The organism is Psychromonas ossibalaenae ATCC BAA-1528 (genome assembly GCF_000381745.1).
Lineage (GTDB): Bacteria > Pseudomonadota > Gammaproteobacteria > Enterobacterales > Psychromonadaceae > Psychromonas > Psychromonas ossibalaenae.
On the sequence record NZ_KB906970.1, the window covers coordinates 56,871 to 114,541 of the forward strand.

The 57,671-nt window shown below is 43.7% G+C and carries 52 protein-coding genes (2 of these 52 cut by a window edge); 38 read left to right on the plus strand and 14 right to left on the minus strand.

All coding sequences use genetic code 11. The annotated features are described in order from the left end of the window. The 3 genes in view from minC to minE are tightly spaced (at most 17 nt apart) and all read left to right on the plus strand, a layout consistent with a single transcriptional unit that may run on beyond the window. Window positions 1–381, plus strand: partial view of a septum site-determining protein MinC gene (minC, locus tag G327_RS0103200; protein WP_019613319.1) — the 3' portion only. It extends 336 nt beyond the left edge of the window; only the last 381 of its 717 coding nucleotides appear in the window; the start codon falls outside the window, past its left edge; its stop codon occupies window positions 379–381. Between the two features lie 17 nt (window positions 382–398). After that, window positions 399–1,211 carry a septum site-determining protein MinD gene (gene minD, locus G327_RS0103205; RefSeq protein WP_019613320.1) on the plus strand — a complete coding sequence of 271 codons (813 nt, stop codon included), beginning with the start codon at window positions 399–401 and terminating at the stop codon, window positions 1,209–1,211. Window position 1,212: 1 nt separating this feature from the next. Next, complete coding sequence (minE, locus tag G327_RS0103210; RefSeq protein ID WP_019613321.1) at window positions 1,213–1,488, plus strand: cell division topological specificity factor MinE; 276 nt, start codon at window positions 1,213–1,215, stop codon at window positions 1,486–1,488. Between the two features lie 61 nt (window positions 1,489–1,549). Here minE and G327_RS0103215 read toward each other — a convergent pair whose 3' ends face one another. Together G327_RS0103215 and G327_RS0103220 are read right to left on the minus strand one after the other, a co-directional pair. Continuing rightward, window positions 1,550–2,110 (minus strand): peptidylprolyl isomerase, encoded by a 561-nt coding sequence (locus G327_RS0103215; protein WP_019613322.1) that lies wholly within the window; start codon window positions 2,108–2,110, stop codon window positions 1,550–1,552. 80 nt (window positions 2,111–2,190) lie between these two features. Then, a complete protein-coding gene (locus G327_RS0103220) occupies window positions 2,191–2,784 on the minus strand; it encodes a YajG family lipoprotein (protein ID WP_019613323.1) in 594 nt (197 codons plus the stop codon). Window positions 2,785–3,688: 904 nt separating this feature from the next. Here G327_RS0103220 and uvrB point away from each other — a divergent pair. Then, window positions 3,689–5,701, plus strand: a complete 2,013-nt coding sequence (uvrB, locus tag G327_RS0103225) for an excinuclease ABC subunit UvrB (RefSeq protein WP_026339162.1) — start codon at window positions 3,689–3,691, stop codon at window positions 5,699–5,701. 106 nt (window positions 5,702–5,807) lie between these two features. Here the strand turns inward: uvrB and G327_RS0103230 are convergent, their stop codons facing one another. From G327_RS0103230 to G327_RS0103240, 3 genes are read right to left on the minus strand one after another with little or no spacing between them, the layout of a single operon-like run. Then, on the minus strand, window positions 5,808–6,104 hold the full coding sequence (locus G327_RS0103230) for a PAAR domain-containing protein (protein ID WP_019613325.1): 297 nt from the start codon (window positions 6,102–6,104) through the stop codon (window positions 5,808–5,810). A gap of 2 nt (window positions 6,105–6,106) precedes the next feature. Then, window positions 6,107–6,676, minus strand: coding sequence for a DUF6931 family protein (locus tag G327_RS0103235; protein WP_019613326.1), 570 nt, complete (start codon window positions 6,674–6,676; stop codon window positions 6,107–6,109). Next, window positions 6,676–8,682, minus strand: coding sequence for a type VI secretion system Vgr family protein (locus G327_RS0103240; protein WP_019613327.1), 2,007 nt, complete (start codon window positions 8,680–8,682; stop codon window positions 6,676–6,678). The genes G327_RS0103235 and G327_RS0103240 overlap by 1 nt, the downstream gene beginning before the upstream one ends. A 930-nt stretch (window positions 8,683–9,612) precedes the next feature. Between G327_RS0103240 and G327_RS0103245 the strand changes: the two genes are divergently transcribed. The 19 genes from G327_RS0103245 to tssM all read left to right on the plus strand — a co-directional run bounded on the left by G327_RS0103245 (window position 9,613) and on the right by tssM (window position 34,871). Continuing rightward, window positions 9,613–10,971 carry a type VI secretion system protein TssA gene (locus G327_RS0103245; protein ID WP_019613328.1) on the plus strand — a complete coding sequence of 453 codons (1,359 nt, stop codon included), beginning with the start codon at window positions 9,613–9,615 and terminating at the stop codon, window positions 10,969–10,971. Window positions 10,972–11,014: 43 nt separating this feature from the next. Next, the gene (locus G327_RS0103250) at window positions 11,015–11,533 is read left to right on the plus strand and encodes an Hcp family type VI secretion system effector (protein WP_019613329.1); all 519 of its coding nucleotides are present in this window, start codon (window positions 11,015–11,017) and stop codon (window positions 11,531–11,533) included. 81 nt (window positions 11,534–11,614) lie between these two features. Then, on the plus strand, window positions 11,615–12,124 hold the full coding sequence (tssB, locus tag G327_RS0103255) for a type VI secretion system contractile sheath small subunit (protein ID WP_019613330.1): 510 nt from the start codon (window positions 11,615–11,617) through the stop codon (window positions 12,122–12,124). Beyond that, complete coding sequence (gene tssC / locus G327_RS0103260; RefSeq protein WP_019613331.1) at window positions 12,124–13,605, plus strand: type VI secretion system contractile sheath large subunit; 1,482 nt, start codon at window positions 12,124–12,126, stop codon at window positions 13,603–13,605. The genes tssB and tssC overlap by 1 nt, the downstream gene beginning before the upstream one ends. 203 nt (window positions 13,606–13,808) lie before the next feature. After that, a complete protein-coding gene (locus tag G327_RS0103265) occupies window positions 13,809–15,179 on the plus strand; it encodes a type VI secretion system contractile sheath domain-containing protein (RefSeq protein WP_019613332.1) in 1,371 nt (456 codons plus the stop codon). Continuing rightward, entirely contained in the window at window positions 15,179–15,601 is a 423-nt protein-coding gene (gene tssE, locus G327_RS0103270; RefSeq protein ID WP_019613333.1) for a type VI secretion system baseplate subunit TssE, read from the plus strand. The genes G327_RS0103265 and tssE overlap by 1 nt, the downstream gene beginning before the upstream one ends. Then, on the plus strand, window positions 15,594–17,375 hold the full coding sequence (gene tssF, locus G327_RS0103275; RefSeq protein WP_019613334.1) for a type VI secretion system baseplate subunit TssF: 1,782 nt from the start codon (window positions 15,594–15,596) through the stop codon (window positions 17,373–17,375). Before tssE ends, tssF begins: the two co-directional genes overlap by 8 nt. Then, complete coding sequence (locus G327_RS0103280; RefSeq protein ID WP_019613335.1) at window positions 17,357–18,337, plus strand: type VI secretion system baseplate subunit TssG; 981 nt, start codon at window positions 17,357–17,359, stop codon at window positions 18,335–18,337. Before tssF ends, G327_RS0103280 begins: the two co-directional genes overlap by 19 nt. Window positions 18,338–18,346: 9 nt before the next feature. After that, window positions 18,347–20,959 (plus strand): type VI secretion system ATPase TssH, encoded by a 2,613-nt coding sequence (gene tssH, locus G327_RS0103285; RefSeq protein ID WP_019613336.1) that lies wholly within the window; start codon window positions 18,347–18,349, stop codon window positions 20,957–20,959. Window positions 20,960–20,975: 16 nt separating this feature from the next. After that, window positions 20,976–22,133 carry a hypothetical protein gene (locus G327_RS0103290; protein ID WP_019613337.1) on the plus strand — a complete coding sequence of 386 codons (1,158 nt, stop codon included), beginning with the start codon at window positions 20,976–20,978 and terminating at the stop codon, window positions 22,131–22,133. Window positions 22,134–22,214: 81 nt separating this feature from the next. After that, entirely contained in the window at window positions 22,215–23,378 is a 1,164-nt protein-coding gene (locus tag G327_RS0103295; protein ID WP_019613338.1) for a D-alanine--D-alanine ligase family protein, read from the plus strand. Next, window positions 23,375–25,588: an MFS transporter gene (locus G327_RS0103300; RefSeq protein ID WP_019613339.1), complete on the plus strand. Its 2,214-nt coding sequence runs from the start codon at window positions 23,375–23,377 to the stop codon at window positions 25,586–25,588. The genes G327_RS0103295 and G327_RS0103300 overlap by 4 nt, the downstream gene beginning before the upstream one ends. Then, complete coding sequence (locus G327_RS0103305; RefSeq protein ID WP_019613340.1) at window positions 25,585–26,739, plus strand: ABC transporter substrate-binding protein; 1,155 nt, start codon at window positions 25,585–25,587, stop codon at window positions 26,737–26,739. Before G327_RS0103300 ends, G327_RS0103305 begins: the two co-directional genes overlap by 4 nt. Continuing rightward, window positions 26,736–27,467 carry a substrate-binding periplasmic protein gene (locus tag G327_RS0103310; RefSeq protein WP_019613341.1) on the plus strand — a complete coding sequence of 244 codons (732 nt, stop codon included), beginning with the start codon at window positions 26,736–26,738 and terminating at the stop codon, window positions 27,465–27,467. The genes G327_RS0103305 and G327_RS0103310 overlap by 4 nt, the downstream gene beginning before the upstream one ends. 1 nt (window position 27,468) lies before the next feature. Further along, entirely contained in the window at window positions 27,469–28,452 is a 984-nt protein-coding gene (locus tag G327_RS0103315) for a type VI secretion system-associated FHA domain protein (RefSeq protein ID WP_019613342.1), read from the plus strand. A gap of 1 nt (window position 28,453) precedes the next feature. Next, window positions 28,454–28,927, plus strand: a complete 474-nt coding sequence (gene tssJ / locus G327_RS0103320; RefSeq protein ID WP_019613343.1) for a type VI secretion system lipoprotein TssJ — start codon at window positions 28,454–28,456, stop codon at window positions 28,925–28,927. Between the two features lie 6 nt (window positions 28,928–28,933). Further along, window positions 28,934–30,256, plus strand: coding sequence for a type VI secretion system baseplate subunit TssK (tssK, locus tag G327_RS0103325; protein WP_019613344.1), 1,323 nt, complete (start codon window positions 28,934–28,936; stop codon window positions 30,254–30,256). An 11-nt stretch (window positions 30,257–30,267) separates the two neighbouring features. Next, the gene (icmH, locus tag G327_RS0103330; RefSeq protein WP_019613345.1) at window positions 30,268–31,410 is read left to right on the plus strand and encodes a type IVB secretion system protein IcmH/DotU; all 1,143 of its coding nucleotides are present in this window, start codon (window positions 30,268–30,270) and stop codon (window positions 31,408–31,410) included. Window positions 31,411–31,418: 8 nt separating this feature from the next. Continuing rightward, window positions 31,419–34,871, plus strand: coding sequence for a type VI secretion system membrane subunit TssM (tssM, locus tag G327_RS0103335; protein WP_019613346.1), 3,453 nt, complete (start codon window positions 31,419–31,421; stop codon window positions 34,869–34,871). Between the two features lie 121 nt (window positions 34,872–34,992). Here the strand turns inward: tssM and G327_RS23910 are convergent, their stop codons facing one another. The 3 genes from G327_RS23910 to G327_RS0103350 all read right to left on the minus strand — a co-directional run bounded on the left by G327_RS23910 (window position 34,993) and on the right by G327_RS0103350 (window position 39,521). Beyond that, window positions 34,993–37,884: a M66 family metalloprotease gene (locus tag G327_RS23910; protein ID WP_019613347.1), complete on the minus strand. Its 2,892-nt coding sequence runs from the start codon at window positions 37,882–37,884 to the stop codon at window positions 34,993–34,995. A 381-nt stretch (window positions 37,885–38,265) separates the two neighbouring features. Continuing rightward, window positions 38,266–38,916 (minus strand): protein kinase domain-containing protein, encoded by a 651-nt coding sequence (locus tag G327_RS23915; RefSeq protein ID WP_019613348.1) that lies wholly within the window; start codon window positions 38,914–38,916, stop codon window positions 38,266–38,268. Between the two features lie 23 nt (window positions 38,917–38,939). Beyond that, window positions 38,940–39,521 (minus strand): Maf family protein, encoded by a 582-nt coding sequence (locus G327_RS0103350; RefSeq protein ID WP_019613349.1) that lies wholly within the window; start codon window positions 39,519–39,521, stop codon window positions 38,940–38,942. Window positions 39,522–39,739: 218 nt separating this feature from the next. Between G327_RS0103350 and yceD the strand changes: the two genes are divergently transcribed. From yceD to mltG, 10 genes are all read left to right on the plus strand, one after another. Then, window positions 39,740–40,261 carry a 23S rRNA accumulation protein YceD gene (gene yceD, locus G327_RS0103355; RefSeq protein ID WP_019613350.1) on the plus strand — a complete coding sequence of 174 codons (522 nt, stop codon included), beginning with the start codon at window positions 39,740–39,742 and terminating at the stop codon, window positions 40,259–40,261. A gap of 18 nt (window positions 40,262–40,279) precedes the next feature. Next, complete coding sequence (gene rpmF / locus G327_RS0103360) at window positions 40,280–40,453, plus strand: 50S ribosomal protein L32 (protein ID WP_019613351.1); 174 nt, start codon at window positions 40,280–40,282, stop codon at window positions 40,451–40,453. Window positions 40,454–40,460: 7 nt separating this feature from the next. Then, on the plus strand, window positions 40,461–41,501 hold the full coding sequence (plsX, locus tag G327_RS0103365; RefSeq protein WP_019613352.1) for a phosphate acyltransferase PlsX: 1,041 nt from the start codon (window positions 40,461–40,463) through the stop codon (window positions 41,499–41,501). After that, entirely contained in the window at window positions 41,494–42,453 is a 960-nt protein-coding gene (locus tag G327_RS0103370) for a beta-ketoacyl-ACP synthase III (protein ID WP_019613353.1), read from the plus strand. The genes plsX and G327_RS0103370 overlap by 8 nt, the downstream gene beginning before the upstream one ends. Before the next feature lie 45 nt (window positions 42,454–42,498). Beyond that, window positions 42,499–43,440, plus strand: a complete 942-nt coding sequence (gene fabD, locus G327_RS0103375) for an ACP S-malonyltransferase (RefSeq protein ID WP_019613354.1) — start codon at window positions 42,499–42,501, stop codon at window positions 43,438–43,440. A gap of 5 nt (window positions 43,441–43,445) precedes the next feature. Beyond that, a complete protein-coding gene (gene fabG / locus G327_RS0103380) occupies window positions 43,446–44,174 on the plus strand; it encodes a 3-oxoacyl-ACP reductase FabG (RefSeq protein WP_019613355.1) in 729 nt (242 codons plus the stop codon). 169 nt (window positions 44,175–44,343) lie between these two features. Next, window positions 44,344–44,577 (plus strand): acyl carrier protein, encoded by a 234-nt coding sequence (gene acpP / locus G327_RS0103385; RefSeq protein ID WP_019613356.1) that lies wholly within the window; start codon window positions 44,344–44,346, stop codon window positions 44,575–44,577. A gap of 144 nt (window positions 44,578–44,721) precedes the next feature. Continuing rightward, window positions 44,722–45,963, plus strand: a complete 1,242-nt coding sequence (fabF, locus tag G327_RS0103390) for a beta-ketoacyl-ACP synthase II (protein ID WP_019613357.1) — start codon at window positions 44,722–44,724, stop codon at window positions 45,961–45,963. Between the two features lie 383 nt (window positions 45,964–46,346). After that, window positions 46,347–47,183 carry an aminodeoxychorismate lyase gene (pabC, locus tag G327_RS0103395; protein ID WP_019613358.1) on the plus strand — a complete coding sequence of 279 codons (837 nt, stop codon included), beginning with the start codon at window positions 46,347–46,349 and terminating at the stop codon, window positions 47,181–47,183. Then, window positions 47,173–48,171, plus strand: coding sequence for an endolytic transglycosylase MltG (mltG, locus tag G327_RS0103400; protein ID WP_019613359.1), 999 nt, complete (start codon window positions 47,173–47,175; stop codon window positions 48,169–48,171). Before pabC ends, mltG begins: the two co-directional genes overlap by 11 nt. A 98-nt stretch (window positions 48,172–48,269) precedes the next feature. Here the strand turns inward: mltG and G327_RS0103405 are convergent, their stop codons facing one another. After that, window positions 48,270–49,592 carry a 6-phospho-beta-glucosidase gene (locus tag G327_RS0103405; protein WP_019613360.1) on the minus strand — a complete coding sequence of 441 codons (1,323 nt, stop codon included), beginning with the start codon at window positions 49,590–49,592 and terminating at the stop codon, window positions 48,270–48,272. A 133-nt stretch (window positions 49,593–49,725) separates the two neighbouring features. Here G327_RS0103405 and G327_RS0103410 point away from each other — a divergent pair, with 133 nt between their 5' ends. From G327_RS0103410 to G327_RS0103430, 5 genes are all read left to right on the plus strand, one after another. Further along, the gene (locus G327_RS0103410; RefSeq protein ID WP_019613361.1) at window positions 49,726–50,625 is read left to right on the plus strand and encodes a LysR substrate-binding domain-containing protein; all 900 of its coding nucleotides are present in this window, start codon (window positions 49,726–49,728) and stop codon (window positions 50,623–50,625) included. Window positions 50,626–50,723: 98 nt separating this feature from the next. Next, window positions 50,724–51,395, plus strand: a complete 672-nt coding sequence (gene tmk, locus G327_RS0103415; protein WP_019613362.1) for a dTMP kinase — start codon at window positions 50,724–50,726, stop codon at window positions 51,393–51,395. 1 nt (window position 51,396) lies between these two features. Then, complete coding sequence (gene holB / locus G327_RS0103420) at window positions 51,397–52,419, plus strand: DNA polymerase III subunit delta' (RefSeq protein WP_019613363.1); 1,023 nt, start codon at window positions 51,397–51,399, stop codon at window positions 52,417–52,419. Window positions 52,420–52,564: 145 nt separating this feature from the next. Beyond that, on the plus strand, window positions 52,565–53,344 hold the full coding sequence (locus tag G327_RS0103425) for a TatD family hydrolase (RefSeq protein WP_019613364.1): 780 nt from the start codon (window positions 52,565–52,567) through the stop codon (window positions 53,342–53,344). Between the two features lie 197 nt (window positions 53,345–53,541). Continuing rightward, window positions 53,542–54,015 (plus strand): hypothetical protein, encoded by a 474-nt coding sequence (locus G327_RS0103430; RefSeq protein ID WP_019613365.1) that lies wholly within the window; start codon window positions 53,542–53,544, stop codon window positions 54,013–54,015. 226 nt (window positions 54,016–54,241) lie between these two features. On the opposite strand, the gene G327_RS0103440 is transcribed toward G327_RS0103430, so the two are convergent. The 5 genes from G327_RS0103440 to G327_RS0103460 form a co-directional block, all read right to left on the minus strand. Then, window positions 54,242–55,435, minus strand: coding sequence for an NnrS family protein (locus G327_RS0103440; protein WP_019613367.1), 1,194 nt, complete (start codon window positions 55,433–55,435; stop codon window positions 54,242–54,244). Between the two features lie 62 nt (window positions 55,436–55,497). Continuing rightward, entirely contained in the window at window positions 55,498–55,941 is a 444-nt protein-coding gene (locus tag G327_RS0103445; protein WP_019613368.1) for an RrF2 family transcriptional regulator, read from the minus strand. 359 nt (window positions 55,942–56,300) lie between these two features. Beyond that, window positions 56,301–56,921, minus strand: coding sequence for a class I SAM-dependent methyltransferase (locus G327_RS23920; RefSeq protein ID WP_019613369.1), 621 nt, complete (start codon window positions 56,919–56,921; stop codon window positions 56,301–56,303). A 9-nt stretch (window positions 56,922–56,930) separates the two neighbouring features. Continuing rightward, window positions 56,931–57,320 carry a SirB2 family protein gene (locus G327_RS0103455; RefSeq protein WP_019613370.1) on the minus strand — a complete coding sequence of 130 codons (390 nt, stop codon included), beginning with the start codon at window positions 57,318–57,320 and terminating at the stop codon, window positions 56,931–56,933. Window positions 57,321–57,399: 79 nt separating this feature from the next. Further along, window positions 57,400–57,671, minus strand: partial view of a nitric-oxide reductase large subunit gene (locus G327_RS0103460; RefSeq protein ID WP_019613371.1) — the 3' portion only. Its footprint extends 2,017 nt past the window's final position; 272 of the gene's 2,289 nt are visible here — the last part of the coding sequence; its start codon lies off the right edge, out of view — the gene reads right to left on this strand; the stop codon is at window positions 57,400–57,402.

Sequence of the window (57,671 nt, forward strand, 5' to 3'; positions counted from 1 at the left end):
CAAGTGCAGGCCGCTGGAGTCGAGCCGGCTGCATTGAGCGGTTATATAAAAACTAAAATTCATACCGGCCGAGTTCGTTCCGGGCAGCAGATTTATGCCAAAGAGTGTGATCTGGTTATTAACGGCGATGTTGGTGCCGGGGCCGAGGTGATTGCTGACGGCAATATTCATATTTACGGCGCATTACGTGGTAAAGCGTTAGCCGGTGCCATGGGAGATCAGAGCGCTTTAATTTTCTGTCAGGCACTTAGTCCTGAACTAGTTTCTATCGCCGGAGTTTATAAATTAAGTGAAGATCTGCCTCATGAGTTTGCCGGTAAAAGCAGCATAGTTTCATTGCAGGATGAACAGATTGTATTAACCAATTTAAGTCAGATTTAATTAGCTAAGGAATAATAATGGCAAAAGTTATTGTCGTGACATCAGGTAAAGGTGGTGTCGGTAAAACAACAAGCAGTGCGGCAATCGGTACCGGTCTTGCAATGTCTGGTGCGAAAACCGTGATTATTGATTTTGATATCGGTTTACGTAATTTAGATTTGATCATGGGCTGTGAACGCCGTGTTGTGTACGATTTGATTAATGTGATTAACGGGGAAGCAAACCTGCAGCAGGCATTGGTTAAAGATAAACGTATCAGTGATCTTTTCATTATGCCGGCATCACAAACCAGAAATAAAGACGCGTTAACCAAAGAGGGGGTTGAAAAAGTCATTCATGATTTAAAAGCCGACGGTTTTGAATATATCATTTGTGATTCACCAGCTGGTATAGAACAAGGTGCGATGATGGCCTTGTACTTTGCAGATGAAGCGGTGGTAACAACCAACCCGGAAGTCTCTTCTGTGCGTGATTCAGACCGTATTACCGGTATGCTTTCAAGTAAGTCATACCGCTCTGAACAGCAGCTGACGCCGGTTAAAGTGCATCTGTTAATTACCCGTTATTGTCCTGAACGCGTTGAAAAAGAAGAGATGTTAAGTATTGATGATATCGACGATCTGTTAGGTATCGATCTGCTGGGTGTGATTCCAGAATCACAGGATGTATTAAATGCATCGAATTTAGGTGAGCCTGTCATTTTGAATCAGGATTGTGATGCCGGTAAAGCGTACCAGGATGCGGTGGATCGTTTAATGGGTATAGAGCGTGATCTTCGTTTTGTAACCTATGAAAAGAAAGGTTTTTTAAGCCGCATATTTGGAGGTTAAAATGGGATTATTACAATATTTCAGACAGGAAAAGCCAAAAAAAGGCAGCGCCAAACTTGCTAAAGACCGTTTACAGATTATTGTTGCACATGAACATTCATCAGCGGCTAAACCCGCATATTTACCTGAAATGCAGAAAGAGATTGTTGCTGTTATTCGTAAATATATGGAAATTTCCAGTAATGATGTGAAGTGTGAATTCACCGATAAAGGCGATGAGGATATGTCGGTACTTGAGGTGAATGTCGCTTTACCTAAGCAGCATACTCCTTATTAAAATTATATAGTATAAAAAATGCGGCTGAACAGCCGCATAGCTATAATAGTCCGACGAGCCTTTATTTGGTCTTATTCGTCTCTTTGTTAATTATACTTACGCTGTTGATGAGAACCGCACGGTGCGGCTTATCTGCAACACCTGTATCAACGACTGCAATTTTATCTACAACATCCATACCTAAGCTCACTTTACCAAAAACGGCATAGCCATACTGACCGCCGCTGGCATCTAAAAAACCGTTATCTTTATGGTTAATAAAAAATTGTCTTGTGGCTGAATGCGGCTCACCGGTTCTTGCCATTGCAATTGTACCGCGCTTATTACTTAAACCGTTTAAGGATTCGTTTTTAATAGGAGCCAAAGCGTCTACTCTTTGTCCCGATTCTTTAAAACCGCCGCCCTGGATCATGAAGTTATTAATAACCCGATGAAAAGTGGTTTTTTTAAAACCGTCACTTTCAACATAAGCTAAAAAATTAGCAACAGTTACAGGTGACTGCTCCGGGAAGAGCTCAATAATTATTTTACCTTCTGAGGTATCCATTTCAACAACGGGATTAGCTGCACTGAATACAGAGCTGCTGATTAAAAGTAATAATACAGATATAAAATGTTTCATTAGTTAATTCCTTGATATATACCAGGTAGATTGAAAATACGGATTGCTGCATTTTCAATCTACCTGAATATAAAGTTATTTTAAAGTTGCAGCAGTTTACTCTTAAGTTCAGCATCCTGAACTATTTCATTCAATAGTTGTGATAACTGAGTATTTAATTGTTCACTTAGATCATCGATATCAGCCTGAAACGGCGCCTGTGCAGAATATTTAGTCTTAAAGGTTTTACTGAAGGTTTTCGTTTCAGAGTTTAACTGCACTTTTATAACGATATTTGAATCAATTTCGTGGCTAAGCGTTGACTGTTTTACCTGTGACAGTAGTTTAATTACCTGAATATCTATCTGATACGGGCTGGATGACAGCAGTGTTAAACCCTGTTTTGACCATTGTCTGCTTAGCGCCTGTTCAATAATCAGTCTGCTGCCTGCCGATTCATTGATAAGAACTGCCGCATCATCTCCTGAGCTTATTTCAATTAAATAATGTGCAATGCGGCGATCCTGACTTGTTACAGACCAGTTTATACTGCTCTCAAGGCTTTTATTGTTATCGATGCTGGATAGTTGAGGCTGCAGCTGTGTGCTTGTGGGAGTGCTGCTGCAGGAGAACAATAAAGCACTGCTTAGTATAACTGTCAGCAGGCGGACAGGTTTGAACCATGAGTTAGGCATAATAGTAATTCCTATAGTAAATTAAAGTATAAAGATCATATCAAATCGATTTGATTTGTCTGTTTTTTTACTGCATAAAGAGCAGGCTTTTTGAACAGCGCTTATGTTAGTTGTTACATAAAGGTACCTTTAAGGTTAATTCTTATCTGCTTTTGATTAATTTTCGCAGCCTGATAGTCGTTGTTATTATTTATGAGTATTTTGTGTTTTTGTATAAAATATGACCGGCTTATAATATTCAAGCTTTAAAGAAGATCCTGACCAAAAGCATATTGTCGGACTGCAGCGCTGATGGTTTCTAGCTTTACCGGGGTTATCCACTTTTTCTGTGGATAACTCTGTGGGAGCTTTTCGTAAAAGTGCCTGAACCCCCCGTTATTACTTGCTTTGCTTTACCTTGCGGTAAAAACAAACAAAATATAAACCCTTTAAAATACAGCTAGTTAAGAATGTCAATAGAGTGTAAATATTTTTTGTTTGATGTTTTTTATGCAATATTTATTTGTTTGAAAGTCAATAATTTTCTGTGAATTATTTTTAGATTAATTTGGAAAAATTAATTGACAATTAATTAAATAGCGGAGTTTTTATTGTTGGATTTCTAAACCTCAGATAAAGGTTGTTTATCACTATTGCATATAAAAAAAGTGAATATAGCTTAGGTCGAAGGACAAGATCGTAAATTTAAAATCGTATATAGAGGCTGATTGTTTGTATATAATTAGTAAAAAAGAGGCTTTCTAATATAAATTGCAGCTAACGCGGGCTTTTAAGGCGTTTTCCTCTATGACTATGGCTTGAGGCGCTGTTAATGAGCGCTGTATATGTTTATAAGCGCACAATTACCTGAGCTTATGATATGTTAAGCTGTCTGCTGCGCAGAGTTTCTAAACTTGAGGTTATTATGGAAAAACAGTTTCAGTTATCATCGTCATTTTCACCTGCAGGTGATCAGCCTCAGGCTATTGAGCAGTTAGTTGAAGGTCTTGAGTCGGGCCTGGCATTTCAAACCCTGCTCGGGGTAACTGGATCGGGTAAAACATTTACTCTGGCGAATACTATTGCGCAGCTGAATCGTCCTACATTAATCCTTGCACCGAATAAAACCTTAGCGGCGCAGCTTTATGGTGAGATGAAAGAGTTTTTTCCGGATAATGCAGTTGAGTATTTTGTTTCTTATTACGATTATTATCAGCCTGAGGCCTATGTACCAAGCTCAGACTCTTTTATTGAGAAAGATGCTGCTGTTAATGCTCATATTGAACAGATGCGTTTATCGGCAACTAAAGCTTTGTTAGAGCGCAAAGATGTGGTGCTGGTTGCATCTGTTTCTGCTATCTACGGCTTAGGCGATCCGACTGCTTATTTAGAGATGATGCTTCACCTGAGTGTCGGGGAGATCATTTCCAGCCGTGAAATCCTGCAGCGCCTGGTAGATTTACAATATAACCGTAATGAAACTGAGTTAAGCCGCGGTACTTTCCGGGTACGCGGCGAAGTGATTGACATTTTTCCCGCTGATTCCGAAAAAGAAGCTTTTCGTATTGAACTGTTTGATGATGAAGTTGAAAATATCACCGTCTTTGATCCGCTTACCGGACAGCAGTTAGATAAACTTGTCCGTGTCACCATTTATCCTAAAACCCATTACGTTACACCTCGAGAGCAGATTCTTAAAGCAGTTGACGGTATAAAAGAGGAGTTAAACGAACGTAAAAAAGAATTTTTAGCGCAGAATAAATTAGTTGAAGAACAGCGGATTTCACAACGCACCTTATATGATATTGAGATGATGAATGAGCTTGGGTACTGCTCGGGTATTGAAAACTACTCCCGTTATCTGTCCGGAAGAAGTCATGGGGATGCACCGCCGACGTTGTTTGATTATCTGCCCAAAGACGGTTTATTAATTATCGATGAAAGTCATGTGACGGTGCCACAGATTGGTGCTATGTATAAAGGGGACCGCTCGCGTAAGGAAAATCTGGTTAATTACGGATTCCGTCTGCCTTCTGCCTTAGATAACCGTCCGCTTAAATTTGCAGAGTTTGAAGCACTTGCCCCGCAGACTATTTATGTTTCCGCGACGCCCAGTGATTATGAGGTAGATAAATCACAGGGTGATATCGTGCGTCAGGTTATTCGTCCGACCGGTCTGCTGGATCCGGAAATTGAAGTGCGTCCGGTGAATACCCAGGTTGATGATCTGCTCTCTGAAATTAATCTGCGTATTCCCCTAAAAGAACGGGTTCTGGTAACTACATTAACTAAACGTATGGCAGAGGATCTCACTGAATATCTGCATGAGCATGGTATAAAAGTGCGTTATCTGCATTCTGATGTTGATACGGTTGAACGTGTGGAGATTATTCGTGACCTGCGTCTGGGGATTTTTGATGTATTGATAGGCATTAACTTACTGCGGGAAGGGCTGGATATTCCCGAGGTCTCTTTAGTGGCAATATTAGATGCAGATAAAGAGGGTTTTTTACGCTCCGAACGTTCGCTGATTCAAACCATGGGCAGGGCGGCGCGTAATTTAAAAGGTAAAGCGATTCTATATGCCGACCGTATTACCGGATCTATGCACAAAGCGATAAAAGTAACGGAAGACAGACGAGCGCTGCAGGATGAGTTTAATCAGGCTAACGGCATTATTCCGCAGGGATTAACAAAACAAGTTAGTGATGTAATGCAGCTCGGACAGCGTAATCTTAAAAAAGGTAAAACTAAACAAGATAATGTTTCTGAATCTCGGGCTGATTATCAGATAAGCAGTGAGCAGGATATTCTTAAACAGATAGCTGAAAAAGAAAAGCAGATGTTTGCTTATGCTAAAGATTTAGAGTTTGAGAAAGCCGCTCAGATAAGAGATGAAGTGGCGAAACTGCATGAGATGCTGGTGACAATGGGATAGTGTATGTTTTTTATAACCGGCCTATTGTTCTAAATGAATTAGAACAATAGGCCGGTTTACTGGTAATTAATACTGTTGCGCTGCCTTTTATCATGGAATCTGCAGTTTAACCGCCGATTAACACAGTCGGCATGCCGAGTATAATTGTGCCGCCATGTGCAGTTGTATCCCCCATTCTGGCTGCCGGTTTACTGGTAATTAATACCGTTGCGCTGCCTTTTATAACTGAATCCGGCGGCCCGACACAGACGCACATCTGTCCTAATGTGGCGGCCGGCATATTACCTATCAATACGGTTGAAGGTAACGGCAGTAACGGCCCGCCGACATGCGGAATAGGGACAACTGCCGGGGTCTGCATCGGACATACGTGCATATCGGTTGCTCTGGCTGCTGGCAGCATGGTTATTCTCCTGTCTGGCCGTTACCGCCCTGTGCGATGTTCAGGCCGATTTTTAAGTAGCTTTCATAACGTGCTTGTGCTTCCAGCCCGTCAGGCATCACGGCTGATAAATTAACTGCGCCGGCAACCGCGTGAGAATACAAATATTCCGGCGGTGGAATAACCGGCTCACCAACTGCTATCATACTGCCGCCGCTCCAGAATGCGGCTTGTGCGGTCCAGCCTGCGCCCGATTGTAATTCAGCTTTGGCCGCCATCTGTTCAGCCAGGCGCCGCGATGTTTCGTCAGGAGCGTGAACCCAGGCTTTAGCCGCTCGCACTGCATTGGCTTCATCTTCATTCCAGTCTTTTCTGCGGGCTGCACAGCAGCATGCCCACCAGACTGCTTCTCTAACCGGCAGTGCATGAGCAATAAATATCACCACATCACTAAATAACTGCTGCTCGACAGCGCAGTCAATTAGGGATGCCGGATCACTGTGCTGCTGTGCCAGTTCGATGAATTCATCGCTTGCTTCATAGAGGCTGAGAATGTCAGCCGCGCTGTGGTGGGGGATTTTTAAATAACTCATCAATTTACCATCGCGATTGCGCCCTTAATTTGTACCATTGCACCGGCTTTGACCTGTGTCATAGCACTCCCGTTTACTTCGACTATTGCGCCTTTAACACTGGTTTTTGCCTGGCTGGTAATATCAATCATAGCCGCTTTTATTTCCGCTTTTGCCTGTCCTGCGACAGAAATCTGTGCACCGGAAATTTTTATGCCGCTTTGACTTAGTTCAATAGATGAACTGCCGACGCATAGTTTAATTTTTGTTTTTCCTGAAAGTTCGATACTTTGCCCGTCAATCTCTACGCTTGAGCCTGCACTGAGCTGTACATTTTTAGAAGCACTGCCGCTGATCCCTGCGTCTGACTTTAAGGAGAGATCTTTTTTGGCGTCGGCACTGAGTGTATCTTCACTGCTTAGGCTCATTGCTTCTTTACTCTTCCAGCTTATTGTTTTTTCAACATCAAAATCAGACAATCCTTTAATGGTCTGTTTTAAGTCATTTTTTACATTAATCGTCATATCCTTTTCTGCCTGCAGAAACAGCTCTTCTTTATCTTTTTTATCTTCAAAGCGCAGTTCGTTAGCGGTGTCACTGTTACCGTTAGGCGTGCTGCGTGTTTTTATACCGCTTTGTGTTGCACTGCTGTAGGGCGGTTTGTTTTTTTCATTATAAATGGAGCCGGAGACAATCGGACGGTCGGGATCCCCGTCAATAAAGCTAATCAGTACTTCATCGCCAATACGCGGAATAAACTGCACGCCGAATCCGTTGCCGGCGGTCGGCTGTGCTACCGGGATCCAGCAGGAACTGTTTTCATCCTTCTGGCCGTCCTTATCCCAGTGAAAATGTACTTTTATACGCCCTGATTTATCCTGATTGACCTCTTCTCCGCTAGGTCCGGTGACCTCCGCACTTTGAATATTAGTTATGACGGGTTTATTAATGAAAGGCGGCCGCCATGGTGTGTCTGCAGGTATACATTGAAAGCTGTTTGTATATTCAATATTAGTACCCGTATCATTGCCGTTAAAGTAATGCTCTGCCTGGGTTATCAGATATTCCTGGTTATATTCGGACTGTATATGTTCGCTTAGAGTAAAACATAAACCCGCACCTAATGATGGAACTGAAGAACGGGCGTTAATGGTTGTTTTGCGGCAGTCTTGGCTTTCCATCTGTCGTTTCCCCGCATCACGAATAGTGCTTTTATCGCTGTTACCCTGCCCGAAAAAGTATTCACTTAATGCGCTGTTTTTCACTGAGGAAGTGGTGTTTCTTTCGCCGCTGTTTAAGCACTCAGCTAATTCTTCACTGTGATCGGCCAGCAGTAATTTACTGATACCTAACTGTTCTCGATAGTTCCAGTGAGTGATCGAAAAAGTTTTCGCTTTAGCTTCAATAATAAAAGGAACCTTATCATTGTCAGCCTTAGCAAAATCCTGATTGCTGTCAGCGATGGTAACAACAGGTTGAGTCCCTTGATGGTTACAGTGGTAGTGCCAGCCTTCAGAGGCCATTAAACGCTTAATGAAATTTAAATCGTTTTCATTAAATTGAATACAGTAACTATGTTTTATTCCAGCACTGCGAGGTGATACTTTGAAATAACTTTTAAGGCCGGAATCAGACAGAACCTTTTCTATTATCTGTTTTGTGGTCATGTCCTGAAAGGTGCGGCTGGTGGTGCGGTAGGCAAAAATAGACAGCGGGTCGATCCCTTCGACCCGGTACATATAAAGCTGTTTGGACATATTAAATTCAATATTTTCCAGTGATGAGATTAAGGCTAAAAAACTTCGCGCTTTGTTTCTGTCTGCTTCGATACCTGGTAAGTATTGGATATCAAGTACTTTACCCAGCACTTTCTCGGATATTTTTTCTTTACAGAAAAAAACGGCGCTAAAATCAGACCTGCCTGAGATTTGTTCTTTTACCGTTAACTGCGTAACTATAAACGGGCCTTTGCCATCCAGCTTTGCCTGAACAGGGCGGTTATTTTCATTGTAACTGGTCACTGACATATTCGATTCTCTTATCGTTATACTGGATATCCCGGCAGCTTGTTTAAAGCAAAATATATATTTAAATACAGGTTTGTTTTTAAATTATCCACCACCAAATAAATGCACTTTACGCTTTGTTTTATCTGCCGCCGGACTTAAATGTTATCACAGAATATCTGATCTTAATTTATTACTCATATGTAAAGGAGAGAACTGTTTTTTTTGTGAATTTGTTTATTGTTGTTGACTTGTTTTTTTTGGTGAAATACCAATCGCTAATCAGATTGCTGTGATTTTAAATTTATCCTGGCGAACGCGATAGTGAATATTTGTTAATTTGTAAGTCACTTCCTTACAATATGAGCTTTTGATCAAAAATCAAAAAGAAAAATAGGGTTATGGCGGGATCAGTTTACGCAGTGTGATCCAGGATGTTTATTTAAAAAATAATCAGTGAATAATTAAAAATATAACTAAGCGGATTGCCTGCAGTGTCCTAGTATCAGTGTCTTATGAGACGATTAAAGCGTTAAGTTATGGTAGATTGGGTATGGGTTACGTATAATAAGCGTTAAGTGTTTTAACTGAGGCTTTGATAAAGCCGGCTACTGTAGATCATTGTGTGCTGTGAAACCTAGGTGCATTGACAGTTGTATGAAAATTCGTTTCTATTTGCCTATTGTTTAGTCTAGTTCAAGTCTCTATTGACGGCAGTAATTTTTTTGATGCGCTTTAACCCCCTGCGTTTCATGTGTTTTTGTGATGAAAAAATGCTTGTTTAGTTCTTTGGTTAACTGTTAGTGTTTGTAATATATATATTTTGAGGTGACAAAATAAGGCGTGTTAGACGGACAATATACATAATAAGAAACATTGTCTTTTTTAATGTTCGATTTACTATTCTCACTTTCACTTGACAACTTTTAATCAAATATAATGATGGATACGATGATATTTACTGAAAGTCAGCGCCAGACTCTGTTATCGCCTTTGGCAGAAAATAATTTTTGCGGTGTGTATTTAAAATCTGAACGGCAGTCCTTCAGGCCGCTTCGTAATGAATTTAATTTAGCGCAGACATCGCTGCGAAAGCTCAATCAGAACCCTGAGGCTGATGAACTGGATGCGATACTAGAAGATAATAAAAACAACTGGAATGTGCTGTCGGGCAGCTTAACGGATGTATTTGCTAATTCATCGCGAGATATCGAACTAGGCGGCTGGATGATGGCGGCTCAGGTAGTTATTGACCCTAGCTTGAGCGGTGCGCTGCAGACCAGTTTATGGCTTGAGGAGCTGGTCGGATCTCATTGGGATTCTCTGCAGCCGATACTACCTGCTAATAAAATCAAATCTACTGATGAAAGTGAAATACAAAGTGAAATCAATAGCTTTAAAGTGAAAGCATTCGTGCAGCTGCTGGGTGAAAGTGAAGACAGCGGATTATTGTATTCTCCGCTATTGATGACTCCTTTGATTGCTGATTTGGATTTTTCCCGCTATCAAAGCGAAGAGCATAAAGGCACTCTGGCTGATATCCGCAGTCGTTATCGTGCGGCGGCACTTGCAGACCGTGCCTCGGTTGTTGAATTAATAGATAACCTCGATAAATTAAAAAACAGTATTGGCGCGATAGAAAAGCAGGTTATAGCAGTTTGTCAGCAGTATTTACTATCACCGCCCGGGTTTAAATTTGTAATCAGCATCATTGATAAGATGCTCCGGGCCGTCGAATTTATATCAGGATTAAAACCCGCATCGGTAGCCCCGCTCATAAATACACCTGTGCAGGATGTGCCGGACAGCGCTGAGAAGGTAGAAAATAGTGCTGAAAATATTTGTAATGTGGAGAATGCCGCGATGGAAAATCCTCAATCGACTCCTGCGGGCACCTCTTTTGCTTCGCTGGCCCAGCAGCAGGAGTTTAATCGAGATCAGGCATTTCAGCAGCTGCGTGAAATTGCTGATTACTTCAGACAGACGGAACCACATAGTCCGGTGGCGTACCTGTTAGACAAGTCAATCCGCTGGGGCTATATGCCGCTGCCGGAGTTGATGACAGAGCTGCTTTCAAATCAACAAGATACTATAGATCGCGTATTTAATTTAACGGGATTAGATGAACAAGGACAAACTGCGCTGCCCAATGATAATAACAACATAGGTGCTGCACGCGTTCTACCTGCACAGGCGCGACAGCTGCCGGCAGATAACAAACCTGTTTTTGCTGTTCCTGAAACAGAAAAAACGGATAACCAGGCTCCACCAGACACACAGCAGAAATCAAGCAGTGAATCACTGTGGTAGCTGCTGTTGTGATTAATTAAATATAATAAAGAGGAAAGTTATTATGGCTAGTATTTACATGCGGATCGAAGGCGTTAAAGTGACCGGTGGCGCAACGGTTGAAGGATTACCCGGCGACGGCTGGTTTGCATTAAGTTCGTACAGCTGGGGCGCAGTGCGTTCAGTTGCGATGGATATTGGTAACGGCACAAATGCCGACTCAGGCATGGTGGCTATGAGTGAAGTTAATATCACTAAAGAAACAGACGGTGCATCGGAAGATCTGCTTTCTTTCCTGTTTAGCCCGGGTCTGGAAGGTAAAAATGTAGAGATTGTTTTCACTAAACCTTCTCGTGATGGTTCAGGCAGCGATATTTACTTTCAAGTGAAGTTAGAAAAAGCGCGTGTGGTTTCTTACAACGTTAGCGGTTCTGACGGTTCTCAGCCTTTTGAAAGCATTTCAATGTCTTACATCCAGTTAGACCAGCTGCACTGGCATGAAGACGACGGCGGTAAAATGGAAAAAGGCGGTCTTGTATCTTATAACGTACCGCTAGGTAAGATGCTTTCAGGTTCTAAATAACCTGCAGGCCTGCGCTGCTCCGGCAGCGCATAACAATTGTTTGTCAGGTTCTAAATTATAGCTCAAAAAAGGTAGGGAAGTATGGCTGTCAACTCACAACACAAACGTGTTAGCAAAAACCGCGTTAGCATAACGTATGACGTAGAAACAAATGGTGCAACAGAAACCAAAGAACTGCCTTTTGTCGTGGGCGTAATTGGTGATTTCTCTGGTCATAAACCAGAAAGTGAAAAAGTGGATCTGGAAGAGCGTGAATTTACCGGGGTCGACAAAGATAACTTTGATTCAGTAATGGGGCAGATTAACCCGAGCTTATCCTATAAAGTTGATAATAAACTCGCGGATGATAACAGTCAGTTTGAAGTGAATCTTAATTTCAAATCAATGAAAGATTTTCAGCCTGAAAATCTAGTTGAGAATATTGAACCTTTAAAGCAGCTGGTTGAAACACGTAATCAGTTGAAAGTGTTATTAAGCAAAGCGGATCGCTCTCGTGATCTGGAAAAACTGCTTAAAGAATTACTGCAGAGTGCGGATGCTATTGAGCATCTTGCCGGCGAACTAGGTGTGCAGAAAGAGGAGACTGAATAATGTCAACTGAACAACAAAAAACGGCTCAGCAGGCTGAAGCTGCTGAAGGTGAAGTAAGTTTTCTTGAACGTGCGATTACTGCTACCACTCAGACTCCTGTTGATACCACTAAAGAATTATTATCATCTCTTACGTCACAGGCACTTGACGGTACCGTGACCTGGGATAAAAATTTAACGCTGACCATTGAAAAAGCGATTGCGGCGCTGGATGTAAAAATCTCATCGCAGTTATCAGCGACAATGAAGAACCCGGATTTCCAAAAGCTGGAAGGTACCTGGTTAGGCCTGCAGAAACTGGTTAAAAACAGTGAACTGGGTGCAGATCTGAAGATTAAACTGGCAGATTACACTAAAGATGAGCTGCTTGAGCAGTTTGAAGATGCACCTGCTATTGACCGCAGCCGTTTCTTCAACATGATTTATCAGCAGGAATTTGGTACTGCAGGCGGCCAGCCTTACGGTGCGCTGCTGGGGGATTATGAATTCGGTTATGGTGATGAGGATGTTGCACTGCTTCGTTATATGGGAGAAGTCGCGGCTGCTTCACACTCCCCGTTTATTGCAGCGGCAAGCGCCAGTATGTTTGACTTTAAGTCTTTTGAAACTTTCTATGAGGGTAAACCTGTTGCAGCTGGTTTTGACTCTCCTGCTTACGCCAGCTGGAATGCATTTCGTGCCAGTGATGACTCCCGTTATGTGGCGTTAACCATGCCTAAAACGATTGCCCGTCTTCCATACGGTAAAGGCACTGTGCCTGTACGTTCTTTCGATTTTGAAGAGCTGGCCTTAGACGCTAACGGTAAAGCGGTTCCTGAGTCACAAGATGATTTTGTATGGAGCAATGCTGCTTATGAATTCGGTTTATTATTAACCCAGGCTTATACTAAGTACGGCTGGTGTACTGCTATCCGTGGTACAGATAACGGCGGTAAAGTTGAAAATCTTGCTAACTTTACCTATGACTCTCCGGGCGGCGATTTACAGCAGCAGTGTCCAACCGAAGTTAACTTCACCGATGAACGAGAAAAAGAGCTGAGTGATCTTGGTTTCCTTCCTCTAGTGCATTACAAAAACAGTAATTACGCGGTATTTATGGGGGCACAGACGACTCATAAACCAAAAACTTATACGGATCCTGATGCTACTTCAAATGCGGCTATCTCTGCGCGTCTGCCGTACACTATGGCCAGCAGCCGTATTGCACAGTATTTGAAAGTGATGGGGCGTGATCGTGTCGGCTCTAATATTGATGCAGGCAATATTGAGAAAGAACTGACTGACTGGATCCAGCAGTATGTTAATCCGAATGCTATCGGTAATGAAGCAAAAGCACAGTATCCGCTTGTTGAAGCGCGTGTAAGTGTGGTTGAACAGGCCGGTCGTCCAGGCAGCTACTCTGCAATCGCACATCTTCGTCCGTGGTTACAAATGGAAGAATTAACGACCTCATTGCGTATGGTCGCCAATATTCCAGCTTGATTTTAGTCTCGGGGGCTTCGGCCCCCGAGTGGAGTCATAGCAAACTGATTAATTAAAGGGTCAGTTTTAGGCGCAGGAAAAATCGCTACTAGCAAGGCGTTAGTTGATGTAACCAGTTGTTCTAATTGCGAAATTAATAACTAAGATAGAGTTGATTTTAACCCGCATAAATGAGCAAAGACTTATTCAGATTGGTATAATCTATGGCAGTAAACAATCCAACATCATTCGCTAATGTCTTAACCGATTCAGGGCAGTGGCGAATGCTGTTAGAGCACGCACAGGAGCAGGATGTTTCACGTTTTAAAGTTCAACTCTGCCGCATTATTACCCAGCTGGATCAGCTGATGAGTGAGCAGCTGTCTGCTGTTATTGAAGCTCCTGAATTTAAGAAACTTGAAGCCAGCTGGTCTGGAGTGCACAGTTTAGTGCAGCTGCCGGTTTCTCAGCGGCGAATTAAAGTTAAACTTCTTGATTTCAGCTGGAAGATGCTGTCAACCGATCTTAATCAGTCATTTGAAGTTAACCGCAGTGCATTATTTAAAAAAACCTATGCAAACGAACTAGATACTGCTGGTGGTCAGCCTTTCGGGCTGCTGGTTGTGGATCATCATATTCAGTCCGACTTAGATGCAGATGCTGACTTTGATGATCTATACACACTGCAGCTGCTGGCTGAATTAGGCGAGCGTTCATTATGTCCGGCAGTGCTTGGTGTTGATAATGATTTTTTTGGTGATGACCCGGCAAGGCTGATGCATGACCATACACGTATCAAACGAATCTTAAACAGTTTAGATCTGCAGAGCTGGCAGCTGCTGCGCAGTCATAGTGCCAGTCGTTTTTTACATCTGGTATTACCTGAATATCGTATTCGCCAGGCGCGCCGTAATTATCCTGCCGGCTTTGTTTTTAATGAAAAAAACACTAACCAGAGTGTCCTGTGGGGCAACCCGGCTTATCTGCTGGCTGCTAATGTGATCCGCGAGTTTGACCGGATCAGCTGGTTTGGTTTCTTAAGAGCACATGATACAAGCGGCTCATACGGTGCGCTGATCGATGTAAAAGACAACGTCTGCTCACCCCTGCGGGCGCGTATCGATATTTTCTGCGAAAGTGACGGTTTCTGGGCTGAGCAGGGATTTGTACCCGTATCGAGTATTTATCTAAGTGGTCAGCTTGGTTTATTCAGTAACCAGTCGGTGTGGAAACCAGTCAATGAGGCTGCGAAAACCAGTGCAATGCTGCAGACCAATTTAATGGCCTGTCGGTTTGGACATTATATTAAAGCGCAGATGCGTGACCGGGTGGGCAGCTTTGACAGTGCCGCCAGCTGTCAGCGGGATCTGGATAAATGGCTGCAGAATTATATCAGTAATGTTGATTATGGTGATGAAACGATTATGGCGCGTTATCCCCTTAAACATGCTGAAGTAGCCTTTATTGAAGACCGTAATGATGCGACGCGTTACCACTGCCGCATCAAACTGCAGCCGCAGTATCAATATGAGATGTTAGATACGCATATCACCCTAAGCAGTGATGTTTCTGCAAGTGAACTGGGAGAAGCATAATGAGCCTGCTGGCTAAACTTAAAGAGCAGTGGAACGGTGATATAGACAGCGTGCGAGATGCGATAATCGATAATCTTTCTGCCCTGCTGTCGGCTCGGGCCCCGGTCTGGCAGAACATGCAGTTAAGCCCGCTGGCAGATAATTCTATCAGTGCATTTGGTATGGCTAACCAGCAGCTAAGTCAGGGTAAAAGCAGCGCCGACCGGATCCTGCTTGATGTTAAAAATTTAATTATCCGCTTTGAACCCCGCTTAAAAGAGGTGCTGGTTGAACTGGATGAAAGTACGGCTGACAGTAATAAACTGAAGTTTCGCATTGAGGGTATTATCAGCAGTAAATTTGGTGAGGAGCTGGTTGTTTTTGACTCCAGCCTTGATTTTACGACCAGCAGCTTAGACGTAAGGAAAACCAATATTGTCTGAATCATTATTAAGCTATTTTGAACAAGAACTGGCTTTTATTCGCCAGGAAGCCGGGGATTTCTGCCGCCGCCATCCCGGCTCGGCTAAATCACTGGGCATTAGCGATGACAGTATTGATGATCCGCAGATATCGCGTTTGATTGACAGTGTTGCACTGTTGAATGCCCGTCTGCAGCAGAAGCTCGATGATTCATTTCCACAGCTGACGGACAGCTTGCTGCGCCTGTTATTTCCGCATTATCTACGCCCGATACCGTCATACAGTATTTTAAAAATGAACCCGTCAGAGGATGTCAGTGCAAAACACTTTATTCCTCAGGGCACGCATTTAGGGATTTCTGACAGCGAGGCTGCAGATACTGTTTTTCGCACCTGTCAGGATGTGGCCTTATATCCTGTTAATCTGAGCTCTGTACAGGTGGCAACGGCTCCCTTTGATGTTGACAAACCTAAAGGCGCAGAGCAGGCGACTGCATTGCTGGAGATGGAGCTGCAGACAACGGATCCGAGTATTTTATTTGCAGATCTCGATTTGTCTTCTCTGGAACTGTTTATTCGCGGAGAAACGCAGTCGGTTTTAAGACTTTATGATCATCTCTTTTCAGGTATAAAACAGGTTTGCCTGCAGTATGGTGAGCAGCGCCTTGAATTAGGGCCTGATGCATTAAGCCCGGTTGGTTTTGACGGCCAGGATCAGGTTCTTCCCTACAGCGCACGTAGTTTCGGCGGTTTTAAATTACTCACTGAATTTTTTATGTTTCCAGAACGTTTTCAGTCTGTTTTGTTAGATTTTGGGCAGTCATTAGCTTATGCGCAGACTAATACAATCAAGATCCATATTTTTCTTGATGAGATGGCCGTTGATTTGTCGCGCAGTCTGGGAGCCGACAATTTCCATCTTTTTTGTACGCCGATTGTTAATTTACATACCTTAACTACTGAGCCGTTATCGATCAATTTCGGGCAGCCGAAATATCCGATAGTACTTGATGCAGGCGGCCGCCAGCAGCTGCAGCTATTTGCCGTTGAGCAGGTGACGGATGTTACTGAGGAGCAGAGTCGTATTGTGCCTCCATTGTATGGTGAGAAATACCGTGGTGCGGAAATCGGACTTCGCTGGCAGCTGCTGCAGGACTGGCAGGCAGACACCTATTTGCAAAGCAGCCTGCGTGTTGCTGACCTGGGTCACAGCAGTGCCGCTAGTGATGTCCGTACCTGGCTGATTTCGGCGACCTGCTCCAATGGTGTATTAGCAGGTCAGTTATCAGTTTCCAGCGAAGTCAGCTGCCGTGATTCAATTTCACTGCCGGCTGATTTACAGTTATTACGCCGTCCGACCAGTCAGGTGCGAATTAAAGCTTCGGAGCAGAATGCCTGGCCGCTGCTGGCCCATCTGCATTTTAATTATCATGCTTTACTGGGCTCGGATGATCCGGTGTCAGCATTAAAAGCGATGCTCACTTTATACAATCATAACGACAGTGCGCAGAACAACGCTTATATAAACGCTATCCGGGGACTTGAGCAGGAACAGGTCGTTGCACCTGTACGTATTTCAGGAAAAAGCTGCTTTGCTTCTGGAACGCGTCTGAGCATTACCATTAACAGTAAAGAGTTAGGCGGGGGCGTGGAGTTGTTAGCGCGCCTGCTGGATCGTTTTTTTGCTTATTTTGCCGGGTTTAACAGTTTTACTCAGGTGGTTATTTTAACGACCGGTACTGAAGGTGAATATAAGGTCTTTCCAAGGAGGTCTGGGTGCAGAAATATGCTCTAAACCAACTGGTTAATGATCCAAGTTCATTTGAACTGCATTGTGCTGTGCAGCTGGTTAAACATGACGCGACCAGCCTTGGGCAAAGACCGGAGATATCATTTTCAGCAAATTTACTGCCTGCTTATCAGCAGGCTGATATCACAGAAGTAGAGCACCCGAGTGCCGGTAAATGGAAGTTTACCTGTGATATGCCGGCCTTATCCGGCAGTCAGGGGGTGATGCCCCGGTATAATTACAGTGAGTCATTAAAGGAGCTTTTTGAGCAGGGTAATTATGCACTGGTTGATTTTTTCAATGGTTTTAACAGCCGCTATTACCGGCTGCACTGTCAAAGCGAATTAAAAAATAATTTATCAGCGCAGGCGGAAGAAGAGCATTTTAGCTGGAAGTCTCAGGATCAGTCATTAACGACTATGTTAGCTAATTTATACGGTGGTCTGGGCAATAACCACAGCCTGCCTTCCGCGCATCTGATTCAGTATTCCGGACTGCTGGGGTTAAAACTGTCTTGTCCGAATGCGTTGCAGGAGCTTCTGGCGGATTATTTTGAGTATGACTTTGAAGTACAGTACGGCGATGTTGATTATCTGCCGCTGCTGCCCTGCAGCCTCACGAAACTAGGTAAAAACGGACAAAATAATCAGTTAGGATTCGACGCTTTAGTGGGGAAAAGTGCAGTAACCGCTTTTCAGCGTCTGGATGTCATGGTTAAACCGAATAATTACAGACAGTTTAATCAAATTAGAAACGATAAGCAGCTGTTCAATGCGCTTGATTCGTTAATCCGCCATTATATGGGCGTCGATATTAAGCTCAAATTAAAAATCAAGGTGGCAGGTAAATACCTGCCTGGATTACAACTCACCACAAACAGTGAAACCAGCATTCGTCTGGCTCAGTCTACCTGGCTTGCGCCGCGGCAGATAAGCTCAGAATATGTGGTAATGCCGTTAAAAAAATAGGGAAAAAGCATGATAAACGTGGAATTACAAAGCCTGATTAAACGACTTGCATCACCATTAAAAACGGCTCTTGAGGCGGCCGCCGGTGACTGTATGGCGCGCACCCATTTTACCATCGAACAGGAACACTGGTTTAATCAGTTATTAAACGAAAGCGGCTGCGGATGGAATGAATTATTACAGCAGGGTAATATCGGGCGCGATCAGATTGTTGAGCAGTTATCCCGCCACCTAAATGGTTTATCGCGTGGAAATGACAGTTCGCCGTCATTATCTCCGGCTCTGGTTGAGCTGATTAAAGACGCCTGGCTGCTGGCATCGGTGAATCACCGTACAGCTGAAGTTAATGGTTATCATATTCTGCTGGTATTGAAGCAGCGTTTAACGCAGGGCGGATACAGCGGCGATTTACTGCCGTGGTTAAATGAATTATCCATTGAATCTTTGAAAGCGCAGGCGAACAGTCAGGCACCGGCATTAACTCAGAGTGCGGCGGCTGCCGGTGGTTTTAGTGCACCTGCTGGAGAAGCAGGTACGGCCGCCTTAGATAAATACACTAACAATTTAACCCAGGCTGCCCGCGACGGTGAGCTTGACCCTATTTCCGGCCGTAATCCTGAAATCCGCAAATCGATTGATATTTTATGCCGCCGCCGCCAGAACAGCCCGATTCTAGTCGGTGAGCCTGGAGTCGGTAAAACTGCGATTGTAGAAGGTTTAGCGCAGCAGATTGTTGACGGCAATGTCCCTCCTTCATTAGCGAACGTTGAACTGCGCACCTTAGATCTTTCATTACTGCAGGCAGGGGCAAGTATTAAAGGCGAGTTTGAGAATCGTTTAAAAGATGTCTTAACGGAAGTAAAGCAGTCTGCCGTTCCGATAATTGTATTTATTGACGAAGCACACACTCTGATTGGTGCCGGCGGGGCTGCTGGACAGAACGATGCCGCTAATATATTAAAACCGGCATTAGCACGTGGTGAATTCCGCACTATAGCCGCGACTACATGGGCTGAATATAAACAGTATTTTGAAACGGATGCAGCCCTTACTCGACGTTTTCAGCTGGTTTCTGTGGCTGAACCGAATGAAGAAGATGCGGTGCAGATGCTCCGTGGTGTCAGCCGCGGTCTGGAAAAACATCACCGCGTAAAAGTGCTGGAAGAGGCGATTGAATCCGCTGTACAGCTGTCGGTACGCTTTTTGCCTGAACGTCAGCTGCCCGACAAAGCGATTAGTTTATTAGATACGGCCTGTTCAAGAATAGGATTGAGTCAAAGTGCACTGCCGCAGAAACTTGATGGTTTAGCTGAGCAGATCCGTTATGCAGAAAGCGAGATAACTGCGGTTGAGCGGGAAGATGCAAGGCTGGCTAACGGTGCAGAGAAACTAGTTATAGTGCGCCAGAAACTACACCTCCTGGAAGGTGAGTACAAGCTTCTGGAAGAGCGCTGGGAGGCTGAAAAAGCACTGGTCACGGACATTACCGTATTACAGGATGACCTCGATGAGAAGTTCTTTGCCGGAGAGGATGTAACTGCTGGCGATGAACAAAAATCACTGGCTGAAAAGCTGGCACTGCTGCATGATCTGCAGGGGGAATCTCCTTTAGTGATTCCGCAGGTTGACAGGCAGACCATTGCGGAAGTTATTTCTCTGTGGACCGGCATACCGGTTGGAAATATGGTTAAGGATGAAGTTAAGCGTTTATTATCATTAGAAGAGTTGATCGGCAAACGCGTGATCGGGCAGAAATCCCCGATTAATGAAATCTCCCAGGCGATTCGTATGTCTCGCGCCGGTTTAACGGATCCGCGCAAACCTATTGGTGTTTTCCTGATGTGCGGCCCAAGCGGGGTGGGTAAAACTGAAACTGCGCTGGCACTGACTGATCTTCTTTATGGCGGTGAGAAAAATATTACCACTATCAATATGACTGAGTTTAAAGAAGAGCATAAAATATCTATGCTTCTTGGCTCTCCTGCCGGTTATGTTGGTTATGGTAAAGGCGGAGTATTAACCGAAGCGGTGCGTAAAAATCCATATTCGGTTTTATTACTGGATGAAATGGAGAAGGCCCATCCTGGTGTGCATGATCTTTTCTATCAGATTTTCGATAAAGGTTCGATCTCCGACAGTGAAGGGCGTGATATCGACTTCAGAAACACCATTATAATTATGACTTCCAATGCTGCCGACAGTGCTGTTGTTGATGCCTGCAGCGAAGAGCGTCCAGCTATACCTGAGCTGACCAAGACTATTTTCCCGGCGCTGCAGGAGTATTTTAAACCTGCATTTATCGGTCGTACCACAGTTGTACCTTACTTCCCGCTTAACAATGAAGAGATGGCTGAAATTGCGCGCCTGTCTTTAACTCGAATAGAAAAACGCGTGACTAAGCATTACCAGGCGGAATTTACTTATAGTGACGATTTAATTGAATACTTGATTGTGCAGAATCATTCACCAGAGACTGGCGCACGTGCGATTGAGCAGATAATTAACCGTACGCTGATGCCCGAGCTGGCAACACAGTGCATTGTCCGTTTGAGCAGCGGAGAAAAGATAACGTCAGTGTCTGTAGAGCTGAACGCAGGCGAGCTTGAAATAAGCATCAACTAGTATGAAGGTTTAAAAAATGTTTGGTCGAAAAAAAAGTTACGATTTGGAAAAAGCCAGGGACAGAAACAGCATATTAGCGAATGCTGGTATTGCAGGCGTGGGTACGCAGGGGATATACACACCTAAAAGCAGTGCCGGCAGAGCAAAGTTAGCAGCGCGTCAAAAGAAGCTTCCGAAACAACAGGGCTATACAAAGCAGCACGCGTTAGATGATGCTAAGCTGCTTGGTCAGGTAAGCATGGATATGCGCAGTGATATAGCCGGTTATGCTGGTGATGTAGTCGATGCGACTAAGGATCTCAGCAGTTTAGCTTCCGGCGGCGGAATGTATACTGCCGGCGGTGGTCTTGAATTTAGCAGCGGTAATATTATCGGTGCGGTGAAGTTAGGGCATGATGCGGTTGTTAATATTGTTGAATGGGCCGGTAAAAGAAAACCGAAAGAGCTGCCGGTTAATCCGCTGCTGACACCGATAGATGCCGCCTTATATGAGAATACCAAGACAGCTGCATATTTTAAGAAGAGAATGGTTAAGAAGATTGCCGGTGATGCCGTCTCCTTCAGCGGCGGGGTGCTGAGCAGTGCTACCCATGTAAATACTTTAGGGGCTGCCCGTCATGGGCGTTCTGATGCGAAAACAATTGCGCATCTGGTTCGCCTGAAGGAGATGATTAAGCAGTATAAAAGTAAAGGGCTGACAATTGAATATAAGCTGTGCAAACTAATTATTGACTGTAAAAAGCTTAAAATAGAATCACAATCAGCGGCATTAGCGGCTGACTGTATTCCGGGAAATGTTATTACCAGCAGTGTTACTGCGGCCGCTGGTTTTATTCACGGACAAAGCCTGGCCTACCGCTTATCTAATATGGAAGCTGATATCGAAAAGGTCGCTAAAATTCTTCATTATCGGGCTTTTTATGAGATGGATGATGATTACGGCATTGCTGGTTTGTTTGGTGAGCAGGCTGCGAATGAGTATGCAGCTGAAACGCCCGCTCTGGATATGGTCAGGGAGCTTTTTACGCAGATAGCAAAAATTGAAAAAGAAAGAGTGCTGGTGAATATAAGAGGGCACAAGCTGAAAGTGGGCGGCGAGCACTTCCGCGCGGATAAACTAATGCGCGAACCCGCCGGATGGTTAGTTATTGTCGATAAGCTCAATCTTATTTAACACAAAGCTCCGCTGCTTGGCATATAAGTATCTGCCGAACATGAGCAGACAGATTATTAGTAATATTATTAGGATAAAAGAGTGAAGAGTCAGGAATTTACAGGGAAACAGCTGCAGTGGATCAGAAAGACACTTAACATTGCGGTGGTGCACGGTGGTGAAAAAACGCAGCCGCAAAGTTATATATATAAAAACCTGAGTCCCCGTTCAACCAAAACCTATCAGTCTGTAGCCTGTGATATTGCACAGTCGCTGCTGGAGTCTGGTTTTGAGCATGTGCAGGTCCTGCCTGAAGATATTTACCTGCCTTTAACTTTAAAAGAGCTCGGTATTGATCTGGTTATCATTAACAGCGGCGGCCTGCAGGGATTTGACCCTATGTGTCATCTGCCTTCTATGCTGGAAATGCTGGGGGTGCCTTATGTCGGACACTCTCCTATGACTGCTGGAATTTTAGATAACAAGCACCTGTTTAAACATAAAATTCATGCCGCCGGGATCCCGACAGCGCCTTTTATTACCATCGAAAATGGGGAAAGTGTTAACGATGCGGCTAAGTGCTTAATACTTAATGAAATTGAGTCGCAGTTCGGCGGGGCATTTATTGTTAAACCTGTTTCGGGACGTGCATCCATTCATGTCTATCCGGTATTTCAGCGCTCACAGTTAGCCGAGGTGGTGGAAAAAGTAAAAGCTGCAACCAGTAACACCGTGATGGTTGAACCTTATTTAGCCGGGCGCGAATTTGTTGTTGCTATGGCGGGCGCCACTGTTTTTAAAAATGGTGTTTTGACCGAGCAGGAACAGCCGTTTTCATTTTCAATTCTTGAAAGAGTCTTTGCACAAGGGGAGGATATATTTACTTCAATGGATGTAAAACCGATTACCGGTGAACGTTTACTTAAAGTACAGGATCCAGACTTACGCAGGCAGTTAGTTGATATCGGCTGTAAAATTTTCACTCAGCTGGGGCTGCAGACTCTGGTACGGGTTGACTTAAGAATGGACGCCCGCGGTAATCTCTTTGTACTTGAGGCTAACCCGAAACCGGATCTTAAACGTCCCCAGGGCAGTGAACTAAGTATTGTCTGTTATGATCTTGAGACTGAAGGTATGACCTACAATGATCTGATTCAGTCACTGTTGTTTAATCGCCTTAGTTATCTTCATAAGTACCGCAGTGAAACGGCTGCACACTGTTTTAACGATGACTTTTATAGTTTAGCCGCAGAAGATATTAAATGAGAGCCGCGAAAGACAGAATCAGACTGATCCTGGGTATTTCAGTGGTGACATTTTCACTGCTGCTGGTATTGGTAGTCGGTTATGGGCAGGCACTTAAAAGCTATGGCCAGCTGACGACCGATACGGTGATGGCACAGACCGAAGCCGCACGCTTAGGTATCGAGCAGATCTTGAATTCTGGTGTGCATCTGGATGATATTGCCGGCTTAAATCAGGTGCTGCAGCCGATAGTTGATTCTGATCCGTCGGTTACCGGACTGCGCTTACTTTCTGCCGGCAAGCAGATCTATCTTTTCGGAGAAACGTCTGAATTCGACAGCAGTATTTCTATTCCCTTAAAAAATAAATTTACCCAGGTTGGTACGCTGCAGCTGGTATTAAGCGATCAGCTGGTAGAAACCATGGTCAGTGAGCGTTTTCAACCGGCGCTGTGGTTAATTGTTATATTATTAGCAGTATTTATTGCCTGTGTACTTAAAAGTACCCGGCGAAGTGTGTATCTAAGCTGCTTTACAGCTGTTTTTTTAGCGATGTCGGTTAGTGTTATGATTCTGGTCGGCAGCCTCTATCGGGACGGCCTGCAGAGCAAAGCGCTGTCGCTGGCTGATGTAGTCAGCCAGCGTCTGGCACCGATTCTAATTCATCATGTTGATCCGGATTATGTTTTCGGTATTGAGGTGATGCTGGATAATTTTCGCCAGACGAATCCTGATTTAGCTGAAATTGCTGTTTTTAATAATGGGAATATTGTGGCCGCCAGCCGACAGGGAAGCGCTCTGGTCGAGGGGCTTTCCAGCAGCGGTATGCTGGACTATTCTATTGCGACCTCTTTGTCGGGTGAAGTACGTCTGTCATACAAAGCTGAAATTGTTTTAGCACAATTACTGCGTACTTTAAAAAACTTTGCAGTACTGTTTTTTGCCTGCGGACTAGTGTGTTTTGCATTTATCCGTTTACTTAGCGGAGAGACAAAACGTCATCATAATGAACAGGTATTAGAGCGTATTAAACCACTATTTCTCGGGGCGGTACTGATGGAGTCTTTAATGGCGCCTATTATGCCTCAATTTATGAGTTCAGCCGCGCAGTCGGTCGGGTTAGATGCGGGCGCTTCATCGATTTTTTTCAGTATTTATTTTCTTAGTTTTGCATTAACCCTGTTACCGGCCGCCAGGCTGATTGAAGTGTATGATATCCGGCGTGTACTGATCTGCGGTATTTTATTGTCGAGTCTCGGCTGTGCTGTGCTGATTTTTGACTGGGGATTAACCAGTATATTATTTGCCCGGCTGATATCCGGTATGGGACAGGCGCTGATATTTATCACTGTGCAGGGCTATATACTGCGTTTTAGCGACCAGTCGAATAAAACCCAGGCCGCCGGGATTATCGTCTTTTGTTTTAATGCCGGTTTTATTGCCGGCGTTGCTATCGGTGCACTGTTGGCAGACTATCTTGGGGATCAGGGAACCTTTGCCTTAGCGGCAGTTATCGGTATGCTGATGAGTCTGCTTAGTTTTGCGCTGCCGTCAATGCAGGCCGCAAAAAAACGCGTCGATGCAGTAGGCAGGCATGTCGTTGAGATGGCCTTTGACTCTTGGCGTTTAATAAAAATTCCCGCTTTTTTACGTACCATGCTGCTGGTGGGCATTCCCACCAAAATGGCGTTAACTGGTATCGTTGTTTTTGCTGTGCCTTTACTGCTGGCTGAGCGTGGTATAAGTAAAGAGATTATCGGACAGGTACTGATGTCCTATGCGGCTGTTGTGTTATTAGTGAGCCATAAAGCCGGTCCCTGGGTGGATAAACTCGGCAGCAGTAAAAAAGCATTAAGTCTTGGTAATCTTTTGGCAGGTCTGGCGTTAGTCGTGCTGGCGTACTCGGTTTTGATGGTGCAGAGCTGGCAGATGATCACCCTAATGAGCCTGTCTATGATGGCGCTGGGGTTTGCCCACGGTTTGATAAACGCCCCGGTTGTGACACATGTTGTGGTTAATACAGCGGACCGTGTCGACAGCGACTCGGTTGTTGCGGCTACCTATCGTTTTCTGGAAAGAATTGGTCATGTCTCCGGCGCGGTTATTGTTGCTCATCTGCTGTTATGGTTTGGAGCTCAGAAAGCGATGCTTATGCTGGCTGCTTTCTTTATTTTTGCATCGGTATTATTTACTGTTTTTGATAAACAGGCGCTTAAGGAAGTTTACTTATGATCCGGGGGCTTGTGATCTTTGTTTTACTGTGCTGTTCAAGTCTTCTTAGCGCGGCTCCTTGGCCGAGCTGGCTTGGTGATGACTTAAAGCCGCAAAAGGGCAGTCACTGGCAGATAGAAACCACTGCTGAAGGGGTTGAGTTCATGCCCGCAAGGTCAGCGCCGACTATATTGATGGTCGTCTCTCGTAAGGCTGACTCCTATGATACGGCTTTAAAAACGCTGCTGGCAATCTATGCACGGGAGCTGCCGCAGGCGCATATAGTGGTGCGGCTGCTGCCGGTTGAGGCTGCCTCTGTTAATTCTGCACGTTTAATTTCTATGCTCAAAAAAGCCGAGTCGAATGTAGATTTGATTTACAGCATAGGCTCAAAAGCAACGGTTGCCCTGCGCAGGGTTTACAGTGGAGGAAAAATTCCAGTGGTATCGGTTAACGCAAAAGATCCGGTTTTGCTGGGTCTGATTGAAAATGAGCTGGGCTCGGGTGATAACTTTGCTTTTACCTCGTTGAATTTACCGGCACCGATCACATTAAGATACATGAAGCGCTTTAAACCGTCGCTTAAACAAATAGGCGTGTTATATGCTAAAAGCAACCAGAGTGCTTATGCGACGCAGTACCTGCCTTTGAAAAAAACAGCCGAACAACAGGGCATAAAAATTACAGCTGTTGTTGTTGAGCAGAATGATCCCTCTCTTACCTTAGAGGTGTCCATGAAGCGGGCTATCAAGGAACTGAAGGAAGATGATCCGTCCTTGACTAACAGTATTTTATGGCTGACCGGCAGCTCAAGTTTATTAGTTCGAATGCAGGAAATTAACTTTCATGCCGGGGAGCTTGCGGTCCTTTCAGCTGTACCGGATGTCGTGAACAGCGGTCCGGACAGCGCTCTGATGTCCTTTGGTGTCAGCTTTGTTAATAATGCGCATCAGGCCGGCTTATACGGATTACAGATATTATCAGGCAGGACTGCTCCCGGAGATTTACCGGTCGGTCAGATATCGCCGCCGGATATTGCGATTAGTTTTGCACAGGCACAGCGTATAAATCAGAAAATACCCTTTGTTTTAATGGAAATGGCCAGTGATGTTTACGGCAGTCAAGGCACAGTTATTCGTTCCCAGGGGGAATCTATGCAGGAGCAACAATGAGTTCAAATCAGCTGTTAACAAGCAGTTACTTTCGCTTGATGCTGGCCGTTCTGTTAAGTGCGGCAGGCAGCTTTAACGTTTATAGTGAAATCCGTCCGGAGCGCTTGTTACTGGCCACACAGGAGTGGCGCCCGTATCAGTATATTGCTGACGGAAAAATGCAGGGGCCGGGTATTGAAAAGCTGAAATGTATAATGAAAGTGTTAAAGCAGCCTTATCAGATTACCATGAGCGATTGGGATAAAGCCCAAATTTCAGTTGAAATCGGTGAGCAGCATGCTTTCTTTCTGGCATCACAAAACGCCGTGCGTGATAAGTATGCAGATTATTCGTCACCGGTAATGAAACAAGTATGGAGCTGGTACACTCTGTCTGATTCCATGGATACACAAAGCGATATATTTAAAGAGAAAGTGGCTGTAACAGCTATCTTCGGCTCAAATAAATGGCTGTGGCTGCATAAAGCGGGTTATCGGGTCGAGAAAAAACCACGTCGTTCAACGACATTAATTGAACTGTTATTAGCCGGTGAGGTAAGGGCTGTGCTGGCTAATGACTTTGTTATGGAAGACGCAATAAAAACATTAGGGGTTAGTCACCGGGCAATTACCCGGCAGATATTAAAAGAAAAACCCCTGGGGGCTTATTTTTCAAAGAAATTCACTAAGCAGTATCCGCTTTTTTTAAGTGAGTTTAATCAAGCCATTACACAATGTGAGGAGAGGTAATATGCCGTTATCACTGAAGATTATAAGCTCTCCTGATGGAGAACCGATTGCCGAGTGGAATAAAAATTTCCCTGAAACCGGAGGCAGTATCGGCCGTTCTTACGGTACAACCATGCAGTTATCAGATGCCTCAGTATCGTTGTCCGGCACGCATGCGGTTATCAACAGAAGCAGCCGTGGCTATCAGATAATGGACGTCAGCACTAACGGTCTGTTTATTAACGGTAACCACCAGCCTTTAGGCAAAAATAACAGTGCTGCTTTAAATGATGGTGATGTGCTTGATTTAGGCCCGTACCGGTTGATGGTATCCTGTTTTGTGCCTGATCAGGCGTCAGCAAAAACAGCAGAGGCGGAAAGACCGTCTTCTTTAGGTGCGTGGGAGCATGATCCCTTTTCTTCGGATTTGTCGACCGCTTATAAGCAGCCGGATGCGGCACAGGAAACCCGTGAAACATCTGCCGATTTATCATTTGCAGCTGTAGATGACAGTGTCGAAGCTGATCCGTTTTCTGACTTTGAAGGTGAAGCCCCGCTGCAGATGAATACTATTCAGGTTAACAATTTCAATGATGACTATTTTGATGATGATCCCTTTGCATCTGAGGATAGCGAGGCATCTGCAGTAGAGCCGCCGGCCGTAGAGCCTCTCAGCAGCATGCCGCCGCGGCTGCAGCGTGAACTTTCTCCCTCGGATCTGCTTGGGGCAGAGCAGGCAGTTGTTATGCCGGCCAATCAGCAGGATATTATGCTCCAGGCTGCAGAAATGGCTTTTGCCCGGGTAATGGAAGAGATGGCTCCGAGTAATATTGAAGATATGTTCAATGATCTGACCCGTCCGGGTTTTTTCAGCCGTAAGCCTGATTATTGGAATATGTATAAGCGTTACTTCCAGCGCCAGCAGGGAACTCAGGACTGGCAGTTGAAGTTTAAAGCTTATTTTAGCGAAAGTTTACGCATCAAGCAGTTACGCGGGGAGAAGTGATATGACTAAACAGCTCTTAATCGCCGCCACCGCGCTTTCTCTGGCCGCCTGCAGCTCTTTAGCATTCTGGAAAGATGATGCACCGCTGCAGATGCAGGTGAATATTGAAGCCGCCAATAATATCAATCCGAATATTGACAGCCTGGCCTCGCCGTTAGAAATACGTATTTATCAGCTAAAGGACAGCGAAGCATTTAATCAGGCTGTTTTTATTGATCTGTATAACGATGATCAGGGCGTATTAAAAGCGGACTTATTATCGAAACGTAATTTAGACAGTCTGCTGCCCGCTGAAAAACGTCAGGTAACACTGCCCCTTATTACAGAAACAAAATTCGTTGCTGTGATCGCCGCCTTTTCCGACTACCGAAAGGCAAAAAGTAAAGCGATAGTGCAGATTGAGCCGGGCAAACCGGCTTCTGTTGATGTCAGAATAGACGGCATTAATGTAAGTATTACCGGTCAAGAGGACTAACCCATAATGGATAAGAAAAAAGTAGTTTGGTCTGAAGGTATGTTTTTGAGCCCGCAGCATTTCCAGCAGCAGGAGCGTTATCTGGAAGGATTTGTAAAAGATTATCGTGATCTTCTGACTCCCAAGCGTTACGGTCTGGCTGAACTGCAGTTTGATAAGCCACTGAGCAAGATCGGAAAAGTGGGTATCAAAAGTGCGGCAGGTTTATTTCCCGACGGTACGCCCTTTACTATTCAAAGCGGATTAGCGCTTGATATTCCTTCCAGCACCAATGATAAATTAGTTTATCTTGCGCTGCCTATTTATCGTCCGGGTGTGGTTGATATCGGTAATGAGCAGGATAAGCACCGGCGTTTTCACCGTCTGGAACATAATATTTTTGATAACAGCCGGGATCATAGTGAAGCGCTGCAGCTGGAGCTTGCCGATTTAAATATTGAGCTGAAATTAGAAGGCGATGATCTGCAGGACTATACGCTTATTCCGATTGCTCATGTTGCTGAACATAAATCCGATGGTGAAGTCGTACTCAATAAAGCTTTTATACCTGTCAGCCTCTATTTTACGGTTTGTGATTATCTGCAGGATAATGTTAATGATCTTTATGCGCAGATGCAGTACCGGGCAAAAAGTATTTCACAACGCCTGCAGGTCGAGTCTGCCAGTAAAAGTCATCAGGCATTGATTCGTGATTATCTGTGGCTGCAGGCTTTAGGGCGCTGGTTACCGACGATTAAACACTGGCTGGATCTCGGTACGCAGACACCGCAGAATATTTATTATGAATGTTTAAAAATTGTCGGGGAGATGCAGGGGCTGGAAGGTAAAATGCCTCAAGAATACGATGCCTGGGACGAAGGGGGTTTGTATACACTGTTTTCGGTGCTCTTTTCGGATATCCATATTTTACTGCGTGAAGTGCAGTTAGACAATCTGACAACCTTAGTCTGGGATACCAGTCTTTTTGAAAAACGCCGTTTATTAAGAACCATGGTGCAGGACAGAGGTTTGTTTAATGCGGGACGTTTTGTGCTGGTGGTGACCTCTTCCCTTGGCGCGGTGAAATTAAGTGAGCAGTTCCCGCTGGTGAGCAAACTGGCCGGCAACGGCGTAATCGCGGAACTGGTGCGTAATGCTCTTTCTGGTGTGCCTTTACGGGCTTTACCCGTACCGCCTTCTGAGTTAAAAGCGCGCAGTGATGCCGCTTATTTTGAAATAGATACTCAATCGTCTTTATGGCAGGAGTTAATTCAGAAAGATGAGCCGATCGCACTGCATGTTGACAGTCGTATTGGTGAGCTTGATATTGAATTTTTTGTAATTCGTTAGAGGTTAAGTGCATGACATCACTATTTAATGAACAAAAGACAATTGTGATCAACCGGGCACAGCCTTCTGCTCAGGCGACTCCGGAGAAAGCTGCCGCATCACTGGATCTAAGCGGTATTCAAAACCTGATTGAAAATCTGCACATCTACGGTAATCCGCTGCTGAATGCAGGCAGTGAGCTGTTAGCCCTGCTGGTCAGTCTGCCCAGACAGCTGTCTCCGCTTGATATTGATGTTTTTCGGCAGAAATTATTTGATGCTATTGCTGACTTTAAACGGCGTGGTTTGTTTCTTGATTATCACCCCAGCGTGATAGAGAAAAGCTGTTTTGTGCTTTGTGCCGCTTTTGATGAAACAATTTTATATACTGCCTGGGGGGAGAAATCCCGCTGGGAGAATCACTCCCTGCTGAGTAAGATATTTAATCAGCGTAACGGCGGGGAAGTGTTTTTTACTCTGCTGGAGCAGGCGCGCCGTCAGCCGGCCAAACTGGTTGATTTTCTAGAGCTGCAGTATGTATTGATGAAGCTGGGCTTTCTTGGTAAATACCGCCATTGCGAGCATAACAAAATATACGAACTGCAGTCTGAACTGCACACGGTCATTCGTCATTTTCGAGACGAATCCGAATTATCTGTACCTAAACCCCCTGAGATGCCGGTTGTAAAAAAACCATGGTGCTTTATCGGTGTACCGAAACTGCTGTTGATCGGTCTACTCATTATTTTTGGCTCATATTTGTTTTCAGAGTACTGGTATAACAACCGCAGTGCATCAACACTGCTTGCTTTTACCTCTCTGGATATGGACGGGTTTATTCACAGTACCCAGAAGGATGATGTTGTTTATATCAGCACGGCAGAAGATATCGGCCTCAGCAAGGATGATTCTGCTGTGTTGGATGTAGATAAAACAACCGCCATACCTGTTAAGTGGGATATTTTACTGGCTGTTTTTTCAAATTCTTCAGATGCACAGCGCTTAGCGAAGGAACTAAAAGAAGCCGGATATCATGTGAAAATAAATGAGACAGCTGCGGGTACGGAACTGCTTCTGCCGGATAAAACCGACTTTTCTAAAGCTAAAGCACTTAAAAATGAGCTGAATATTCGTTTTGGTCTTAATGCTTCAGTACGTAAAAACAGACAACAATAGTGAATAAAATGAAAATAAATAAAAAATTACTTTTGCTTGCCGTTCTTTTTCTTAGCTGTGCTGCCGCTGCCTGGCTATGGATTCCTGTTGATCCGGAAACCGGGATTCGGTTAAAGCTGGCTGTTACGGCCGGCTGTTTTGCGGCCGCTTTGACAACCTTGATTTTTGCTTTCTGGCATCGTGGCTCTGAGGATAAAGCGCAGCAGCATGAACAGGCTGTTCTGTTTAAGCAGGATGTAAAAATAATTAACGATCTCTTTAAGGCTGCAGTAAAACAGCTTCGCGGAGTGAGGGCTCATAAGTTAAAAAACCTCTATGAACTGCCCTGGTATATCCTTCTAGGCGGTGAAAAGGGCGCTAAAAGCAGCTTATTACAGCAGAATAATTTTGAACCGGTACTGCATCGCAGTCACGATGAAAATGACACCAATCATTATATCCGTTTCTGGAGCAATGATAATGCGGTGGTTATCGAGATAGGGCATAGATTATTTGATAATGAAGGTATTGATGATGGATTATGGCGGGCACTGAGCAGACTGTTATTAAAATACCGCCCTCGTCAGGCTGTTAATGCTGTTATCTCAGTTATCGGCTGTGATCAGTTTTTACAGTGCGACAAAAAACAGCGGCAGATTATCAGCTCTAATCTTCAGGAAGCGATACTTGCTTTAGGAGAACATACGGGTCTGTCTATTCCTGTTTATAGCGTATTCACTAAATCTGATGCGATTGCCGATTTTGTTAATTTCTTCGCAGGTTATTCCGGTCGTGATCTGGAAAATCCTTTTGGTTTAACATTTCCCCTTGATGAAAATCATCATTTTAACTCTGCACAGATGGAACAGTCCGCCCTGGAATTACTGAAAAACTTATCTCAGCAGCAGTTTCAGCTGCTGCATGAAACCGGCAAAAAGGAAGCAGGTTCGGTTATCGCTTTGCCTTATCAGCTGCGTTTTTTCTTTGAACGGGCCAGTGAGTTTTTAACTAATCTCGGACGTGAAAACAGGGTTCGTCAGGCTGTCTGGCTGCGCGGTATGTATCTGCTTACTACCGGTAAAAAAGGTGAGAATTATGATCTGCTCAGCCATGTAGTTGCGGAAAATGCTTCCTTTAATGTCGGTGCGCAGCAGCCTCAGGCCGACGGGCGTCAGAGTCTGTTTTCCAGCCGCCTTTTCAGTCATGTTATTCTTCCTGAGGCCGGCATCATAGGGGTAAACCGCGGACGTCACTACCGTTACCTTATGGCGCGAACAGGGTATGTATTAGCACTCGGCTGCTTAATTACATTATTCGGTCTGCAGCTTAGAGATAACTGGAATCTTGATGAAGCGTTTAGAACTAAAGCGGCAACTGAGCTGAGCTTGTACCGTAATGATATCAACCGTCTGCGTGAAGGACGCGCTGATTTAGGTGCGCTTATTCCGGTGTTGAATGAATTACGTACTGTTGATCAGCAGGGCTATAAACCTTTACCCTGGTATCATAAAGTCAGTATTAAGCAGTCTGATACCGCGCAGCAGATCCGTTATGTTTATCAGCAGCAGCTGCAGCTGTTTTTATTACCGCAGATTGAAGATCTGTTAAGCAGCGAATTGTATGTCTATGTTAATTTAGGCAACCCAAGCAAAGTTTTCGAACTGCTGCGTTATTATCAAATGCTCTTTGAACCACAGCGCTTAGATCAGGATGAAATGGTCAGCTATCTGGTGGATACTTTAAACGATCAGGGGGAGTTATCTGCAGGCAGTCTCAATCAGTTAAGTTTTCTGATGGCGGATCTGTTTAACAGTGATTATGCTAACGTATTAAAAGAAAATAATGATTTAATTGCGGTGGCTGTGCAGCATCTTGAAGGTCTTTCGCCTGAGCGTTTAATTTACGCGCGTATCAAAGTAATGCCGGAGTACCGTAACCGGGTTGATGTTCGCCGTCAGCTTGGTGAAAAATTCTCTTCTATGTTCTCCTTTAAATCAGGTTTTCATGGTTATTTATTACCGGAGCTGTATACCCGGCAGGGACATGTAGATATCGATTTGTCGGTTAAATCCGCTCTGCTGAGAAAGCAGCTTAATGAGTTCAAGTCGATTCAGGGGGATATGTCCGGCGCATCGACAGCAGAGTTAGCTGAATTGAGCAAAAAAATTCAGCGTCTTTATTACGCAGATTATGTCTACCAGTGGAAAGAGCTACTTAAAAATATTGAAATAAAGCATTTTTCCAGCCTGGCAGATCTTGCTTATGCTGTCAAAGCCGCTCGAGATCCGGCTGCCAGTCCAATTATTGATGTGCTTGATGCTGTGGTTATGAATACGACTCTGGCCGCTGAAAATAGTACAGATAACAGCACAAGTGCAAAAGTGACTGAACAGCTTGGTTTAAATAAAACTGCAGAAGCGTTGAAAAAAGCAGATCGTCTCAATGTTATTGCCGGTGATAAATTAATTCGCCTGCAGCCTTCATATGTGGTGAATGAAGCATTCAGCAGTTACGCTTCATTCCTGGCGATTCAGGATAAAAGTGCGCCGATTGATGAGTTGATTGCTGAACTTGATAATCTAAACGGTTATTTCGACAGCGCACTGACCAGCAGCGACCCGGGCAAGGCCTGGTATGCTTACGCAAAAGCGCATGCAGCCGGCAGTCAGGATGCCCTGGTGACATTCCGACGCTTATCCAGCCGTACACCGGGCCAGGTGACCGCGTGGGTAAAAGCACTGGATCAGCAGGCCTGGCAGAGAGTCATAGAGAGTGGTGTCGGTTATCTTAATCAACAATGGGAACAGCAGGTTTACACATTTTATCGTCAGGCTATTGAAGGACGTTTTCCTTTTGCACTGCAGGGGCGAGGAGAAGTGGCGCTTGATGATTTTGCCAGCATGTTTAAACCGCAGGGATTAATTGATAAGTTTATCAAACAGGAACTGCAGCCGTTTGTTTACTGGGATAACGGCGTACTTAAACTCAATGAGATTGAAGGCCAGAAACTGCCTGTCAATATTGAAACACTGGCTAAGATAAAGCAGGCCAAAGGGATCCGGGAACTGTTTTTTGGACCGGCCGGACAGGAGTTAGCCCTGCAGCTGCGTGTCAAAGCAAGTTCAATGAGTACCACCAGTACCCAGTTTGATATTCGAGAAGCTGAACGTTTGTTTTCTTATCGTCATGGGCCGAGATTGTGGCAGGACATCACCTGGCCGTCGACAGGGGAAGACGGCTATCTGTCAGCCAGCTTCTATAAAGGTGAAAACCGCATTGCCAGTAAATCATATTCTGGTCAATGGGCACTGTTTAGAATTATGTTTGACGGAAAATCAAGTGCAACAGGGGACCGCAGAGTACGTAATCTTGTTTATAAACTTGAAGATCAGGATGTGATTTTACAGTATGCACTTAAAGACAGTAATTCAGCTTTAGAGAAAGGTTTATTAAGCAGTTTTTACCTGCCTGAGGTGTTGTAGAAAGAGACCGTTGTCGGAAGCTTTTCGCTGTGCTTCACATAAGTCCTCTGTAGAACGATAAACGCCCCTGCTCAAATGCTGAGCAGGGGCGTTATATTAATAGCTAACTTCTTTTTACATATTACTGTATAGACCAGCCTCCCTTCGTATACAGCCAGGTTGTTTTGCTGTCTTTTGGAGTTACAAAGCTACTTGAAGCATTATAATTAACAGTAGTCGGCTGATCAGCGATGCTGTCCAGGGTAAATAACTGTCCCTCTCGTACTTCATGCATCGGCAAATCAACGATTAATATATTTGAACCATTTCGGCTTCGTACTGTGACATGCTGATATTCATTCATTTCCAGCAGTAGTGCATTACTGTCGTTCTCTAATGGTTTGATATTAGAGGCGGTGTTCAGCAGTATGCTTGTATCACTCCATGGCTTGCCGTTAGTGCTGTAAAACTTCTTATCCTTATCAGTGTTCTTAGGTGGTTGAATATCTAGTTTGCCTTGAGATTTTCCATTACAGATAACTTCTGCATGATCAGGCTGGTCTGCCTGTGCGATATTGACATGTAGTTTATTCATGTAACCTTCACTTAGGCGATTATTTTCAAGCTCATAGATATGGCTTTGACTGTTGTTTTCAAATTTGACTTCAAGATAACACTGATCGCTATATTCGCTGTTATCCATGGCATCCGGTTTATAGACAAAACCATACGCTCCGTGTAGTCCCGGATAAATATAACCTTCAATATCACCCTGTGGATCATAAAAACCGACTAAGGTGGTTACCGGCACAGCAAACTGCTCCGGGATAAGAGTTTCCGCAGCGTCTAGTATCTGCTGTTCACTTTGTTCAACCCATAAACTGTCTAATGCTTTGTAATAGTAGGTATTACCAGTGGTGACAACTTGTTCTTCAGCATCATTATAGTATATTTTCGAGTTATAACCTGCTGTACTGCTGACCATGATCACTTTGCCTTCATCACTAGGTTCAGCCGTCGGAAAATAAATATCCCGGACGTGTGCGCCGTCTCTTGTCTTAATATCAATCCTGTCATTAATATCCAACTGCGAGCGTAGATGTTCGGCATCAGTGTCATCCCTGATTTTTTCAAACTCCTGCGAGTTATTAATAGTATAAGTATTATTTGTTTTCAGGTGCTTATACTCAATCATCTGCGATGATTCGGCATCCCATTTTTCAAATCCGGTAGGTGAACCAGCTGCAAAATTAATTTTACCTTCGAGGTGTTTTTGAGTCATCTCTAAATTATAGGGCGTTTGCAGGGTATAATTCGATAAAGGTGAACTTGCTGCGCCACCGGACATAGTATCTTTATTTAACTGGTATCCCTGCCATGGCGGAATTGTTTCATCATCACAGCAGCTTGCATCGCCGTGTCTATCCCAAAAGAAATTTACAATAAAACGCTGTTTGCTAGCATCCCAGCCCCAGCCGGAATTTATTTCTCCTGCTGGGCGGTGAATTGAACCGTCAGTTCCTCCTGGAAAATGCCCAATTCCGAAATTGTGAGCCACTTCATGGCTCCATTCATTACCCAGAGAATTATCGATAGTGACCATGCCGTTGCCGCCGCTGCCGCCGTGTATTTGTACACCGTTAGAATAGTTACCGCGGGAGCTGTGCGCTGCTATTTGACTCGCCAGATAGGTATGTCCGCTTTCCTTGTTACCGATAGAACTATTTGAGCCGTAGTTAGCCATATCAATGCCGTGCGAGATAAGTATTTTGCCGATAGCGCCGCGCATATCACCTTTATGCCAGCCTCCCTCACTTGGGTCATAGTCAGTAAACACATCGCCATTAGGCATGACGATATGCTTCAGATGAATAGGCTCATACTGGTTGACAGTTAATTTACTGGCGGGAATTTTTTGATAATAATCTAGATGATTTTCAATTTCATCTGCAAATTTAAAGTTGTTACGAGGCTCGACCAGCATGCCGATATCTATAGTGTGAATAAGTATTTCAGTGGGAGCGCCGATTACAATATTATTTAGCTCTCCTTTATCTTTGCCATAGGTAAATTTTAGTTCCAGACCCGGTTCAATCCAGGATGAAGGTAAAGTTGCGCTCCACATATCATGAGCATAGACAATCGATAGATCTTCTCCGTCGTGAGCAGGAAGCCCCTCTGGCGGTGTTAAATTAATGCCTCCTAAAAAGCTGCCGTCTTTATCAAAGCCTTTTACTTTTATTATTTCGCTGCCTGCCTGTGTCTGCAGCGGCTGTACCATTAATAAAGTATCTCTGTTAGCGGTTAGGTGAGGTCTTGGTTCATCTGCAGAGCTGTTTTGAAACAGGGTGATATTTTGTGCGTAGGATATTTGTGCTTTAAAATCGCCTGTTAAATCATTTTTTAATGGAACATCAAAAAAGGCGATGGTTTCATCACCCGGTTCAACAATAGGGTCTGTGATCTCTGACACATCTTCATCGCGCGGATTAGAAGGACCCTCTATGGGATCGACTGGATTAACAGGAGCAATAGGATCAACAGGCTCGAATACTGCATTGGGATCCATATAGGAAATTTCCAAATGGTCGATATTCGGGACCAGTTCCCCGTCGGAGCCGATAGTAAAACTGTTCTTACCAGACTGCAGTTTTACTACGTGTTCAGTTGTATAGCTCCAGTTTTCTTCATCTTGTGTTGAGACTAAATCAACATGCTTTCCAGCGATAAACTGTCCTTGATAGTTTCGATGTAAATACACTGTACGTTCCTCTGGAGAGGAATAGCGCATTCTTAATTTGTATTCTCCATCGACAGGCGCGTTAAACTCAAAAGTAATGTGACCCTGCTCTATCCATTCACCTGTCCGGTAACCTGAGCCGCTGTATCCTGGAATACTGTTGTCAACCGGTGTTCCGAATGCAATAGCGTCTTCTGCCTGCAGTATTTCGGTAATATCTTTCTCTGAGGCGTTAGCAGTGTTAAAGGACAGCCCCGCTATAATAAGGGCTGTGGTGATTTTGTTGATTTTCATGATGTTGTTAACTCCATAAATAAGCTGTTTATTTCTGCTATGTGTATTTCCGGTACTGCACCATAGTGTATTTCCGGCACTGCACCATAAATGAAATTAATCAAGTGAAGGCGGCAGTAGCGGCGAATGTTATTGTTAATAACGCTTACCCAGGTAGTGAAAAGGTGTGAAAAGGTGTGAAAAGGTGTGAAAAGGTGTGAATTTAGTGAGCACAGGCAAAATTGTTTTGTAAAGAGCAGTAAGGTGCGCTACGTTGACAGGTTCCAGTGTAGGGGGGCACCGCGGTTCGGCAAAAGAGGGGGATAAATTTCAGTGTTATTTACTGTATTAATGACAGCTTATAGGATTTTGCTGTGGCCCATTACGCAGTGAAAACATGTTTTAATCTAACTGTTTTACCAGCCATTTTTTCCATCGTGTTAATTTGTTTTTGTCGCCTTGTGTTAACAACTGCGGATCAATCTGCCGCAGCCACTGCTGCAATGCAAACCAGTCATCTTTAACTTCAATGAGACCTGTACCCTGATGTTTATTTTTGCGGCTGAATCCCGGCGTTAACTGCCATTGCGGTAAATGCTCTAGTGCAGTGCCTGCCGGCCAGGATGCACCAAAATCAATTATTTTAATTGAGCCGAGCTCAGGCTGATAAATTACATTTGAAGGTTTAATATCACCATGTACCCAGCCCTGCTGATGTAAATGGCAAACGGCGCGCACAATTTGAGGTATCAAAGAGATAAACAGGCTGCTCTGCACCTGTGAAAACGCCAGTATGCTTTGCCCGTTTATATAGGACAGTATTAATAATGAGGAGGCAGGCAGGTATTCAAGCGACTGCTGGATATAAGGTGAACTACATTGTGACATGCAGGACCATTCCCTGTGCAGCAGTTCATTTTCAGCGTGTTTAATAATGACCTTAGTGCCGCAGCTGCGGTCAGAAGCCAGCCATACCTGCGGGGTAAATGCGCTGATTAATGTGAAGCGCTGTACAAGAATATCACCAGCATTATAATCTTCAATGTCGGTCATTAGCTCGCTCTTACAAAGGCTTGTTAAATAACTGCAAAATTTTCTTCTTCTAACATTTTTATCAAAGAAATTAAGGGTAAACCGATCAGGCTGTTTGGATCTTTACCTTCAAATCCTTCAAATAATGCAATACCGTATCCTTCACTTTTAAAGCTGCCGGCGCAGTTGAACGGCTGCTCTTTATTGAGGTAGTTGGTGATCATTACATCGCTTAACTCTCTAAACTGTACGACATAAGGTTCAACCAAAGACTGGGTTTTACCGGTTTTACTGTTAATTAAAGCCAGACCTGTATAAAAGGTGATTTTTTTACCGCTGGCCGCTTTTAACTGCTGAAAAGCATTATCAAAATTACCTGGTTTACCCAGAATTACTCCGTTATTTACACACACTTGATCTGAGCCGATAACCAGTGCATTTTCATAAGCGGGGCAGACTGCGGATGCTTTAGCAACAGCCAGTCGTTCAACAAGCTCAACGGCCGTTTCCCGGGGAAGGGGCGTTTCATCTACATTGGGTTTTTCCGTTGTAAAGGCTAAAAACAATTTATCTAAAAGCTGCTTTCTAAAAGGTGACGTTGACGCTAATACTAATGTCTGAGGCATAACTTTCTCAAGGTTAATGGAATATTGAAGACATTTTATGGTGGGAAAATTAATAAAGCGATAATTTAATAAAATAATCGCTCATTATTTAAGGTATTAGTGTTCACTATCTAGAATCCCGAAGATCAAAAATACGAATCAGCTATCCTAACGAAAACTTTGCAAAAATGTTCCTTTTTCTTTGACTATCTTGACCGCTATCTATATTATTCGCGACCATGCAAAAGGTTAAACTACCGATTAGCGTTGATCCTGTTCGCGCTGCACAAAAGCATTTGGAACTCGAAGCTCGAATTCCAAAAGAACTTTTGAGCAGATTAGCAGAGTCAACAATCAGTGTTCACTCTGATATCGACACAGTTTTCTCATTTGATATTGATAAGCAGAAGCTAAGAATATTTCATGGTAAAGCAAGTGTTGCAGTAGAGCTAATTTGTCAACGGTGCAATGCGCCTATGATTTATCAGTGTGAAGCTGAATTTACGTATTGTCCCGTTCATAACCAAGAACAGGAAAATAATTTACCAGACGCCTATGAATCCATTTATTATGATGAGAATGGAGAGGTGAATCTTCATCAGGTTGTAGAAGACGAGCTGATATTGGCACTTCCGCAAATTGCAAAACACGCAATTGAAGAGTGTCAACAAAGTGAGTTTGAACTTACCTTTGGTGAAATTGATGAAGAAGAACAGCGTCCCAACCCATTTGAAGCTTTAGCTAAATTAAAGCACAAATAACAAGCAGGAATTTTTAAAATGGCTGTACAAAAAAGTCGTAAAACTCGTTCAAAACGCGGTATGCGTCGTTCACATGACGCTCTAACTGCGCCGGCTCAACTTACTGTTGACGCTACGTCTGGTGAAACTCACCGTCGTCATCACATGACTGCTGACGGTTTCTACAAAGGCAAAAAAGTAATCGAATTGTAGGATTACTTTGCGTAAACTTACCATTGCGCTTGATGTCATGGGGGGCGATTTCGGCCCCCATATTTCCCTCTTGGCCACAGTAAAATCACTCCAGCTGCACCCCGAATTATCACTGATTATTGTTGGTAATCGTTCGCAAATACTCCCTTTTTTAAAAAAACATCAACTTTTAGATCACTCCCGTTTGAGTTTTATTCATGCAGATAATTTTATCTCCATGGAAGATAATCCAGTGCATGTGCTTCGTCGAGGTTCCGGTTCATCAATGCATATGGCTTTAGATCTTGTTGCTCAGGGTAAAGCGGATGCCTGCGTCAGTGCCGGAAATACCGGGGCATTAATGCTGCTTGCTAAGCAGGCTTTGAAAACATTACCGGGCATTTCACGTCCAGCACTGGTGGCCGCGCTGCCGAATAACTGTTCGGGTTTTACCTATCTGCTGGATCTCGGCGCAAACTTACAGTGCGATAGTGATACCCTGTTTAATTTTGCTGTTATGGGCAGTGTATTATGTGAAAAAGTGCAGCAGATAAAATCGCCGCGCACGGCACTGCTGAATGTCGGTAAAGAAAATAATAAAGGCAATGATGTTATTAAACGCTCTGCCGGTCTGTTAAAGCAGACAAAACATATAAATTATGCTGGTTTTATTGAAGCCAATGAATTGTTCTCAGGTCGGGCCGACGTGGTTGTAACCGATGGTTTCAGCGGCAATGTGGCATTAAAAAGCTACGAAGGCATGGGAAGAGTCTTTTTAGAGCAGTTAGATAAAGCGATTAATACAAATATTTATAGTAAACTGCTGGGCAGATTATTAAGGCCGATTTTAAAAAAGCAGCTAAAACATTTGCATCCGGACATGTATAATGGCGCCAGTTTAATTGGTTTACGCGGCATAGTTGTTAAAAGTCACGGAAGTGCCAATGAAGTTGCATTTTCCTATGCCATTGAACAGGCCATAAAAGAGATTCAGTGGCAGATTCCAGCAAGCATAGCAAAAAAATTAGAAACTGTTTTATCAGAGCGAGATTGTTTATCACATGAATAGCAAAATTACAGGTACGGGTAGTTATCTACCAGAAACAGTACGTACAAACGACGATTTAGAAAAGATGGTTGATACCAGCGATGAATGGATCACCACACGTACAGGTATTAAAGAGCGTCGTATTGCTAATAAACAGGACACTATTGCCTTTATGGGCAAAGAAGCGGGTTTAAAAGCATTACAGGTAGCTGACTTAAAAGCTGAAGATTTAGATCTTATTATTGTGGCAACAACCAGTAATCATAATGCATTCCCTTCGGCTGCTTGTGAAGTGCAGAATTTACTGGGGATTTATAATATCCCTGCATTTGATGTGTCAGCTGCTTGTGCTGGTTTTACTTATGCATTAAGCGTGGCGGATAACTTTATTAAAGCCGGCAGTGCTAAAAATGTATTAGTGATTGGTGCAGATGCTCTGGCAAATACCTGTGATCCTGCGGATCGCTCTACCATTATCTTATTCGGTGACGGTGCCGGTGCTGTTATTGTCAGTGCTTCAGAAGAGCAGGGGATTTTATCAACGCATATTAATGCCGACGGCCGTTTCGGTGATCTGCTTAAACTGCCGAATGCGCAGCGCGGTATTGAGCAGTCAGTTCATGACTCGTATCTGTCAATGGCCGGTAACGATGTATTTAAAGTGGCAGTTAAAAAATTAAGCCAGGTTGTCGTGGATACTCTGGCGGCTAATAATATCGACAAACAACAGCTTGACTGGTTAGTACCGCACCAGGCTAATAAGCGCATTATCAGCGCAACCGCTAAAAAGCTGGGGATGTCCATGGAACAGGTGGTATTAACACTTGATAAACACGGCAATACCTCAGCCGCTTCTGTCCCACTGGCTTTTGACGAAGGCGTACGCAGCGGCAAAATTAAGTCCGGACAGCTGGTATTATTAGAAGCATTCGGCGGCGGATTTACATGGGGCAGTGCCCTGATTCGTATGTAGTTTTTGATATACGACAAGACTTATCATTATTAGGAATTTAAAAATATGACAAACTTTACTTTTGCCTTTCCTGGACAGGGCTCGCAAAGTGTCGCTATGTTAGCTGAACTTGCTGAGTCATTTCCTGTTGTTGTAGACACTTATAAACAAGCAAGTGATGCATTAGGTTATGATTTATGGGAACTTGTGCAGCAGGGGCCAAGCGAGGCTTTAAATCAGACAGATAAAACCCAGCCGGCTTTGTTAGCTGCATCTGTGGCTATCTGGCGTGTATGGGCTGAGAAGGGCGGTGAAAAACCATCTGTAATTGCCGGTCACAGCTTAGGCGAGTACTCTGCATTAGTTTGTGCGGGTGTGATTGATTTTAAAGATGCAGTAAAACTTGTTGAACTGCGTGGTCAGTTAATGCAGCAGGCCGTTCCTGCGGGAACTGGCGCTATGTCTGCCATTATCGGTTTAGACAACGATAAAATTGCTGAATGTTGTAAACAGGCTGAACAAGGACAAGTTGTTTCTCCGGTAAACTTTAATTCACCGGGTCAGGTTGTTATTGCCGGTAATAAAGAAGCCGTAGAGCGTGCTGGTGTTTTACTTAAAGAAGCGGGTGCTAAACGTGTATTACCGCTGCCGGTAAGTGTTCCTTCGCATTGTGCATTAATGAAACCTGCCGCTGAAAAATTAGCTGTGGCTTTACAGAGCATTGAATTTAAAGCGCCTGAAATCACGGTAATCAACAATGTTGATGTTGCTGCAGAAACCGATGCTGAAAAAATAAAAGATGCGCTGGTTCGTCAGCTTTTCTGCCCGGTACGCTGGACAGAAATTGTTGAAAAAATGGCCGCTGACGGTATTACATTACAGGTTGAAGCCGGTCCGGGTAAAGTATTAAGCGGTTTAGTCCGCCGTATCGACAAGAGCTTTACAGCTCAGTTTATCAATGACAGTGCAAGTTTAGAAAATGCATTAACTGCAGTTAAAGGAGAATAGTCACCATGCAGAATCAAATAGTATTAATAACAGGCGCAAGCCGTGGTATCGGCCGTGCAATCGCGGAAAAATTTGTTGCATTAGGCGCAACTGTATTAGGTACAGCAACCAGTGAAAACGGCGCAAATGCTATCTCTGAGTACCTGGGTGATGCCGGTAAAGGTTTTGTATTAAATGTGACCGACACAGATTCAATCGCGGCACTTTTTGCTGATATTAAAGCTCAGTACGGTGTAGTAGATGTATTAGTCAATAACGCCGGTATTACGCGTGATAACTTATTAATGCGTATGAAAGACGATGAGTGGAATGACATCATTGATACGAACTTAACGCCTATCTTCAAAATGAGTAAAGCGGCACTTCGTCCTATGATGAAAAAGCGCGCAGGCCGCATTATCAATGTGGGTTCAGTGGTTGGTACTATGGGTAATGCGGGTCAGGCGAACTATGCGGCTGCTAAAGCAGGCGTTATTGGTTTTACTAAATCATTAGCGCGCGAAGTCGCAAGCCGCGGTATTACAGTGAATACTGTTGCACCTGGCTTTATCGAAACAGATATGACTAAAGCATTGACGGATGAGCAGCGTGCATCTACATTATCAGCTGTACCAGCCGGTCGTTTAGGGGATCCTAAAGAAATCGCAGCGACTGTTGCATTCTTAGCCTCAGAGGGCGCAGCCTACATTAACGGTGAAACTATTCACGTTAACGGCGGCATGTATATGGTCTAAAATAGACCTTATATAAATTTAAAAAATGAAAAAACATTTGGAATTTAACGATTTTTTGATTAATATCCAAAAATAACTGGTTGAATCAGTGATACAGTACTTGAATATTAAACGCGATAGAATAAACTATCGCAACTAACGCAATAGCGTATTCACAAAGGAAATAAAAATGAGCAATATCGAAGAACGCGTAAAAAACATCATCGTTGAGCAACTTGGTGTTCAACTAGACGAAGTTGTAAACAAAGCTTCTTTCGTTGACGATCTAGGTGCTGATTCTTTAGATACAGTTGAACTTGTAATGGCTCTTGAAGAAGAGTTCGATACAGAAATCCCTGATGAAGAAGCAGAGAAAATCACTACTGTTCAATCAGCTATCGATTACGTTGTAAACAACGGTTAATCATTCACTGTGAATGATAAGAATTTCTAAAGGCGGTCTTCTGACCGCCTTTTGTGTTTTAATGAGTTTATTAACTAAATTAGCACTGACTGTTTCTGGTGAGTATTTATTTAATCTAATTCGTCTGTAGTAGGAGAAGTTATAGTGTCAAAGCGTAGAGTGGTAATTACTGGTTTAGGTATGTTATCCCCAGTAGGTAATTCAGTTGAACAATCTTGGGAAGCTGTGCAGGCTGGTCAAAGCGGTATCTCAAATATCGAACATTTTGATACTGAAAAATTTGCCTGTAAATTTGCCGGTTTAGTAAAAGATTTTAATGTTGAAGACTACATGCCTAAAAAAGAGGCGCGTAAAATGGATACCTTCATTCAGTATGGTGTTGCTGCCGCTGAACAGGCATTTCAGGATTCAGGTTTAGTAGTAACTGATGAAAATGCAGAGCGTATCGGTGTTGCAATCGGCTCGGGTATCGGCGGTATTACAACTATTGAAACTAACGTACGTAACTTTGAAAAAAGCGGTCCGCGAAAAATCAGTCCGTTCTTTGTTCCGGCAACGATTATTAATATGATTTCAGGTCATGTTTCAATAAATAAAGGCCTTAAAGGGCCTAACATTGCTATTACTACTGCATGTACAACAGGTACACACAGTATTGGTACAGCTGCCCGCATGATTCAGTACGGTGATGCGGATGTGATGTTTGCCGGCGGCGCAGAAAAAGCATCAAGTGAACTAAGCATGGGCGGATTTGCTTCAGCTCGTGCACTGTCAACACGTAATGATTCACCGCAGACAGCTAGTCGTCCATGGGATGAGTCTCGTGATGGTTTCGTATTAGGTGACGGTGCTGGTGTGTTAGTGCTTGAAGAGTATGAGCATGCAAAAGCCCGCGGTGCAAAAATTTATGCTGAGTTTGTTGGTTTTGGTATGAGCGGCGATGCTTTCCATATGACGTCACCACCAGAAAGCGGTGCAGGTGCGGCATTATCAATGAAAAATGCGATTAAAGATGCAAAAATTGAAGCTTCACAAATTCAGTACATTAATGCCCACGGTACTTCAACACCAGCTGGTGATATTGCGGAAACACAGGCTGTAAAAGGTATTTGGGGTGATGCAGCTAAAGATGTGATGATGAGCTCTACTAAATCTATGACTGGTCACCTGTTAGGCGCTGCCGGTGCGATTGAAGCAGTATTTAGTGTATTAGCACTGCGTGATCAGCTTGCTCCGCCTACGATTAACCTGGTAAATCCAAGCGAAGGCTGTGATTTAGACTACGTAACAGACGGTAAAGCACGTCCTGCTGATATCGAATATGCACTGTCTAACTCATTTGGTTTCGGCGGTACAAACGGTACATTAATCTTTAAACGTATCTAATTAAGTAAAGTGCTTCTAGTCGTTATTAGATGCATTTGTTATATGCCCAAACCACTTAAAGATTCAGATTCAGAGCTTAGCCCGGAAGTCAGAACAAGGCACGATATGCAGAGAATGGTTATTCCCTTTTCAAACATTGTAACGCTGTGCTGATTTTCGAGCTAGGCTCCCGCAGGGCAAGGCGAGAGGCAACCATCTTCAGCGTTATAAAGCCTTGATCTAGAATGCTAGACCTGCGGCTTTATGTCTTGAATCTAGTCACCTCTCGTCTTGTTGATTCCTGTATCTTCGAGTGGCTTGGGTATAATAATTACGTTAAAATAAAAACCCGGTCTGATGATCGGGTTTTTTTATGCCTGTTACTTATTAAATAGATGAATAAGATGCTGATTAATGGAATTGAGTCAACAACAATTAATGCGGCTGACCGAGGCCTTGCTTACGGTGACGGTCTGTTTTCGACCATTAAAGTTGAATACGGCATGGTGCAGTTGTGGGATTATCATCTGTACAGACTGCAGCTTGGTGCGCAAAAGTTGTTTTTTCCCGAAGTTGACTGGCAGCTGTTATCAGCTGAAGTTTCACAGTTAGCCGCCGGTATTAGTGATAAACCGCTGGCAGTGATTAAAGTTATTTTAACCCGCGGCAGCGGCGGGCGCGGATACAGCAGCCAGGGCTGCGACAGTGTTGTACGCATTTTATCTGCAGCTGCTTATCCCGATTGTTATCAGCAGTGGCAGAAAGAGGGGATTAAAGTTGTACAGTGTGAGCAGAAGCTGGCGGTTAACCGCCAGTTAGCCGGCCTGAAAACCTTAAACCGTTTAGAGCAGGTATTAATAAAGCATGAATTAGAAAGCAGACAAGCATTGGAAGGCATTGTTTGTGATAATGACGGTTATGTTATTGAAGCGTGCAGCGCTAATCTTTTTATCTATTTGGATAATCAGTGGCTGACACCCAAACTTGACGGCTCCGGGGTTGCCGGGGTCAAGCGCCGCCAGATTATGCAGGCGTCAGAAAAAGCCGGTACACCTGTCAGGGAAGTAAGAATTAAAGCGGATGCCCTGTTTAACGCTCAGGCAGTGTGCCTGACTAATGCTCTGATGGGTATTGTTCCGGTAAAACAGTATCGGTCTCATATTTATAACGAGGCTGCTTTTTATTTAGTTCAACAATTACAATTATTATTAGAAGACGGAGATTTGTTAAATGCCGATTAGAAAAATCCTTATTTCGTTTGCTGTTTTATCTGCTTTAGCTGCTGCGGGTGTTTTCTGGGGATACAATAAATTATCTGATTATTTAACCGTGCCGAGAATAGATAAAACTATCTTGTTTACGGTTGACGGCGGCAGTAACTTCTCCCGCTTAGGTAATCGACTTGCCGAGCAGTCAATAGTGAATGATCTCACCTGGTGGAAAGCGGTTGCTAAGTTACACCCGGAATTAACTAATATTAAGTCCGGCACTTATCAGTTTCAGGAAGGTTTTAATCTGCAGGATATTTTAACCACCATTAATGAGGGGCGTGAATATCAGTTTAAAGTGACCTTTGTTGAAGGCAGTACCTTTAAAGAATGGTTAACTATATTAAATGATTCACAAGCGCTTAAACCTACGGATAAAACCGAGCAGGAAATTCTGCAGCACCTGGCTAGTCCCTATAAAAAACTAGAGGGGTTGTTATTTCCTGAAACATATCATTATCGTGCTGATATGAGTGTGCTGAAAATAATTGAAAAAGCTTATCAACATCAACAGCAGGTATTAAATAAGTTGTGGGCAGAGCGGGATAAAAACCTTCCTTTGAAAACGCCTTACGAGGCGCTTATTCTCGCCTCTATTATTGAAAAAGAGAGCGGCCTGTCGGCGGATCGTGACAAAATCTCTTCTGTATTTGTAAACCGTTTACGCCGCGGCATGCGTCTGCAGACAGATCCGACGGTCATTTACGGTATGGGAGAGCGTTATAACGGGCGTATCCGCAGTAAAGATCTGCGTGAAAAAACAGCTTATAATACTTACCGCATCAACGGCCTGCCGCCGACACCGATTGCTATGCCCAGTGAGGCCGCTTTATATGCGACGCTGCATCCGGCTAAAACTAACTATTTGTATTTTGTCAGTAAAGGTGATGGAAATTCTTATTTTTCGAAGAATCTAAAAGAGCATAACCGTGCCGTACAGAAGTATATTTTAGGCAAGTAACAGCTACGACTATCTATGAAAAGCCGCTTTTTAGCGGCTTTTTTTTCGAACTTATTTTACCGCAGCAGGTGAGCGCTATAAGTGCAGTTAAAATTTCTTTATTTCAGCAGGTGTGCGAACTGCGGCATTAAAGCGATATTATCACCCACTGTTTCCTGCAGAGCTTTATCCAGCACTGAGCCGGTATTAACCAGCGGGTTTAGGATAAGCGCCCGCTGCGCCTTATTAAGATCCCCGCTAACCGCAGCCTCTACAGTCAGTGTTTCAAACTCTTTCATCAGCTGCAGCAGACGCAGTGTATCAGAGGGAAACGGGGCCACATTCAGCGGCAGCGGGCCGCTCTTAGTGATTATTGAACTCACTTCAACGACACAGTCATCGGGCAAGCCGTTAATGGTGCCGTTATTACGTGTATTAACATGCATGATAGTACGTTTGTCATTATAAATTGAACTCATTAATTCACAGGCTGCTTCTGAGTAATACTGGCCACCGCGTTTTTCTAACTCTTTAGGTTTGCTGTTTAGCTGCGGATCGCTATAAATATCAAACAGGCGTTTCTCCATTGCTTTTACTACTTCACCGCGCGTGCCTTCACCGCTGGCTTCAACAACTTCCTGGTCCATAATATCCTGGCTCATGTAGTAGTAACGTAAATAAGCACAGGGGATCATACCCATATTTTTTAATAACTCAGCAGGCCAGGCAAAAGCTGGGATATTTTTCGGCACCAATGTATCGTTACCGGCGAGGATCTGCTCTATAACATGAGCAAGCTTATTTTCTCCGTTATGCAGAATTTGACGGGCCCAGATAAAGTGATTGATTCCGGCAACCTGCATAATAATATCCTGCTCGCTGCAGTTAAGCATCTCTGCAATGCCTTTTTGCATAATAACCGGGACATTACATAAACCTACCGCTTTAACCTTAGTATGTTTTAATACAGCTTCGGTAACCATTCCAGATGGATTAGTAAAATTAAGCAGCCATGCATTCGGGCATAACTCTTCGATCTCTTTACAGATTTCAAGCGTGATGGGTATTGTGCGGCAGGCATTTGCAAAACCACCCAGGCCGTTAGTCTCTTGTCCAATCATGCCGTATTTAAGTGAGATACGCTCATCGCTGATACGTGCATCAAGGCAGCCTGCACGGAACTGCGAGCAGACAAAATCAGCATCTTCTAGTGCCGGGCGGCGATCTAAAGTAACTTCTACCTGAATATTCAGACCTTCTTTTTTAATCATGCGCTTAGCTAGTGCCGCAATGATATTAACTTTTTCTTTACCCTCTTCGATATCAACCAGCCATAACTGTTTTATAGGCAGTTGATCTTTTCTTTTTAACAGACCTTCAATCAACTCCGGGGTATAGCTTGAGCCTGCACCGATCACCGCAATTTTTAAACCGTTTTTCATTATCATCTCCTGATTGTTTATTCATATATTCAGGCCTATTAAATGCTCAATAAAGTTGACAGACAAACGAAATAAAAAATACTATAGATTAAAATTTTTAATCTATAGTATTTTTGTATTCGTAGGAGCCGTTATGGATAATAAACAGGCATTACTCGCTAATATGCATACTTTTAGTGTCGCCGCCCGTTTGCTAAGTTTTACCAAAGCGGGCGAGGAGTTATGTTTAACCCAGGGCGCGGTGAGCCACCGCATTAAAAATCTTGAGAAACATCTGGGATTTTCTGTATTTGTACGTCTTACCCGCCGTTTGGAGTTAACCACAGAAGGTCAGCGTCTGCTGGGGACATTAAACCACTCTTTTGCCGACATTTTCTCTGAAGTGGAAGATATACGTTTTAATGAACTGCGCGGTGAATTATATATCGGTGCTTCGCCGACTTTTGCATTAGCCTGGTTGATGCCTAAGCTGCCTAGTTTTCAAAAACTGTACCCGAACTTAAATGTTAAAATTAGGATAAAAGCCAGTAAACTCGATTTTAAACACGAACCTGTCGATTTAGCGATTTATTATGGTAATGAAGAACATTCGGATCTGCATTGCCAGCGTTTGTTTAGTGAAAAGTTAATGCCTGTCTGTACGCCTGAATATGCGCAGCAGTTTGCCTTGACGGATAATATTGAAAATTTACAAGGTGTAACATTTATCCACTGTATTGAATCACTTGAAAGTATCTCGCCGAACCATGAATGGTCCACCTGGCTGAAGTCCAACTCGCTTGACTTAGACAGCGAACAAAGACAATACCAGTTTAACCATTGTGAAATGGCAATAGTGGCCGCCCGGCAGGGAATGGGCATTGCGATGGGGCGTGCTGAACTTATTCACAGCCATATTGAGTCAGGTGAGCTGATAGCGCCTTTTACCGCGGTTGATGCCGGACTTGGTTATGATCTTATCTGCTCAAAGGGGCAAGAGGTCCGCCCGAAATATCAGGCATTTTTGAACTGGATCCTGGCACACAACCAATAACAAAGGGCAGAGCAGCCCGCTGCATAGTTAATATGACCGCTGCTCTTTAAAAGGGTATAATCGCGCCGTTTAAAATATTATTTCAGGAAAGTAACTACATGTCGGTTTTAAAAGAGTCAGCAGTGCAAAAGTTAGCCAGTAAATTTATTGTTATTGAAGGCCTGGAAGGGGCGGGTAAAAGTACCGCTATCTCTTATATCGGTAAATGGCTGGCATTACAGAATATGCCTGCTGAGAAAGTAACCTATACACGTGAGCCAGGCGGCACCGAGCTTGCCGAAAAAATGCGTGATATTGTAAAAATGGACGTGCAGGGCGAAACACTGCAGGATAAAGCCGAATTACTGGTGCTGTATGCCGCGCGCGTGCAGTTAGTTGAACATATTATTAAACCTGCTTTGGCTAACGGCAAAGTGGTTATTGGTGACCGTCATAACTACTCCTCGCTTGCATACCAAGGCGGTGGGCGCGGTATCGATCTGAAACTTATTGAAGATATCAAACAGGTTGCATTAGGTGATTTTAAGGCCGACTTTACCCTGTATTTAGATATTGATCCGGAGCTTGGCTTAAGCCGGGCCCGAGGGCGCGGGGAATTAGACCGCATTGAACGTCAGGCTATTGACTTCTTTGAACGTACTCGAAATGTATTTATCTCATTAGCAGAAAATGATGCGAATACAGTGACTATTGATGCCGGGCAGACGCCGGAATTAGTTGAAAAAGCGATTTTTGCGCAATTAGATAAATGGTTAATAGAGCTTGCCTGATATGCCTTTAGATGAAAATACTCCGCTAACAGAGGTTTCTACCCCCTGGTTAAAACCTGTCTTTGAACAGCTGCAGGAACATTACCAGAGCGGTCGATTTGCGCATGGGATACTGCTAACCGGTAATGCGGGGGTTGGTAAATTTAAAGTTGCTCAAGATATGGCTCAATACCTGTTATGCAGTAACAAGCAGACGCCGCAGGGGCCATGTAATCAGTGCCACTCATGTAAGTTATTTACCGTTAGTAACCATTTAGATTTTCATCTGCTGCAGAATGAGGCGAATAAATCGATTGGTATCGAACAGGTCCGCTCATTAATTGATACGCTTAATGAGCGCCCGCATTTAGGTGACAATAAAGTTGTGATCATCAAAAATGCCAATACCTTAACGGTTCCGGCTGCTAATGCGCTGCTTAAAACGTTAGAAGAACCGCAGGGTAACAGTTATCTAATTTTACTAACCCGTACACACCACCAGCTAATGCCGACCTTACTGAGTCGTCTACAGCATACACATCTGCATACTCCCGGTGATGCTGATCTGTTAGCCTGGTTATCTGATCTGGGTTTTAATATTCAGGATATTGGTTTACTGAGACTATTTCAAAACAGTCCGTTATCTTTATTGAATCACCTGCACAGCGTGCAGGTTTCGACCTCGGAAGATGAACGTAGAAACTGTGTTGAAGGTTTATTCTCACTGCTTAATCAGCCTGAGTCACTGTTTACTTTTAGTCAGTTTTTAGCTGAATCAGTAGAACAGCGCCTACAGCTTTTGTTTCATCTACTTCATGATCTGCATAAGTTAAAGCTGTCAGAAAGTGTCATGAACAGGGATGCTGTTTACAGTTTTGCTTTACCGCAGCTGCAGATCTGGCAGGCACAGATTACTCTGAAAAGTCTGCGTTATTTAAGCTCAGAGTTATTACAAACACGAAAATTATTAGTTGACCATTCTGGATTGAAAAAAGAATTATTAATTAATGCGTTATTGATAAAAATTAAAAATGAATTTAAATAACTATTCATCTCGTCGTCATTTGGTTCGATCTCGGTGTCGAAAGTACTCATTTATACTTATAAACTCCGTGCTTTCTCCTTGACCTCAAACAAAATGACTTACAGCTGAACAGTTATAAGTATTATAAAAGATAGGGTTTAGAAATATGTTAGTGGATTCTCATTGTCACCTCGACGGCTTAGATTATAAAAACAGGCATAAAGATTTGACCGATGTGGTAAACAAAGCACAAGAGAAGGGGATTAATTATCTGCTTAGTGTTTGTGTCGAAGTAAAAAAATACCCGGCAATGGCGGAATTAACCGCATCTTTTCCGCAAATCTTCTGTTCGGCCGGCATGCACCCTTTACATCAGGATGAGGTCGTTGATGAGGCGCTGTTACTTGAATATGCGAACCATGAAAAAGTGGTCGCACTGGGTGAAACAGGGTTAGATTTTTTCTATTCTCCGGATAATAAAGCGCAGCAGGAAGCTTCTTTTCGCGCGCAGATACGTATCGCTAAAAAGGTGAATAAACCCTTAATTGTACATACTCGAGATGCACGTGAAGAAACGCTGAACATTCTTCGTGAAGAAGGTGCCGAGCAGGTAGGCGGTGTACTGCATTGTTTTACTGAATCCTTAGAAATGGCGCAGGCGGCGATGGAAATGGGCTTTTATATTTCCGTTTCCGGCATTGTCACCTTTAAAAATGCCAAAGAGTTACAGGCTACCATTAAAGAGATTCCTCTGGATCGTTTGTTAGTTGAAACTGACTCTCCCTATTTAGCTCCTGTGCCGCATCGAGGTCAGGAGAACGAACCCGCTTACACAAGAGATGTTGCTAAGTTTGTCGCACAGTTAAAAGGAGTGACATTTGAAGAGTTAGCAAAAGTCACTACTGATAACTTCTTTAACTTGTTTTCTCAAGCTAAGAGAGCATAAAAATACTCATTAGCTCCCCTTCGATAAACTTGAAACCAGCCCTGTACAGGCTGGTTCATTTTCTGCCCAAGAGCAATGTGTGACAACAACCGGCTGTTTAAAATCTTTATTATGGTCTAAGTTTTATCAGTAAATAAAACTTACTATGCGTGTCGTGAATAAATCAGTTAACAGTAAACATGAAGGGAAGCGAAAATATGGGACTATTCGATAAAGTAAAATCCTTAAAAAATTCGATTACCGGCGGGGCTGCCAAAGTTTATATTGATTCAGAACCGGTAAACTTTGATGAACCGTTTGTAGTGACAGTCAGAGCTCAGATTCAGGATGCCAGTTTAAAAGTGAACCGGGTCTATCTGCAGATACAAGGGCGGGAAGAGGTTGAAGTTCCGGACACAGATGTAGTCTACGAGTCAGATGGAGAGCAGGAAAGGCGTACTGAAATAGTCACAGCCAGATGTTCAACAACTGAAGTTGAACTGACTGTTTCAGAAGGGCAGGTGCTTGATGCTAACCAGAGCTATGAGTGGCAGGCTGCTGTTGAACTGCCTGGTAGTGCACTGCCTGTTTACAAAGGACGATATTGTCGTCATGTATATATCGCAAGGGCATCACTAGACTGTTTTGGTAATGATCCTGACTCCGGCTGGCAGGAACTTAATGAGGAATAAAAGTACTGTTGCTATAGTGCATAAATAAAAAATCCAGGCACAGGATCTGTGACTGGATTTTTAACTGTTTACTCTTGTGCAGATTTTTCTTGTTGTTCAGTTTCTTCTGGTTTTTTCTCTTCGTGGTTAGTACCACCACATTGACCGCAACAACTCATATTGTTCTCCTTTATATTTAAATTAAAATGCATTTTATATGCGTTGGTTTTTATCTGTTTGTGCTTGTTTAGTTAACACGCGGCTTAATTAAGATTGGAAAATAAAGCGCGATAAAACTGCCGTAACCTATTACCCAAAGCCCTACAGCCAGGGTAATAACATGGCTGTAATTAGTGATCCAGTAGCTGCCGAATACTCTGACAATAAAAGCTAAAATAAGAGCTGCAAAAGCGCCTGACATTATTTTACCTACCACAATCATTCTGCCTGTGTGCCCTAAAGAAACACGTGAAATCATCGACAGGATCATAGTGCCCATTGCACCGACCGTTAATGCGTGAATTGCCTGTGAGTGAGAAACTGAAAATGTGATTTGCGATAATCCGTACATAAACAGACCGATAGCAATGCACCAGTAGCTTAAATGCAGAGACCAGACTAACGGTGTTTTTAGGGTTACCCAGATTTTCCAGCGCAGCATACGTACGGTATGAGCGGCCGCTGCTGTAAAAAAGATCACTGCAGTCAGCAGTGCCGGTAATTCAATAAAACCAGAGCCGCTTAATACAGCTAAAATGGTACTGCCGATAGTGAGTTTTTCTAACCAGCTGATAGCATCGACACGTGGCGTCCGGGTGCCGTTTGCGGTGAACATGGGAAAAACCCTGCCGCCCATAATTGTCATCACCAGGGTAACTAATAACACCATAGAGGAAGACGCTGAATTCATTAATAGAGGATTCTGTGAAGCAATACTGTAATGCATAGCAGCATTACAGGCAGCCATGATTAATAATATCGGGACAAACATTAAGTTGCGCCACAGTTTTACTTTTATAATCGGGTAAGCGAGTGCCGCTGCAGATAAAGGTAAAAAAGCGATATCAATAAGGGCAATAATCCAGTGGCTGATATTATCCGGGAAGAAAAATAATACCCGGCCTGTTAACCAGACACACACTAGAAGCAGTAAACCTTTACCATTTAAGCTGCGTACTCCTGACCAGTTTTGTACTGCAGTTAATAAAAAACCAACAATAACAGCCGCCGCAAAGCCGAATAACATCTCATGTATATGCCACCACAGGGAACCGCCATAGAGGTTAAGACTAAAGCTGCCGGTTAATAACCCATTCCACAAAAGCAGCGCAATTATGCTCTGCAGGGAAGCGAATAAAAAGAAAGGGCGAAATGCGAACTCCAGAAATGCCGTTTTCGGTTGAGGGGCATTACTGCTTTTAGGGTTGGAAATATTGATCATAGTTAGAGTCTCAAAGTATTCGTTTCGTTAAACGGCTGGTTTTATCTGCTGCTGATTTCATCTTATAAAACCTCAATAGCCAGTAATCCTGCCAGCGCATTGTGCTTATCTTCGCCGAGCAGGTCCGCTAATGTGTATTTATCTAATGTTTTGAAAAAATTCTCTTGAGCTTCAGCAAAGATACGTTTTAACTGACAGTCTGGAGTGATCACACACTGGTTGTTTTCAGCAAAGCATTCGACTAATTTATTTTTATCTTCGATTTCCCGTACCAGGCTGCCGATATTAATATCACTGGGCTGGCGGTTTAATTTAATACCGCCGTTTTTACCGCGCACTGCTAATAAATGCTCTTTAACATTGAGCTGCTGAACAATCTTCATAAGATGATTTTTAGAAATATCATAGCTTTTGGCAATTTCGTTGATTGTTGCCAGCTGATTGTTATTAACGGCTAAATAAATAAGCACGCGCAGTGAGTAATCGGTGTAACGGGTAATGTGCATTTTAGTGCCCTGATGCTGCTGAAACCTAAAGATGTATTTATTTTACATCTTTAAGCGCTTCTGTAAAACTTTTTTTAAAAAAATGTGCTGCAGTATTGAAAAAAATTGACTGAGGCGCTGTGGTTGCGCCTGTTTGAGTGAGCTGATAAGTCTGTTTAAAAGATAAGGGAAATGACTTTTAAGTGAAGATAAAGCTGGCGGCGATATTTATGGTTTTCGACATACTATCTGCGCAACAGCCCGATCCGGGTTGGTTTTAATGCCTTCAAAATAATATATACCCGTTATCATTCAATATGCAAAAATCAGCAAGTCGTGAGGTGAACAGGTTCTAGGCGTGAAGGTGAAGATCTAACGGGTTAAATCGAGACTTCACAACAACGAAGATGTTTACCTAACGGCTTGCCCCGTGGGTCGCTAGCTCGAAAACCAATACTGCGTTGCAGCATTCGATAAGGGGCCGCCATTGTCATCATGCTGCGCCTTGTCTTGGTATCCGAGCTAACGACTGATAAATGCATTTTGATTGATAACGGGTATAAACACTGCCAGCCGTTGAACAGCTGCTTTAATTCTCCCGGCTGTAGTAGAAACTGTTCTCGGTTAGGCCGGCCGAACTGCCTGTTTTCTATGGTAAAGGTTTCATAGATAACGATGCCACCGGAACATACTGCCTGTTTAATCTGCTCCATTAACGGGCGGTGTAAATAACGAAAAACTATAATAGCCTGATAACTGTCTGCCTGTAGATGCTGCTGATTTGTTTCGAAATCAACCTGCCGGCAGTGCGGGGCGGGCATCAGTGCTAATGCTGTTATTTTTTCTAATGCCAGTGTGCTTTTATCAGCAAAGACGGTTGGAATATTGTGCTTAAGCAGATAAAGGCCGTTACGGCCAGAGCCGCAGGCGAGATCCAGTACGGGTTTAGCATTCTGTTTGAGTAGTGAAAGGTGTTGTTTTAATAATGCTGAGGCTGACATTTTCGAACCTTAAAGTGTTGTTAACCAGGATAGTGCGTGGTGATTTTTTGCTGCACCGATAATATAGATAAAAATTACCACGGCAATAAGGGCTGCCCAAAAACGGATCACTGCGCTTTTTCCGCGTTTAAGTGCAATTGTACCTGCTGCGATATAAGCTGTCAGGGCAATAAATTTAGCTGTCAGCCAGCTGTTAACAAATGGATACTGCTCAATAGTGAACATCAGGTAAATAGCGCAGAGCAGTAACACGGTATCAATCACATGGGGTATTGTTTTTATCAGCTTATGCTGCAGCAGTGCCGATCCGCTTACCGATAAGGCTGAGCGGAAAATAAACAAACTGATACTAAGATAAGCTGCTCCCATATGCATATTTTTAACCAGTAAATAATCCATTTTAAGCGCCTGTTGTAACTGTATTGAAAATATTTTGAAAAAGGGGGCATCGCCCCCTGTTAACAAATCGATAAAGTCTTTAGATTTTAGCTGTTAAATCTTCCGCAGTATCGCCAACCGGCTTTTTAACCAGGCTCTTTTTCAGCAGGTCAAACAGGAACAGAGCCAGCAGCATGCCGCCTAAACCAAACAGTACATCTCCGGGAACACGCAGCCAGACTAAGGTTTCAACCAGCGGGCTATGAATCACTTCAGGTGAACGCCCGTACCAGTAACCATTTTCCAGCACCGCGAAGAACTGTGTCAGACCAACAGGCAGCAGCGACATAAATACCATAGCCGCCAGGCCGA

Excerpts from the sequence above, each read along its gene's own strand:
- pabC (WP_019613358.1), top strand. The coding sequence starts at position 46,347 with ATGCTGATTAATGGAATTGAGTCAACAACAATTAATGCGGCTGACCGA.
- G327_RS0103350 (WP_019613349.1), bottom strand. The coding sequence starts at position 39,521 with ATGCCTCAGACATTAGTATTAGCGTCAACGTCACCTTTTAGAAAGCAG.
- holB (WP_019613363.1), top strand. The coding sequence starts at position 51,397 with ATGCCTTTAGATGAAAATACTCCGCTAACAGAGGTTTCTACCCCCTGG.
- icmH (WP_019613345.1), top strand. The coding sequence starts at position 30,268 with ATGACATCACTATTTAATGAACAAAAGACAATTGTGATCAACCGGGCA.
- tssH (WP_019613336.1), top strand. The coding sequence starts at position 18,347 with ATGATAAACGTGGAATTACAAAGCCTGATTAAACGACTTGCATCACCA.
- G327_RS23920 (WP_019613369.1), bottom strand. The coding sequence starts at position 56,921 with ATGTCAGCCTCAGCATTATTAAAACAACACCTTTCACTACTCAAACAG.
- G327_RS0103440 (WP_019613367.1), bottom strand. The coding sequence starts at position 55,435 with ATGATCAATATTTCCAACCCTAAAAGCAGTAATGCCCCTCAACCGAAA.
- G327_RS0103230 (WP_019613325.1), bottom strand. The coding sequence starts at position 6,104 with ATGCTGCCAGCAGCCAGAGCAACCGATATGCACGTATGTCCGATGCAG.
- G327_RS0103240 (WP_019613327.1), bottom strand. The coding sequence starts at position 8,682 with ATGTCAGTGACCAGTTACAATGAAAATAACCGCCCTGTTCAGGCAAAG.
- minD (WP_019613320.1), top strand. The coding sequence starts at position 399 with ATGGCAAAAGTTATTGTCGTGACATCAGGTAAAGGTGGTGTCGGTAAA.
- G327_RS0103455 (WP_019613370.1), bottom strand. The coding sequence starts at position 57,320 with ATGGATTATTTACTGGTTAAAAATATGCATATGGGAGCAGCTTATCTT.
- G327_RS23915 (WP_019613348.1), bottom strand. The coding sequence starts at position 38,916 with ATGACCGACATTGAAGATTATAATGCTGGTGATATTCTTGTACAGCGC.
- G327_RS0103410 (WP_019613361.1), top strand. The coding sequence starts at position 49,726 with ATGGATAATAAACAGGCATTACTCGCTAATATGCATACTTTTAGTGTC.
- G327_RS0103290 (WP_019613337.1), top strand. The coding sequence starts at position 20,976 with ATGTTTGGTCGAAAAAAAAGTTACGATTTGGAAAAAGCCAGGGACAGA.
- G327_RS0103405 (WP_019613360.1), bottom strand. The coding sequence starts at position 49,592 with ATGAAAAACGGTTTAAAAATTGCGGTGATCGGTGCAGGCTCAAGCTAT.
- uvrB (WP_026339162.1), top strand. The coding sequence starts at position 3,689 with ATGGAAAAACAGTTTCAGTTATCATCGTCATTTTCACCTGCAGGTGAT.
- G327_RS0103445 (WP_019613368.1), bottom strand. The coding sequence starts at position 55,941 with ATGCACATTACCCGTTACACCGATTACTCACTGCGCGTGCTTATTTAT.
- tssE (WP_019613333.1), top strand. The coding sequence starts at position 15,179 with ATGAGCCTGCTGGCTAAACTTAAAGAGCAGTGGAACGGTGATATAGAC.
- minE (WP_019613321.1), top strand. The coding sequence starts at position 1,213 with ATGGGATTATTACAATATTTCAGACAGGAAAAGCCAAAAAAAGGCAGC.
- G327_RS23910 (WP_019613347.1), bottom strand. The coding sequence starts at position 37,884 with ATGAAAATCAACAAAATCACCACAGCCCTTATTATAGCGGGGCTGTCC.
- fabD (WP_019613354.1), top strand. The coding sequence starts at position 42,499 with ATGACAAACTTTACTTTTGCCTTTCCTGGACAGGGCTCGCAAAGTGTC.
- fabG (WP_019613355.1), top strand. The coding sequence starts at position 43,446 with ATGCAGAATCAAATAGTATTAATAACAGGCGCAAGCCGTGGTATCGGC.
- tssJ (WP_019613343.1), top strand. The coding sequence starts at position 28,454 with ATGACTAAACAGCTCTTAATCGCCGCCACCGCGCTTTCTCTGGCCGCC.
- G327_RS0103305 (WP_019613340.1), top strand. The coding sequence starts at position 25,585 with ATGATCCGGGGGCTTGTGATCTTTGTTTTACTGTGCTGTTCAAGTCTT.
- G327_RS0103250 (WP_019613329.1), top strand. The coding sequence starts at position 11,015 with ATGGCTAGTATTTACATGCGGATCGAAGGCGTTAAAGTGACCGGTGGC.
- tssB (WP_019613330.1), top strand. The coding sequence starts at position 11,615 with ATGGCTGTCAACTCACAACACAAACGTGTTAGCAAAAACCGCGTTAGC.
- tssK (WP_019613344.1), top strand. The coding sequence starts at position 28,934 with ATGGATAAGAAAAAAGTAGTTTGGTCTGAAGGTATGTTTTTGAGCCCG.
- G327_RS0103425 (WP_019613364.1), top strand. The coding sequence starts at position 52,565 with ATGTTAGTGGATTCTCATTGTCACCTCGACGGCTTAGATTATAAAAAC.
- G327_RS0103300 (WP_019613339.1), top strand. The coding sequence starts at position 23,375 with ATGAGAGCCGCGAAAGACAGAATCAGACTGATCCTGGGTATTTCAGTG.
- G327_RS0103265 (WP_019613332.1), top strand. The coding sequence starts at position 13,809 with ATGGCAGTAAACAATCCAACATCATTCGCTAATGTCTTAACCGATTCA.
- G327_RS0103215 (WP_019613322.1), bottom strand. The coding sequence starts at position 2,110 with ATGAAACATTTTATATCTGTATTATTACTTTTAATCAGCAGCTCTGTA.
- G327_RS0103310 (WP_019613341.1), top strand. The coding sequence starts at position 26,736 with ATGAGTTCAAATCAGCTGTTAACAAGCAGTTACTTTCGCTTGATGCTG.
- G327_RS0103220 (WP_019613323.1), bottom strand. The coding sequence starts at position 2,784 with ATGCCTAACTCATGGTTCAAACCTGTCCGCCTGCTGACAGTTATACTA.
- mltG (WP_019613359.1), top strand. The coding sequence starts at position 47,173 with ATGCCGATTAGAAAAATCCTTATTTCGTTTGCTGTTTTATCTGCTTTA.
- tssC (WP_019613331.1), top strand. The coding sequence starts at position 12,124 with ATGTCAACTGAACAACAAAAAACGGCTCAGCAGGCTGAAGCTGCTGAA.
- acpP (WP_019613356.1), top strand. The coding sequence starts at position 44,344 with ATGAGCAATATCGAAGAACGCGTAAAAAACATCATCGTTGAGCAACTT.
- G327_RS0103245 (WP_019613328.1), top strand. The coding sequence starts at position 9,613 with ATGATATTTACTGAAAGTCAGCGCCAGACTCTGTTATCGCCTTTGGCA.
- G327_RS0103235 (WP_019613326.1), bottom strand. The coding sequence starts at position 6,676 with ATGAGTTATTTAAAAATCCCCCACCACAGCGCGGCTGACATTCTCAGC.
- G327_RS0103430 (WP_019613365.1), top strand. The coding sequence starts at position 53,542 with ATGGGACTATTCGATAAAGTAAAATCCTTAAAAAATTCGATTACCGGC.
- yceD (WP_019613350.1), top strand. The coding sequence starts at position 39,740 with ATGCAAAAGGTTAAACTACCGATTAGCGTTGATCCTGTTCGCGCTGCA.
- tmk (WP_019613362.1), top strand. The coding sequence starts at position 50,724 with ATGTCGGTTTTAAAAGAGTCAGCAGTGCAAAAGTTAGCCAGTAAATTT.
- G327_RS0103370 (WP_019613353.1), top strand. The coding sequence starts at position 41,494 with ATGAATAGCAAAATTACAGGTACGGGTAGTTATCTACCAGAAACAGTA.
- rpmF (WP_019613351.1), top strand. The coding sequence starts at position 40,280 with ATGGCTGTACAAAAAAGTCGTAAAACTCGTTCAAAACGCGGTATGCGT.
- tssM (WP_019613346.1), top strand. The coding sequence starts at position 31,419 with ATGAAAATAAATAAAAAATTACTTTTGCTTGCCGTTCTTTTTCTTAGC.
- G327_RS0103315 (WP_019613342.1), top strand. The coding sequence starts at position 27,469 with ATGCCGTTATCACTGAAGATTATAAGCTCTCCTGATGGAGAACCGATT.